Source organism: Ancylomarina sp., assembly GCF_041555295.1.
GTDB lineage: Bacteria > Bacteroidota > Bacteroidia > Bacteroidales > Marinifilaceae > Ancylomarina.
Window position 1 is genome coordinate 1 of the sequence record NZ_JBFFKR010000004.1, and the last position, 49,110, is coordinate 49,110.

The 49,110-nt window shown below is 36.2% G+C and carries 27 protein-coding genes and 2 tRNA genes; 19 read left to right on the forward strand and 10 right to left on the reverse strand.

Annotation, left to right across the window (positions count from 1 at the left end; genetic code table 11):
* The first annotated feature begins 12 nt into the window (after nt 1–12).
* From ABY905_RS00850 to ABY905_RS00860, 3 genes are all read left to right on the forward strand, one after another.
* A complete protein-coding gene (locus ABY905_RS00850) occupies nt 13–7,881 on the forward strand; it encodes a gliding motility-associated C-terminal domain-containing protein (protein ID WP_372639515.1) in 7,869 nt (2,622 codons plus the stop codon).
* A gap of 531 nt (nt 7,882–8,412) precedes the next feature.
* The gene (locus ABY905_RS00855) at nt 8,413–18,312 is read left to right on the forward strand and encodes a gliding motility-associated C-terminal domain-containing protein (RefSeq protein ID WP_372639516.1); all 9,900 of its coding nucleotides are present in this window, start codon (nt 8,413–8,415) and stop codon (nt 18,310–18,312) included.
* A gap of 148 nt (nt 18,313–18,460) precedes the next feature.
* On the forward strand, nt 18,461–19,450 hold the full coding sequence (locus ABY905_RS00860) for a PorP/SprF family type IX secretion system membrane protein (protein ID WP_372639517.1): 990 nt from the start codon (nt 18,461–18,463) through the stop codon (nt 19,448–19,450).
* A gap of 60 nt (nt 19,451–19,510) precedes the next feature.
* Here ABY905_RS00860 and ABY905_RS00865 read toward each other — a convergent pair whose 3' ends face one another.
* The 4 genes from ABY905_RS00865 to rlmD form a co-directional block, all read right to left on the reverse strand.
* Nucleotides 19,511–20,221 (reverse strand): hypothetical protein, encoded by a 711-nt coding sequence (locus ABY905_RS00865; protein ID WP_372639518.1) that lies wholly within the window; start codon nt 20,219–20,221, stop codon nt 19,511–19,513.
* A 117-nt stretch (nt 20,222–20,338) separates the two neighbouring features.
* Nucleotides 20,339–21,109 (reverse strand): peroxide stress protein YaaA, encoded by a 771-nt coding sequence (gene yaaA, locus ABY905_RS00870; protein WP_372639519.1) that lies wholly within the window; start codon nt 21,107–21,109, stop codon nt 20,339–20,341.
* A 171-nt stretch (nt 21,110–21,280) separates the two neighbouring features.
* A complete protein-coding gene (locus ABY905_RS00875; RefSeq protein WP_372639520.1) occupies nt 21,281–23,866 on the reverse strand; it encodes a prolyl oligopeptidase family serine peptidase in 2,586 nt (861 codons plus the stop codon).
* Between the two features lie 350 nt (nt 23,867–24,216).
* Nucleotides 24,217–25,626 carry a 23S rRNA (uracil(1939)-C(5))-methyltransferase RlmD gene (gene rlmD / locus ABY905_RS00880; protein ID WP_372639521.1) on the reverse strand — a complete coding sequence of 470 codons (1,410 nt, stop codon included), beginning with the start codon at nt 25,624–25,626 and terminating at the stop codon, nt 24,217–24,219.
* Between the two features lie 195 nt (nt 25,627–25,821).
* Between rlmD and abc-f the strand changes: the two genes are divergently transcribed.
* Nucleotides 25,822–27,762: a ribosomal protection-like ABC-F family protein gene (abc-f, locus tag ABY905_RS00885; protein WP_372639522.1), complete on the forward strand. Its 1,941-nt coding sequence runs from the start codon at nt 25,822–25,824 to the stop codon at nt 27,760–27,762.
* A 101-nt stretch (nt 27,763–27,863) separates the two neighbouring features.
* Here abc-f and pnp read toward each other — a convergent pair whose 3' ends face one another.
* The 3 genes from pnp to gcvP form a co-directional block, all read right to left on the reverse strand.
* Nucleotides 27,864–29,990 carry a polyribonucleotide nucleotidyltransferase gene (gene pnp, locus ABY905_RS00890; protein WP_372639523.1) on the reverse strand — a complete coding sequence of 709 codons (2,127 nt, stop codon included), beginning with the start codon at nt 29,988–29,990 and terminating at the stop codon, nt 27,864–27,866.
* Between the two features lie 104 nt (nt 29,991–30,094).
* Nucleotides 30,095–30,364 carry a 30S ribosomal protein S15 gene (gene rpsO / locus ABY905_RS00895; protein WP_372639525.1) on the reverse strand — a complete coding sequence of 90 codons (270 nt, stop codon included), beginning with the start codon at nt 30,362–30,364 and terminating at the stop codon, nt 30,095–30,097.
* 212 nt (nt 30,365–30,576) lie between these two features.
* On the reverse strand, nt 30,577–33,468 hold the full coding sequence (gene gcvP, locus ABY905_RS00900) for an aminomethyl-transferring glycine dehydrogenase (protein ID WP_372639526.1): 2,892 nt from the start codon (nt 33,466–33,468) through the stop codon (nt 30,577–30,579).
* Between the two features lie 342 nt (nt 33,469–33,810).
* On the opposite strand from gcvP, the gene bcp reads away from it, so the two are divergent.
* The 13 genes from bcp to ABY905_RS00965 all read left to right on the forward strand — a co-directional run bounded on the left by bcp (nt 33,811) and on the right by ABY905_RS00965 (nt 45,030).
* Nucleotides 33,811–34,281 carry a thioredoxin-dependent thiol peroxidase gene (bcp, locus tag ABY905_RS00905; RefSeq protein ID WP_372639527.1) on the forward strand — a complete coding sequence of 157 codons (471 nt, stop codon included), beginning with the start codon at nt 33,811–33,813 and terminating at the stop codon, nt 34,279–34,281.
* 54 nt (nt 34,282–34,335) lie between these two features.
* Complete coding sequence (recA, locus tag ABY905_RS00910; RefSeq protein ID WP_372639528.1) at nt 34,336–35,358, forward strand: recombinase RecA; 1,023 nt, start codon at nt 34,336–34,338, stop codon at nt 35,356–35,358.
* Between the two features lie 191 nt (nt 35,359–35,549).
* Entirely contained in the window at nt 35,550–37,667 is a 2,118-nt protein-coding gene (locus ABY905_RS00915) for a prolyl oligopeptidase family serine peptidase (protein ID WP_372639529.1), read from the forward strand.
* Nucleotides 37,668–37,984: 317 nt separating this feature from the next.
* The gene (locus ABY905_RS00920; RefSeq protein WP_372639530.1) at nt 37,985–39,661 is read left to right on the forward strand and encodes an SPOR domain-containing protein; all 1,677 of its coding nucleotides are present in this window, start codon (nt 37,985–37,987) and stop codon (nt 39,659–39,661) included.
* A 7-nt stretch (nt 39,662–39,668) separates the two neighbouring features.
* Nucleotides 39,669–39,914, forward strand: a complete 246-nt coding sequence (locus tag ABY905_RS00925; protein WP_372639531.1) for an ATP-dependent Clp protease adaptor ClpS — start codon at nt 39,669–39,671, stop codon at nt 39,912–39,914.
* A 1-nt stretch (nt 39,915) separates the two neighbouring features.
* Nucleotides 39,916–40,383: an NfeD family protein gene (locus ABY905_RS00930; protein WP_372639532.1), complete on the forward strand. Its 468-nt coding sequence runs from the start codon at nt 39,916–39,918 to the stop codon at nt 40,381–40,383.
* Between the two features lie 5 nt (nt 40,384–40,388).
* Complete coding sequence (floA, locus tag ABY905_RS00935) at nt 40,389–41,366, forward strand: flotillin-like protein FloA (RefSeq protein WP_372639533.1); 978 nt, start codon at nt 40,389–40,391, stop codon at nt 41,364–41,366.
* A 202-nt stretch (nt 41,367–41,568) separates the two neighbouring features.
* Nucleotides 41,569–41,656, forward strand: a tRNA-Ser gene (locus ABY905_RS00940).
* 60 nt (nt 41,657–41,716) lie between these two features.
* A tRNA-Pro gene (locus ABY905_RS00945) sits at nt 41,717–41,791 on the forward strand.
* 179 nt (nt 41,792–41,970) lie between these two features.
* Nucleotides 41,971–42,495 carry a TlpA family protein disulfide reductase gene (locus tag ABY905_RS00950; RefSeq protein ID WP_372639534.1) on the forward strand — a complete coding sequence of 175 codons (525 nt, stop codon included), beginning with the start codon at nt 41,971–41,973 and terminating at the stop codon, nt 42,493–42,495.
* 275 nt (nt 42,496–42,770) lie between these two features.
* On the forward strand, nt 42,771–43,397 hold the full coding sequence (locus tag ABY905_RS00955; protein WP_372639535.1) for a hypothetical protein: 627 nt from the start codon (nt 42,771–42,773) through the stop codon (nt 43,395–43,397).
* Between the two features lie 23 nt (nt 43,398–43,420).
* On the forward strand, nt 43,421–44,359 hold the full coding sequence (locus tag ABY905_RS00960) for a tRNA-dihydrouridine synthase (protein ID WP_372639536.1): 939 nt from the start codon (nt 43,421–43,423) through the stop codon (nt 44,357–44,359).
* An 8-nt stretch (nt 44,360–44,367) separates the two neighbouring features.
* Nucleotides 44,368–45,030, forward strand: coding sequence for an adenosylcobinamide amidohydrolase (locus ABY905_RS00965; RefSeq protein ID WP_372639537.1), 663 nt, complete (start codon nt 44,368–44,370; stop codon nt 45,028–45,030).
* A gap of 68 nt (nt 45,031–45,098) precedes the next feature.
* Here ABY905_RS00965 and ABY905_RS00970 read toward each other — a convergent pair whose 3' ends face one another.
* The gene (locus tag ABY905_RS00970; protein WP_372639538.1) at nt 45,099–45,635 is read right to left on the reverse strand and encodes an AAA family ATPase; all 537 of its coding nucleotides are present in this window, start codon (nt 45,633–45,635) and stop codon (nt 45,099–45,101) included.
* A 44-nt stretch (nt 45,636–45,679) separates the two neighbouring features.
* Nucleotides 45,680–47,146 (reverse strand): cobyric acid synthase, encoded by a 1,467-nt coding sequence (locus ABY905_RS00975; RefSeq protein WP_372639539.1) that lies wholly within the window; start codon nt 47,144–47,146, stop codon nt 45,680–45,682.
* A 282-nt stretch (nt 47,147–47,428) separates the two neighbouring features.
* Between ABY905_RS00975 and ABY905_RS00980 the strand changes: the two genes are divergently transcribed.
* Entirely contained in the window at nt 47,429–47,806 is a 378-nt protein-coding gene (locus tag ABY905_RS00980) for a hypothetical protein (protein ID WP_372639540.1), read from the forward strand.
* A 3-nt stretch (nt 47,807–47,809) separates the two neighbouring features.
* Complete coding sequence (gene bioB / locus ABY905_RS00985) at nt 47,810–48,784, forward strand: biotin synthase BioB (RefSeq protein WP_372639541.1); 975 nt, start codon at nt 47,810–47,812, stop codon at nt 48,782–48,784.
* 67 nt (nt 48,785–48,851) lie between these two features.
* Here the strand turns inward: bioB and ABY905_RS00990 are convergent, their stop codons facing one another.
* Nucleotides 48,852–49,046: a DUF1289 domain-containing protein gene (locus ABY905_RS00990; protein WP_372639542.1), complete on the reverse strand. Its 195-nt coding sequence runs from the start codon at nt 49,044–49,046 to the stop codon at nt 48,852–48,854.
* Nucleotides 49,047–49,110: the final 64 nt, after the last annotated feature.

Here is a 49,110-nt window from a genome sequence, read left to right on the forward strand (position 1 = left end):
GTTTTTGTGAGTATGGGTAGTAGCCCAGCTTCAGCACAAACGGCTAGTTTGACTTTAGCTTCGGTACCATTTTCAAAAGATGGCTATGAATACCGTTGTGAAGTGACAAATGGAAATGCTTGTGATACAAAGAATGGTGATGCAACACTTAATGTAAATGCCGATAATAGAATTACGAGTACGATTTTAAATGCAGAAGCATGCGTTGGAGGTTCGTTTACTTACACAGTAGATTATAAGAATACAACAACTGCTTGTATTTGGGAATATGATGATGGTTCTGGCTATATAGATGCAAGTGGACTAGGAACTGTTACACCTGGACCAACATCTTCTACTTTAGAAGTGACAAGTGCAACATTGGCGATGGATACGGATTCTTGGAAATTTAGAGCTCGTGTTCAAAGAGCTGGTGGTTATGTTGATAATCTATCGAACATAGCTACTGTTAAGGTTTATGAACAAATTGCTTTTACTCCTATTGCAGATGCAACTCTGTGTCCTACTATAGGTGGTAGTTTTAATGTTAATATTACTGCTGGATCTGGGGATCTTAGTTATGAGTGGACCAGAGTGATATCTGGCGATGTTTTAGGTTCATTGTCGAGTTTGGCTTTATCTGATTTAGAATCAGTAGATGAACAATATAATGTGAAAGTTTCTCATTCATTATGTCCAGATGTAGAACAGAAATTTACAATTTCTCATCATCCTGACCTAGTCTTAGCTCCTCTTACACATACAAGCCCGCTTTGTATAGATGCGGATATTAATTTAAGTGCAATTTTAACTGAAGGCCCTGCGCTATCAGCAACTTATGCTTGGACAAAAGATGGCGGATCTGTTGGTTCAGATGACCCATTATATGGCGTGTTAGGTAGTGTTACAACAGCAGGAAGTAGTATATACAAAGTTGTTGTAACCGATCATTGTACATCAAAAACCTCTTCAATTCCGATTAGAGTTTTAGATGCAATTACTCTGACAGCTGTAGATCCAGTACAAACAATTTGTGAAGGAGAATCAGTAGATCTACAAGTTAATAGTACAGGTGATAATTTAGTTTACAACTGGTCTAAGATTTCTGCTTTAGGTGGAGCAATAACAGTAGCTAATTTATCCTCAGATGAAGATTACCATATTGATGCACTATCTACAATAGGAGCAAATTACTATAGATGTGTTCTTAGTTCAACACCAAATTGTACTCAACCAGTGCAAGAATTTACAGTTCATGTTGGTGAAGATATCAAAGTTGCTGTTCTTGATCCAATCACAGTTTGTGAGGGGACTGGCACCTCTGAATTTAAGGTAACAATAGCTAGTGGTACTCCATTATCTTATCAGTGGTATGATAATGGTGGTATAATGGGAACAGAAACAAATGCAAGTTTATTTGTAGATAATTTATTAGCAAATAATGGACACAATTACCATTGTGTTGTAAGTGGGGCTTGCAAGTTTGCGGAGTCTAATGCAACTCTATTTACAGTTAATGAAGATGTCAGAATCACAACTCAACCAGTTGATGTTAGTGTATCTGATGTTGCAACTGATCCAATAAGTTTCTCTGTAGAAGCAACGGGTACAGGGCTTAATTATCAATGGTGGAAGAATGGTTCAGATATGGGAGCTGTTAATGCATCAGCTCAAACAAAGACATTAACTATACTTTCTACAGACTTTAATAGTGGTGACTCTTATTATTGTGTTATTAGTAGTGATGTATCCTGTAACGGTGAAACTTCGAGCACAGCTACTTTAACAATTAGTATTACTGATAAAATTACGAGTCAACCTACAAATACTGAAATTTGTGAGGGAAGTTCTTTCACTTTTGAGGTGAAGTATAAGAGTGCTGCTGTCGGAGTTTGGGTATATGATGATGATAATGATGATAATTATGATCCGATTCCGATATTAGTTGGCACTGCAGTTGTTACTGATGATTTAACTTATAAAACGAATGTTTTAACTGTGTTGAACGCAGATACTGGAATGAATATTTATAAGTTTAAGTTGATTATTGATGGAGGACCAGAAGAATCAAGTGTTGCAGAGGTTAAAGTTTACGATAAGGTTCTTTTTGATGATATTTCAGACGAGATCTTATGTATAGGATCAGGAAAGAATATTACTGTTAATGTTACCGCAGGAACAGAACCTTTGTCCTATGAGTGGAGTGAGGGAGCAAGAGACTTAGGAACAAATTCAAGTTTGAACTTAGATGCTGGAGCTGCACTTAATGGAACTTATTCTTTAAGTATTACTACCAATGCTCTTTGTCCAACTGTAACAAAAAACTTTGATATTTCTCATCATCCTGATTTAGTATTCCCTGATTTAGCACATACGAGTCCTCTTTGTATTGGAAATCCTATTAATTTAGATGCAACTGCAAGTTCATTTGCGCCAGGTCTAAATTATAAATGGACGAGAGATGCAACAGATCTTGGTCCTAATTCAACATTGGATGTTACTCCTGGGGTAAGTGGAATTTACAAGGTAGTGGTTGCAGATGACTGTACATCTAAAACATCTTCCGTATCAATCAATGTATTAGATGCAATTACTCTAGTAGCTGTAACTCCGGTACAAACAATTTGTGAAGGAGAAGCAGTAGACCTTCAAGTTAATAGTACAGGTGATAATTTGTCATACGATTGGTATAAGATTGATGCTCTTTTGGGGGCAAAAGTTGGAGTAAGTTTATCCTCAGATGAAGATTACCATATTGATGCACTATCTACAACAGGTGTAAATTACTATAGATGTGTTCTTAGTTCGACACCAGATTGTACTCAACCAGTGCAAGAATTTACAGTTAATGTTCAAAAGAATGTAACAGTAAGTGATCCAATTGCAATAGTTATTTGTCAGGATGAATTACCTGCATCAGAATTTAGTGTGACAGCTTCTGGAGAAGGACCATATACTTACCAGTGGTATGATAATGGTGTTTCAATGGGGGGAACTGAAACTGCTGCAAGCTTATCTGTTAATAATGTAATAGAAAATAATGGACACAATTACCATTGTGTTGTAGGTGGGACTTGTAAGCCTGCAGAATCTAATAAAGCTCTGTTTACGGTAAATGAAAATGTAACAATAATAAGTCATCCTGTTAATCAAACTATTGATGAAATGGGATCAGCAACATTTACAGTGACTGCTACAGGTTCTGGACTCACATACCAATGGTATGTGAATGGTGTAACTATGGGAAGTACACCGGCATCTGCACAAACTAAGACTTTGAGTTTGACTTCTGTTCCTTTAGCCAACAATGGTAATACTTATTACTGTGTAGTGAGTGGAACATGTGTCGACGCAACTAGCAATACTGCAACTCTAACTGTTATAAAAGAGAATAGAATATTAGTACAAGCAGAACCTGCTGTAGTTTGTGATCAGAAACCGTTCACTTTTGAAGTTCAATATAAAAATACAACGACATCTTGTGATTGGGAATATGATGATGATAATGATGGGAATTATGATCCTATAGGAGCGTTAGGTTCAGCACCGTTCTTAGCAACTTCCTCAACACTGACTGTTACGACTGCAACTGATGCCATGAATTCATGGAAATTTAGAGCTGTTGTAAAGAGAACAGGATTCGAAGTGAACAACTCGAATGATGTTAGTGTTAGAGTAGATATGCCAGCTAGTTTTGATCCTATTGCAAATGTTCAAATCTGTAATGGTGATGGTGCAAGTTTTGCAGTGAGTGGTTTGACAGGATCTACACCTAATACTTATCAATGGACAAGAGGAGCCAATAATATTGGAGATGACTTAGGTGATAATTCAAGCTTGAATTTAATTGCTGCAATTGCAACAGATGCTACTTATTCTGTTGGAGTAACTGCAGGGGTTTGTCTTGCTACAGTAAAGACATTTGATATTTCTCATTACGATGATCTAGCATTAAATAATCTTATTCATGCGAATGAGCTTTGTCCAACTGATGATATTAATTTAAGTGCAACGCTTACTATTGGTGCAGCACCAGCACTTGGAGTTACTTATTCTTGGACTAAGGATGATGGTGATTTGGCAATAACGACTGCTACTTATAATAAAGCAAATATTACTGATGATGAAAGTGGTTTGTATAAGGTTACGGTTGAAGATCAGTGTATGATTCAATCTAAGTCGATACAAATTGATGTTTTAGATATTATCACGAAAGTTTCTCCTCAATGGACTAATAAACCACTTTGTGTTGGCGATGCTTTATTGTTTGAAGCACAAGTTGCAGGTGATAATCCGACGTATATTTGGAAAGTTCCTACAGGAGTTACAGATCCTGGTAATGTGGCTACTTTCACGGTTGATGCTGTAACAGAAACAAATGAAGGTTTATATGAGTGTTCTGTTCAAGGTCCTTGTGGCTTAGCTGTTGTTTATACAGCTAGTGTTGTGGTTGATGATGTTCCAAATATTACAACCGATCTTGATCTAACAGCAGTTTGTGTAAATGAACCATTAAATCTTGGACCTATCACATATGACGCTACAAGAGGAGAAAGTATAATTTGGAAATTTGATGATGTTGTAAAACCAGCTGAAACTGCTCCGAATTTAGATCTAGCTAATGCAGATCTAATTGAGGAGGGAAATTACAGGGTTGAGGTGACAAACTCATGTGGAACTGATTTCAGTATCGGTTTCCAGGATGTTCATCCAGATCCTACTTTGGATCCTATTGCTGATCAAATAGCATGTCAGGGAGAAAATATCATTTTTAGAGCGGTGACAACTGGTGAGAATTTAACGTATCGTTGGTTCCTTGATGGAGCTCCTCAAGCAGCCTTTGATGATAAAGCAGAACTAGAAATTGCAAATGTATTATCAGGTTCACTTTCTACATCGAGAGTATATGAGGTAGAGTGTAGAGTAAGTTCTTGTGGAGAAAACTTAAATAAATTTGCTAGTGTTACTGTGAATCCAAATACGATTCTGAATAAATCACTTAAAGGTGAAGTTGTTTATGTTGGAACTGATCATGAATTTGACTTGGATGTAACAGGTGGTAATTTAGTCTTTGAATGGCATCATATCAATACAGCTGATGAGGATAACGAAATACCATCTGCAAATACGAAGACCTTAACTATAGATAATCTTAGTTTGGCTGATGCAGGTGAATATTACTGTAAGATTACAGGTGACTGTGGAATCCGATTTACTTCAGGATATTTAACTGTTAAAGATCCAATGAGGATTGTTGATGGCTTGGGTGGAGATGCTATTGAAAAGTGCTTTGGTGAGCCATTAAACTTGAATATTAGTATTGAAGGAGAAGTTTTCTCAATCAATTGGTTCAAAGGAACAGATGATCTTAATCATCACGAATTGAATTATTCAATACCAGCTCTTGATCTAGCTGATGCTGGAACTTACCGTTGTGTGATAGTAGGAGAAGCCTTCAATAATAGTGAAACTGTCAATGTGACTGTTTATAAAACAACAGTTCTTAATTCCGATTTAAAAGATAAAACGCTTTGTGAAAATGAGAATTTATCCTGGACACCTGATGTTGTAGGTTCTGAATTAATTTATGATTGGAAGTTTAATACGACTAATGTTTCCACGGAGAAAATTCTTAATATTTTGAATTTACCTATGACTGCTGCTGGAATATATTCAGTTGATATCACAGGTAAGTGTGGAAATGTAAGTTCTGAAGCTAACTTAAGCTTAAATAAGCTGCCAGAGTTCATAAGCACAAGTGAAGATTTAGAGAAGTGTGAAAATGACGATGAAGCTATATTTACAGTTGATTTTATAGGTGATAACTTAGTTTACCAGTGGCAAAAAGATAATATTAATATTACAGAAGCCAATAGTACAGAACTTAAAATTCAGAATCTGAGAACAGCTGATGCTGGAGCATACAAATGTGTTGTGAATTCTCCATGCGGTATTGCAATTGAAAGTACTGAAATGAATCTTGTTGTAATTCCTCAACTCAAAATTTTGAGCGAAAGCCCCGATATGGAAATTTGTAATGGCGAAAATGCTCAGTTCCTTGTTGAAGTTGAAGGAACCAATGAGGTTTATCAATGGCAAAAAGATGGCGTTGATATCTCAGGAGAAAAAGCACCACAGCTTACAATTGGTCCAGCTAGTATAACAGAAGATGGCTATTATAGCTGTGAATTGTCTGATAAATGTACCGCTAAGCGATACTCAAATTCTAAAAAGTTAACGGTTAATGCGCTGCCTAGTTCACAAATTTTTGGTCGCATGACGCTTTGTGTATTGGAAGATCGAGTAGCTTATAGTACGACTGTACAGTCAAATATAAATTATGGATGGTTAGTCGAAGGAGGTGACTTTACCACCCCAACTGAGGATGTTGTAAAAACCAAAATTACTTGGGGAGATACTGACTTGAATGGTATGGTTAAGCTGAAGATTTTAGATGAGGCCACGGGTTGTTATTCTCAAGTCAATTCTTTGGTCACACTTCGTCCTTTGCCAGATGTGAAATTAACTACTCTTGAAACTAGAGGGATTTGTGAATCTGAATTTGATTTATCTGGCGGTTTCCCAACTGGAGGTATTTATTGGATAAATGGTGTTTCTCAGAATACCTTTGACCCTTCACAAGGGAATGGCGAGTATCAAGTTCGTTATTCTTTTACCGATGACTTAGGTTGTTCAAACAGTACTGGTGAAATGGTCATGAAAATTGATTCTTTACCAAAAGTTGAGATTATTGATGACGTTTTAGTCGGATCTTGTGAGACAAGGTTATTAAGTGCAGAAACTGAAGAAAACAATATTAAATGGTCACCGAGTAGGTACTTAGATGATCCAAATTCTGCAACACCAACCTTTACAGCTGGAGAGACAACATTATATGTTGCGACTGTAGTTGATAAGTTTGGTTGTGTTGGTAACGATATTGTAAACGTCACAGTTGCTCCATTACCTACTATTACAACAATAAGTGATACGATTATTGGAGAATGTAAAGAGATAGAACTGACAACACATATTTCAGGTGATGTTGATGAAATTAATTGGACGAATCCAAGCGATTTAGATAATGCGAAGGATTCTAATCCGAAGTTGATAGAACGTCATCTTGGAGTAAATGATTATCAAATCAATGTAACTGATAAATATGGTTGTGTAGGATCAGCTTCAATTAAAGTTGAAGTGTTACCAAATCCAGAAGTTGGAGAGAATCAATTCTTGTGTGAAGGAGAGACAATGCTTATTGATACCAAAAATCTTTCAAACCCAGTTTGGAGTGATGGTTATACTGCTTGGGAAAGAACTATTGACGAGCCCGGAGAGTATGAATTAAGTGTTGAACAGAACGATTGTAAGCTTGAACAAAAGATCGTGATGAATCCATTACCAAAATTTGAATTGGATAACACGATTCAACCTGGTATAGTCATTTTTGAGGGTGAAACACTCACTCTTGATCCTGAGCTTGATCCTGATTATGGTCCTTATATATACGATTGGAGTGACGGTAGTGTATTGCCACAATTAGTCGTGAGTGAATCGGGAACTTATAAACTAAGCGTTGAAGACAATATTGGATGTATTGCAACAGACACCGTTAAAGTAGAGGTTAAGCCTATAGGAATTGAATCACCTAATGCATTTACCCCATTATCAAATAATGAGAATGATCATTTCTACTTAAAAGATATTAATGTAATCGATAAGTTTGAAATGTATATTTATAATCGTTGGGGTGAGCTCATGTATAAAACCACTGAGCCTGGTTATGCCAATGGTTGGGATGGTACTTATAAGGGTGAAGATTGTCCTGTAGGAGCTTATGTATGGGTTGTGATGTTGGACGGAGAAATAAAAGAAAAGGGGACTGTGATCTTGGTTCGCTAAATCTATTAAGCATATTTTATTGAAAGAGTTGTCCAATATGGGCAACTCTTTTTTTGTTGATAGTTTATGAAGTTTGATTTGCAATATCCTAATGGAAAATAATTGTTAACAATAAAAATATAGTGGTATTTAGTTGTCTGCCTCTAGTGTAAGAAAATGTGAGTCTTGTCAGGATTTAATGGTGTTTTATCATATAGAATTGGTTCGTTATTCATTGGATTTAATAAATATTAATTATTCATATCAGTTTTTGATATTATTAGATTTAAGGAGTTATTGATCTGTTAACTAATTGCTTGAAATCTGGGTGAAGTAACGATTATGTTTGACTAATGGAGCTTTAGTGGGGATAAAAGGGATAATTATTTGGAAGATAATTGATTTGTTGCTTAAATTGAACCCATGACGTTAGTGTAAATATTGTGTCTGTTTATCACAATAATTAAGTTGTTGGTAGTGAATTTTATTTAAGAGAGAACGCCAGCCAGCAAACGTCGATGTTGATTCATATGTGTAATCAAAATCGTTGTCGTGAATTATTTTCCTTTTTTTAAGATAAAATCAAAGGCTATTTTTAAAATAGCCATACTACTTTTCTTATTTATTCTACCTTATGCTGCAAAGGCTCAGTTGGATTTAATCCACTATGTTCCACCATTGTATGCAGGTACGACTCATGAATATGATATTGAAGATCATTGGGTTGTTATTACGACACCTTCAGAAATACCTATTGATATTACGATTACGAAGGGAGATGGAACAATTTTTCAGGTCGTAAATGGTGTTTCAAAAGATACACCTAAATCAGTGGCACTAGGAAGTGGCACCTTGGTTAATCCACCTCTAGGAGTTGTTAATTACACAAGTTTAAATAAAGTCATAAGTGACCAAGGCCTAATTTTTACATCAACAGAGGCTTTTTATGTGAATATTAGGCATAAATCAGAGATCCATGGATTGTTTCTGACTGCCAAAGGTCAGGCAGGTTTAGGTACATCATTTCGTTCTGGACATTTATTTAGTGTAAGAGGAGAAAACGTTTATGGTTGGGGAAAAGATGGTAATAATAGTATTGTGAATCACAGAAGCCATTTTATATCCGTAATGGCTACAGTTGATAACACTCAGGTTACATTTTCGGATATTAAAGTTGGTAATCTGACATCAGATACAAAAAGCGCTCTTCCTGTAACTGGTGATATTACTGTGAATCTTAATGCAGGCCAATCATATGTTCTAGGAGCTGATCACAAATTTTTAACTGCAGCAGATGTTAATCTCTTAAATGGAACTCATATTACTTCGGATAAACCTATAGCCGTCAACTCAGGATCATGGACAGGTGGAGCATCTCTTAACTCCTGGCAAGATATTGGTGTCGACCAAATAGTCCCTGAAGATTTGGTGGGTCGTCAATATATTCTACTTAAGGGTAAAGGTAATAATGAGACCGAACGTCCCATTGTTGTAGCAACAAAGGATAATACTAATATTTTTGTCAACGGTGGTTCTACAAAAATAAACCCAACACCATTAGATGCTGGTGATTATTACGCCATAGAAACGAGTTATTACACAGCGGATGGAACGATGTTAATTACTTGTGATGAGGATGTTTATCTATATCAAACCACATCGGCTTCTGATAGGACAAGTGGAAGTATTGATTATGCATATGCTACGGTTGGGATGAATTTTATTCCAGCAATTAGCTCTTTGGGATTTCGTCAGGTCGATATTCCATTTGTAAATCAAGTAGGAACGGGTATTGTAGCTATATATGCTCAAAAGGGAGCCAATGTTTTTGTCAACAAATCGACGACGCCTTTGAGTCAATCGTCTGCTAAGCCTATTACAGGGAATGATGAGTGGGTTGTATATAAATACTCAACTTCAGACGAGAATGTGTCTGTCATGTCTAATAAGGCTATTTATGTGGCTTTATCAGTAGAAGATAATGCAGTAGGTGCTGCAGGTTATTTTTCGGGTTTTACTAAAGCCATTTCACCAATTATACCTGAGACGGGAATTGGACTTGATCATGATTTAGGATATCTCTGCGAGAGTTATAATGATAAAATCGAACTTTCGGTTCAAAGCACACCCGAAGCTGACTTTTATGAGTGGTATAAGAATGAGGTTACGCCAGAAAACTTATTGTTTAAAAACTCTAATTTAATTGTTGATGCTCCCAATGAGGAGACAAAGTATATTATTAAGGCTTATTTCCGTGATCCTAATCTGGATATCATTTATAATGGGAATTTTGCAATCGGACGTGGTAGTTTTGATTCAGATTTCGATTTTATGTCTGTTGGGAATTTAAGTGATCCAGGAAAATCTGTTTTATGCTACAATCCTCAGGATATAAATACCCAGTTCCAGAGTTTCAATGATAAAGATGGTGGTGGACTTATGCTGTTAACGCATTCTTCAAGTTTTGGAACAAGTGATGTGGTTTGGGAGAAAATAATTACAGAGGATATTAAGAATCAGGGCTTTATTCTGAAGTTATACGGAAGGACGGCGCAGGTAGGTTATTCTCAACTTCTTGATATATATGTGAATGACGAAAAAATTTACGATAATTTCCTATTAGATGATATCAATGCCTGGCAATCGGTAAAAGCTTTTTGGGCTTCAGGCGATGCTGAGAGTGCTAGTATTTCAATCGTTAATTCAAATCCGGCAGGGCAAGAAGGTCTGTTTGCTATTGATAGTATCTCTTTTGTTTTAGCCGTTGAAGATCAGGCTGAATTCAATGCTTTAGTTGTACCTAATTACAGTTATAAAGATTTTACAGAGCCTCAACATTTTTGTGTTGGACAATCTGGGCAGCTTGATATCTCAAATGGTGATGTGAGTTGGTATGATTATCAGTGGGAAAAGAAAGAGGGAGAAAACTATGTGTCAATTACCGATCCAGGTATAACTGGATTGACAACACACAAAATTACATTTTCAGAAGTTAAAGAGAGTCACGCAGGAACTTATCGGTGCAGTATTAATTTTAAAGAAAACTTTCAACAGTGTAGAGTTAATTCAGGGACAGCTACGGTAGAGGTTGAGCTAGTTGCTGATAAAACTGCAAGCGTTTCAATTAACGTTGATAACACGAAATTGTGTGAAGGAGATTCAGAGACATTGCAAGCTGTTGTTACCGGGACTTATTCCGATGTCAAATGGTTTGTGAATAATGATCAGAAATATGTAGGGAAAGACTATTTATTTGATTTTCCTGCAGGAGAATATACAGTTCGATGTGAGGTTGGTAATGCATGTAGTACGCCATCGGATAGTAGAGACCTATCTGTTTTTGGTCGTCCTATATTGAATGACTTGCAAATCCCAACGGCTTTATGCGATAAAGCTTCTTCAGATCTAACAGCTGTAGTGAATTCAATACCAACAGGAGCTAGCTTAAGTTATAAATGGTATAGAGCTGAAACTTTATTAGCCACAACAAGTGAATCGACCTATTCGGTTTTGACTGATATGACTGATTCATATTATAAAGTTGCTGTATCTGCAATTTACAATGTTGGTTTGGCCGATGAGCACACTTGTATTGGAAACCAGTTGGTTAAGAGTATTGGTCTTGACGATATTATTCCACAGGTCGATTTAACAGCATTGGCTGATGTGACTTTGTGTGAAGGCGATTCGTACACCTATAAGGCAGAATTAGCGAATTCGGGTGATTACTATACTTACGATTGGGAAATTCCATTTGTAACAGTTGCTGATAAAACAGGTTCAGATTTTGTTCTGGGGGCAGTTACAAGTGCAATGGCAGGAAATTATAAAGTAAGGGTTTCAAATCGTTGCGGAAGCCAAAGCTCAACGAGTATCTTATCAGTTAATCCTAAATTACTTGTCGATGAAATTACAATTGATAAAACAGGACCTTATTGTTTGAATGAAACGATAGTGTTCACCATTACAGATAATGGTGAAGCAAGTCATTATTTTGCAGAAAATTTAACGACGGGAGAAATTGTTAATCCAATTAGTAATCCTTTCAATTTAGTTGTTACAGATTTAAAGCAAGGTCGTTGGAAGATAACAGCAGAAGCGACTTGTGGTACACGTGTTGATCAAGAATTTGATGTTTACTTATTGGAGGATTTTTCAAATCCTGCAATGGCTGATATTTCAACTTGTATAGGAGAGAATATTCAGTTTGAAGTACAAATACTAGATATTCCAACGAGTTCCGATTTGACTTATGAATGGACAGATCCAGCAGGAAATCCGATTGTAAACAGTCAATCAAGTCTTACTATTAATAATATTCAATTAGCAAACTTGGGAACTTACTCGTGTAAAGTGACTAATCGATGTGGCTATTCAAAGACGATAAATGCTATTTTATCTGCCGATGAGGTGACAACTTCACAAACTGGCTCATCAATTGAATTGTGTGAAGGCATTCTTAATTATCGATTTAATATTGTGTATGAAGGAACTCCTACATTTTCTTGGCATTTTAATGATCCAAGTTCTGCAGTAATTGGGACAGATAGCTTTTATGAAATAGAAGAAGTGAAAGTTAAACATTCTGGTATTTATTATTGTCAGATTACTCTTTCGTGTGGTGATCTTATTACATACCAGAGGGAGTTGGTCGTGAATGAGAATATAAGTGTTATTGAAGATAGTCCAGCTACAATAAATATTTGTGAAGGAAAACAGACTGGATTGAAGATCAGTACAGAAGGACAGGTTAATCAGATTGAGTGGTTTGACCCTTCAGGAAGTGTTATAACATCTGCTATGGGGAAAACAAACATTCAAACAGGCGTTCATAACAGTGCAGGTAGTTTTATCTATAAGTATAAACTTAGTGGCGATTGTAATACAATTGAGGGTGATTTTGAACTTCTTGTTCATGCTAAACCATCTTTAAATTCAATTGCAGATATTAATTCTTGTGAAGGGGATGTTATTCTGAAGATGATTATCACTGGCAGTGATTATTCAACTACAAGTTGGTGGAATGCTGATGAGAGTATCAAACTAAATGATGGTCTTTCTCATACGCTTGTTGATGCAAAATATCCAACAGCTTCCGTAAATTATATTGCTAAGCTTAATACACTTTATTGTGGCGATGTAAGAGCTACAGCTCAAGTGAATATTTATGAACCCATCTCTATTGTATCAAGTTCTAATGTGAATCCTACACCTTGTGTGGGTGAACCATTACGTCTTGTTGTAAATGGTGGCGGTGGCGGATTAATATATAATTGGTATAAGACTGATGCTCCAACTGTGAGTTTATCATCAAATTCTACTCTTGATCTTGGAACGGCTGATCTGACTGATGAGGGGACTTATCGTTGTGAATTGATATCTGCAAATGCTTGTGGGAATCAATTGCTTGAATTTAATGTTGATGTACGTGAACATGCAAGCATTACCATTCATCCAAGTGATGTCTCTTTATGTGAGGGAACAGGTCCAGCTAACTTTTCAGTGAGTGCTGTTGGAGAAGGAAGTCTGACTTATCAATGGTTCGATAAGAATGATAATATCATGATAGGTGAAACGTCTTCAAACCTTCAAATTGTTGATCTTTTAGCGAACAATGGACAAAGCTATTATTGTGAAGTAAGTGGTGACTTTTGTGATGCAGTTGTTTCATTAAAGGCTAGCTTAGAAGTAAAAACGAATGTGAATATTACTGAGCATCCAACAGATATTAAAATTGCTGAAGGTGGAATTGCAATCTTTACAGTTAAGGCAGACGGAACGGAACCGATAACTTATCAGTGGTATTGTGATCCAACTGGGATATTGATAGGAAAAACAACATCGACACTGACTATAAATCCTGCAACAATAGATTTGAATTCTTACAAGTACTATTGTATTGTTAGTAATAGCTGTTCAAGTGAAACAAGTAATAAAGCAGAATTATTAATCGATGCCAATGTTAAAATCAAAAGTCAACCCCAAAATACTGAGGTTTGCGAAGGTGATACTTTTGAATTTATAATTGAACACAAATCACTAAGTGCTGGTAAAACTTGCTATTGGGAATATAGCGATGGTGGAGTATTTATGGCTATAACTAGTTTGACTAATCATACGATTATCTCAGAAGCAAACAAAAGTACTTTACGTATCAGTGATGCAGATATTTCTTTAAATACATATTTGTTTAAAGCAACTGTTGAAGGCTTATCAGATGATGAATCTGATGAGGTGAGTGTTAAAGTTTATCAGCCTATCACATTTGATGCTATAGATGATCTTGAAATTTGTATAGGTGCGGGTGTCAATATTGACTTGAAGAACTTGAATGGTACGGCTCCATATTCTTTCGAATGGAATGAAAATGCACGTTCATGGACAAATTCCTCACTTAATTTAAGCGGAACAGATGCTCTTGATGGGAATTATTCAATTGAAGTGACCAATGGTGTTTGCCCTTCTCATAAAGAAGAGTTTAAACTATCACATTTCGATGAGTTACTTATTAATGATATAATAGGTTCTGACCAGCTGTGTCAGAATACTTCAGAAAAATTAGTGGTTGAGGTTAGTAAAGATGATGCATTGGTCGTCAACTATCAATGGGTTAAAGATGATGATGCTACAATTTTAAGTAGCACTAGTACATACACTGTCGCTGGTCTTGATAAGTCTAGTGGTGCTTTATTTAAGGTCGAAGTTAGCGACGGTTGTATGACTAAAGTAAAAACGAAATTTATTTCAGTAGTTGTTGAGATTGTTGCTACAACAAGTTGGGATGCCGAAAAGAATCTGTGTGTTGGTGATGAGTTTTTATTGGATGCTCAGGTTAGCGGAGACAATCCTACTTATACCTGGACAGCACCTAATGGAAAAATCATTGGCAACGTTTCAAGTTTGAAGATAGATGCTGTTACTGAGGCAGACTCAGGAATTTATAAATGTGAGGTGAGTGGAACTTGTAATGGGTCAGGGAATGTGATTTTTACAACTGAATTGGTCGTTGATACAGCTCCTGTGATCACAACTGGTTTGGATGATTTAAGTCCAGTTTGTGAAGGTGAATATTTGCAATTAGGGCCAATTGTTTTTGATGGTGAGGATGTTACAATAAACTGGATATTGAGTGATGGTAGCCTTGCGTCTATTCATACAAATAGCTTAGGTTTAGATAAGGCTGAGACTAGTGAAGAAGGTAATTATAGAGTAGAAGTTAGTAATGCCTGTGGTGATGATTTTAGTCTAGGCTTTCAGAAAGTCATTGCTATACCAACATTAGTTACAATTCCAAATCAGGAAGCTTGCCAAGGTGAAGATGTTGTGATCAGAGCAGAAACATCAGGAGAGAACCTTACTTATAAGTGGTTTGTTGATGGAATAGAAGATTTGACTTATTCAAGAAAACCAGAATTGAAAATAGAAAATGCTCAAGCTACTGATGCCAATACTATCCGTATTTATGAGCTTGAGTGTCGTGTTAGTAATCTTGATGCTTGTGGGGCTGAGCAGATTGAAAAAGCTCAAGTCGTTGTACATCCCAACACAGTTCTTCAATCGTCACTTAAAAGTGAGGTTGTATATGTGGGCTCTGATTATGAGTTTATTTTAGATGTAGTGGGTAGTAATTTAAAATATGAATGGCATTTTACAAATAAAGATGGCATTGATAAATTGCTCGATGAAACAAGTTCAAAACTGGACTTGCAGAATTTAACTTTGGCTGATGGAGGCGAGTATTCGTGTTATATTGCAGGTGCTTGCGGGAAACGATTTACATCGGGATTTTTGACAATAAAAGATCCTTTAAAGATTATAGATGGCCTAAATAAACTGGCTGATATTGAAAAATGTTTTGGAGATCCTTTAAGCTTAAATATTGAAGTAAAAGGAGAAGTTTATAATATTAATTGGTTTAAAGATGGTCTTAATTTGAATCATCATAATTTGAGTTTTTTTATATCTGAGCTTGATTACGCTGATGCAGCAGAGTATCGCTGTGAAATAAATGGAGAAGGTGCCAGTTTGATTGAAACTGTAAATCTGATTGTGCATAAGCAAACAGTCTTGAATTCTAATCTGAAAGACAAAAAATTATGTGAAGAAGAAAATCTTCTATGGGTAGCTGATGTCGATGGTTCAAACCTGAGCTATGATTGGCAATATAAGGGGAATAGTATCTCTAGTGAGTCATCATTAAATATCTTGAATTTGATGATGGATCAAGCAGGTGAATATCGAGTAGATATTTCAGGAGAATGTGGTGATGTAAATAGTAAAGCACAACTGGAAATTCAGAAACTTCCTTATTATATTAGCCATACTGAAGGTGTTGAAGTTTGTGAAAAAACAGATGAAGTTAGTTTTAGAGTGAATTATGGAGGAGATAAGTTAAGCTATCAGTGGCGTAAAAATGGGATTGATATCGAAGGTGCAGCAAGTTCTGTATTAACAATCCAAAATATTTCTCAAACTGATGCTGGTATATACTCTTGTGAGATAAATTCATCATGTAGTAAAGAAATCATCAGTCCTGACATGATTTTATCAGTTTTTCCAAGCTTACAGATTTTAAGTGAGAGTGGTGATATTGAGATTTGTGATGGTGGAGCTGCAGAGTTTTATGTAGAGGCAGAGGGACGTGATATCCTTTATCAATGGCAATTTAATGGTGAAAACATTATTGGAGCGAATAATTCAAGTTATCAAATCGATAAAAGTTCAATATATAATAGAGGTTATTATACCTGTGAACTTTCTGATAAATGTACATCTAAGCGTTATTCTGATTCTAAACGTCTGGATGTAAATGCACTTCCCAATACTCAGATATATGGTCGTATGGAACTTTGTGTTTTGGAGGATAGAGTGACCTATACAACTTCAATTCAGCCAGATATTAATTACTTGTGGCAAGTTGATGGAGGCGAATTTACAACTGTAAATGAGGGTGCAAAGACCAAAATTACTTGGGGTGAACTTGAAAATGGAAATATTAGTATAAGAATTGTTGATGAAGAAACGGGTTGTTATGCTCAAATTGATTCTCTAGTTACACTTCATTCTTTACCAGAGGTAAATTTGTCAGCACTGGATTCACATGGTTTGTGTGAATCTGAGTTTCAGTTGAAAGGCGGGTTTCCAGAAGGTGGTATTTATTGGGTAAATGGTGTACGAGAAAGATCTTTTGATCCCAATTTAGGACATGGTGAATACCCAATTCGTTATTCATATACTGATGAGAACGGTTGCTCAAATACGACTGATGAGAAGATAATGAAAATAGATTCATTGCCAGTTGTTAAGGCTATTGAAGATGTTCATGTTGGGGCATGTAAAAGCAAACAATTGTGGGCTGAAACTAAAATGAATAATATAAAATGGTCTCCAAGTCGCTATTTAGATGATCCGAATTCGAAAACACCCTTATTTACATCAGGAGAGTCTGAAAGATATGTGGCTTTTGTGGTTGATAAGCATGGTTGCTTAGGAACCGATATTGTAAATGTCAATGTGGCTCCACTTCCAGTAATAACAACGATTAATGATACAATTATAGGACAATGTAAGTCATTGGTTTTAGCAACAGATATTGTTGGAGAGATTGTTGAGATTAATTGGGTGTCCGACAAGGATCAGTTGAGTAAATCGACAGTTCGCGATCCTCAATTAGAGAATTTGTCTGTTGGGATTCATAATTTCACAATAAATGTTAGTGATATGTATGGTTGTGTTGCTTCAGGCTCTGTAGAAGTTGATGTTAGGGCGAATCCAGAAATAGGCGAATCGAAATTCCTCTGCGAAGGAGAAAGTTTGGAAATCAATACCCGCAACATGGAAAATGCTGTGTGGAATGATGGTTACACCGCATGGGATAGAACGATTGATCAACCTGGAGATTATGCATTAAGTGCCAGTAACGAATTTGGCTGCGTGGAAACACAAGTGATAAAAATGAACCCAACTCCTATTATTAATCTAAGAGATACGCTTATTTTTGAAGGGGAATCGGTTGTTTTAAATCCAGGTTTAAATGAAAATTATGGTCCATATATTTATGATTGGGACACGGGTGATGTGACCACAGAGCTGGAAGTGTTTGAATCGAATACATATCGATTGTCAGTTGAAGATGGAAATGGTTGTGTTGCTATAGATTCTGCAATTGTAGTGGTAAAACCTATTGGGATAGAATCACCTAATGCATTTACGCCTGGATCAGGAAATGAGAATGATCGTTTTTACTTAAAGAAAATCAATATCGAAGAGACTTTCGAACTCTATGTTTATAATCGCTGGGGTGAACTCATGCATAGAACATCAGAAGCAGGATATAGTGGTGGGTGGAATGGGACATATCGAGGTGAAAAATGTCCTACAGGTGTCTATGTTTGGATTTTAATTCTAAATGGTGAAGCTACTGAAAAGGGGCATATGGTCTTAGTTCGTTAAGTTTTTGATTTCTGAAAAAATAGGAATATCTTACAGTAAGAAATAATTTGTTTAGTTTATAAATAATAAAGGAAATAATTGTTCTTTTGTAGTCTGTTTTATAGACTATATAAAAATTATAATTGCAATAACATAACGGTAAAATTACATGAATAAGCTTATACTCTCTATTATCTTTTTTGTTTTTGGAATAAGCTTAGTAGGCAGTGCGCAGGACATTCGTTTTTCCCAATTTTATGCGAATAAGCTTTATTTAAATCCAGCACTAGCAGGTTCAAGTGACCACGCTAATATAAGTTTGAATTATCGTAATCAATGGCCTAATTTGGATTATCCATACGTGTCTTACAGTTTTTCATATGATAATTTCTTTTCGAATTTAAACGGGGGATTAGGTCTTCTTGTTATGCAAGATGATCAGGGTGATGGAGCTATTACAACGACTTCATTTTCGGGTGCTTATTCATTCTTTTTACGAATAAATAGTGATTTGGTTTTTCGACCTGCAATTCAAGCTGCTTTAATACAGAAAAAATTAAATTTCAAAAATTTAATTTTCCCCGATCAGGTTTCACCCATTTATGGAGATGTATTTCCTCATAATACATCTGGAGATCCAAGCAATAGAAGTTGGAATGGGATGGACTTTTCAGTGGGTATAATGGCCTATTTCAAAAACTACTATTTTGGTGCAGCAGCCAGTCACGTCAATCAGCCTAACCTTAGTTTTGATGACTTTGAGGATGATCAATTGAACGCTAAATATACATTTCATGCAGGAGCAGAATTTGTATTGTCTGGAGACATTAGAGGTAATGGTTTGGTTCTAGCACCTGCTTTATTATTTCAAAAACAGGGTGAGTTTACCCAAATGAATTATGGAATGTACTTGAGTAAGAGTTCTTTAGTTTTTGGATTTTGGTTCAACCAAAATTTTCAGTTGAATTATGATGCTGTTATTTTGATGGCAGGTATTGTTACCGATAGATTTAAGTTAGCCTATAGCTATGATTATACCATAACTCAGTTGGTTCAGACCAATACAGGAGCACATGAATTATCATTTTCATTCCCATTAGTTATAGAGAAACGTAAAAGGAGACGTCGACCTAACCGAGTACGATATCCACAATTCTAGAACAAAAAAAAGTAGGCTCATTCCTTTGAATGAGCCTGTTTTTTATCAATTAATTGATAGTTATTTAATACGTTCGATATATTTCGTTCGAATTTGTTTAAGCATATCAATATTTAAATTCTCCGCATAAATACGAATGATATCAATAGCTTTAAAATGGTCGTAAATAAAGCCAACCGAGGCATCAAAATGTAGCAAGTCCATATTATACTTCACCTGCTTGGTAAGCTGTCCAAATTCATCCCATGAAAGGTATTTTGGGATTTTAAAGTAACCATGATTGGCCTCGACGGTATCCAAATAAAAATTATCGTCTACTTGTTCCAAAGAGAAGAATTTATTTAAGCGAGTTATTCCTTTAGGGTGATTAAATTTTGAAGGTTTATCCTTAAAATTAATACCTAGAGAAACGTAATATGCTTGTAATTCCTTGATATCTGCATATTGCTCAATATGACGAACTCGAATAACATTGTAAACGGTATTGAAAATAGTAATCGTACCCAGTGCAGCATGATACTTTTTATTGGTATCAGCCATTATTTGTTGAGTAGCACGAGTGAATTGCTCCAAATCGTAATATTTGTCAGTTACCAAGTAGATATAATGAGGTGTGATATCCTTTTGTAAGTTGTCGTAATATTCATAAAATCCAGGGAATGGATTCAATGATTCAAGGACGAAAGTATTGGGAAGTACGGCACCTTCAATAAGCTCAAAGGCTTCTTCTTTTATAAGGCTTCCATATTTAATTTGAGTGGTTTCAGTCATATATAAGAGGGATTTAGTGGTACTTAATTAGTTGAATTCTTTGGTTGCAGCTTGTCACGAGTATTCCTTTAAACTTAGCGAAAAATGAGAGAAGAAACAAGAACTCAAAGTCTTTTTTTATTGATCTCTGGTGAAGACTAATTCCGTATCTGTCGAAAGATGAGGGTTGAATACGTAGCCATCAGAATTAAATGCTTTTAGATATTCTGGATCTAGAATCTTATTCTGGATGATAAAGCGAGTCATCAGCCCTCGTGCTTTCTTTGCAAAGAAACTGATTACTTTATACTGGCCATTCTTTAAATCCTTAAAAACGGGTGTGATAATTTCTGCTTTAATAATCTTTTTATTTATAGACTTGAAGTATTCATTTGATGCTAGATTTATAAGATATTTATCTTTATTTTCCTTTAGTGTTTTATTGATTTCATTGGTAATCTGATCCCCCCAAAACTCATATAAATTATTCCCTTTTGTAGTTTGGAGTTTCTTACCCATTTCTAATCGATAAGCTTGAATCAAATCAAGAGGTCTTAATACACCATAAAGCCCTGAAAGAATACGTAATTTTTTTTGAGCTGTTTGCAATTCAGTATCACTTAAACTTTCTGCATCAAGCCCCGTATATACATCACCTTTAAAGGCAAGTATAGCTTGTTTCGCATTTTCTATATCGAATGGTAATTGCCAGTTTACAAAACGTTCGAAGTTAAGCTGGGCCAATTTTGGACTAATACCCATAAAATCGGCAATCTCATCGGTGGAGAGCTTTCGAAGTTGCTTAATAAGAGATTGAGACTCCTTTAAAAAAGTAGCTTCAGAATAGTTTTGAGTTGAGCTTTTAGTTTCGAAATCCAGAGATTTAGCTGGTGATATCAGGATTAACATATATTGATTTTTTGATTTTATAAATCTAAGATATGTGATTTGAAACAGATATACTAATTGAGTTTTTTGATGTTCATATTGGTCTTGTTGATATATGCTTTATCTTACTAATATGAAAAAAAGCAGATGACTGGCATCTGCTTTAAAAACTCTATCTCTAAATGATATTTTTTAGATGTTTTGATTAGGGTATAAAGATTCCCACCACTGATTTTTATCTTTTAGGTGCTTAGCAAAATATGCAAAAATGGTATTGTTCCATAAAATACGTTGCGTATAATTTAAAACCTGATGGTTCTGATCTTTCACCTGAATAAAATCAACCTCCTTACCTAGTAGTTTAAGCGCCTGGTACATTTGAATACTTTCACCCAAAGGGACATTGGTATCAACACTTCCGTGAATAAGAAGCATAGGAGTTGTTACTTTATCAGCGTTGAATAAAGGACTTTGATCTACATATAATTTTCGATGACTCCATGGGAATGATTTTCCAGAAGCGTTTATACTATATGTGTAACCCCAGTAGCCTTCGCCCCAATATGAGGTGATGTCACTAATTCCCGCATGTGAAATTGCAGCAGCAAAAATATCTGTTCTTGTTTGAAGTAACATGGTCATGAATCCACCATATGATGCACCAATACACCCAATTTTATCAGCGTCGACAAATGAGTGAGAAGCAATAAATTTCTTGGTTCCTTCAATGATCTCATCAGCAGTTGTGATTCCCCAATTATTCTGGTGTTCTGCAGAAAATTCTTGACCAAAGCCAGTGGCGCCACTTGGTTGTAGTAAATAAACCACATAGCCCATTGCAGCATATAAGTTTAAAGGGTAACGACCACCAAAACTACGTTCTACAGGAACGGTTCCAGCATAGTAATTTACAATCATTGGATACTTCTTATTCGCATCGAAATTTGGAGGATAATAAACACGACCTATAATTGTTTTACCATCTTTTTTAGTGAAGTTCCAATCTTCAGTTTTTCCAAACTTAACATGATTGAATTTCTCTTCCTCTGGATTAACCAGATTAGTAGATTCTTTTTTATTCAAGTCATAAATGTAAGCTTGGTATGGACTCGAAATGTTGCAGGCAATATAGGATAGACTAGAACCATTTGTTGCGATATTAAAACTCTTAACAACATCGCTCTTGATATTTAATTTTGTGAAAACCTTGTTTGAAAGATCATACTCAAACAGTCTAACGTAATCTTCATCATTAGCTTTAAAGTAAATATTGCCATCTTTTTTATTCCAAACAGTACTAACTATTGCAGGATCGAAATTGTATGAAATTGGGTCAACTTTTGTTGTTTTCAGATCCATGATATATAACTGACCATCGTAGTTATTGGCTAATTTCTGTTTCCCAATATTCTCACCTAGTTTACCAAAGCAAGATGGACCAGCTTGAACCAATATTCTCGAATTGTCAGGAGAATATTGGGCAGAGCCTCCAAATAATTTATCTTTCCAAATGGAATCTATTTCAAAAGTTTTAAGATTCATTTGATAAAGATTCTGCTTACTGTACGGATACTCTTTATAGTCAGGTTTCGATTGGGAAAAGATAATATGTTCGCTATCAGAACTAATGTCATTCAGTTGGGTTGAAAGGGTACCATACGTCAACCTTTGTTTGACTCCACTTTTCACATTAAGCTTGTATAAGAAGCTGCGGTATCTAAATCCAGGTAAGCGATCTTCCATGCCCTGAACCTTTCTTATTTTCCATTCCTTGGAATGATCTTTGGCTTGTGAATAAATAATATTTTTTGTATCAGGAGTCCAACGGTAAGATTCAAAATCAGAGATGTGGCTAGCAATTTCCATTTCTTGACCTTTGTCTAAATCAAAAACAAAAAGAGAAGTTTCTCCATTGTATTTTTTTGAATAAGAAAGCTTATTGCCTAGAGGTAACCATTTTATTTGTGATAGACTACTTCCTCGAAAAGTGTGAATAATTTTACCATCATGAATCGATTGAATAATTTTCCATCTCTCTGTTTTATCAGATGGAGGTAAACTACGTGAATATGAAATTAAAGCATATTCTCCATTTGCGGAAAGTACAGATGAGTTTACTTTTTTGCCATCAAGAATCTTATTGATCGTAATGAATTGGTCTGCTGAAGTCGAAATTTTAAAATCATCCTTTACCCATCCATCCTCAGCTTTTAATTGAACTTTGAATGTGTTGTTTTTATTATGAGAAAGGGATTTTATTATAAGGCAGTGCTTGCCCGGTTCTAAAGCTATATCAGAACTTAGTTCTTTAGCGACTTTATCGTCCTGTTTATAATGCGATGCAATTTTTTTTCCATCCAGATATATTTCAAGCATTGGGAAAGTCTCAACAATTAGTTTGGCTTTACTCCAGTCTTCTACTTCGATATATGTCGAGTAATAGTTTAGGTGATTATCTGAACCATTTGCATTTAAGTATCCCTTTTTAGAAAGTTTAGCTTTTGTCCATTTTAGTTGAAGTTGATTCCAATTTAAGATATCATTTTCTTCCGGTTTTAATACTTCAAGGTTGATGTAACTTTCAATAAGTAAATCTTTTAATTGAAACCTTTTATTTTCAATATTCAAAGAGTTATAAAAGGCTGGTAGTAAAACAGTAGCAGCCTCAGATTGTAACCAATTTTTTAAATCAATTAATTGAAAATCTGTTTTTTTCTTAGCCATACTACTCAAATTAAATATGAGGATTAAACTAAGAATGGAGAGAAGTTTATTCATGTGTTTGTTTTAAATTAAGCTTAATAAAAGTTCAATATTACAAATTATACTTGCTATAAAAAAGAAGATAGCTTAAGCTCATAATTATTTTGTTTTACACTTGATTATATTTGAAGTACAATGAGGAAAGAAAATGATTTTCCACCACGAGAATTTGAAGAATAGGGTTTCGGTTTGGCTATATCTAACAAAATTATGACCCTGATTGGTGGTGAAATTTGGATTGAATCGAAAGTTGGAAAAAAGGGGCGAAATTTATATTTACCATACCTAAGGTAAAAGAAGGAAATAAGTAACTAACGGATTAGAAATAAAAAAGCCGAAACTTAATTGTTTCGGCTTTCTCTTTATTATCGTTTTTCCATCAGGACTATATTCTCCACATGGTGTGTGTGCGGGAACATGTCGACAGCTTGAATTTTAGTTACTTTATAAGCGTGATCCATCATCTCTAAATCGCGAGCTTGTGTGGCAGAATTGCAACTCACATAAACAATTCGATTTGGAGCTGCCTGAAGTATTGTTTCAACCACATCGGTGTGCATACCAGCGCGTGGTGGGTCAACAATCATCATATCAGGATGGCCATGTTCAGCAATGAATTCAGCATTCAGGACATTTTTCATATCACCAGCAAAGAATGATGTGTTGTTAATGTCATTGATTTCAGAATTCAATTTTGCATCTTCAATTGCTTCTGGTACATATTCAATACCAATTACTTTTTTAGCCTGACGAGCCACGAAGTTGGCAATGGTTCCGGTTCCTGTATATAAGTCGTAAACGACCTCGTTCTTTTGGATATTGGCAAACTCACGGGTTTTGTTATAAAGCTCGTAAGCCTGTTCCGAGTTAGTTTGGTAGAATGATTTTGGTCCGATTTTGAATTTTAAATCTTCCATTTGTTCGAAGATATGATCCACACCTTTGTATAGAATCACATCCTGATCGCCAATTGTATCGTTACCTTTTTCGTTTATAACGTACATCAATGAAGTAATCTCAGGGAATTTCTCAGCTAAATGAGCCATAAGACCTTCGCGTTTCTCCACATCTTCGTAATAGAAAACAACAATAACCATCACATCGTCTGTTGTAGATGTTCTAATGATAAGGGTACGAAGGAAACCTTCTTGATTTCTGATATCGAAAAAGCTTAAGTCGTTGGCAAAAGCATATTCTTTTACCGCTAAACGAACTGCATTAGATGGCTCAGCTTGTAGGTGACATTTGTTGATATCAACGATTTTGTCGAAAAGGCGAGGCACGTGAAAACCAAGTGCTGGTGTGCGATCAATTTCATCTTCACTGTTAATCTCGTCAAAAGTAAGGTAACGCTTGTTCGAGAATGTAAACTCTAGTTTGTTACGGTAGAATTCTGTCTTTGCAGATGGCAAAATAGCATTTGCTTCAGGCAATTCAATTTTACCTATTCGACTTAAGTTGTCAAGAACTTCTTGTTGCTTGAATTTAATTTGTTCCTCGTATGGCAAATTTTGCCACTTACACCCACCGCAAATTCCAAAATGCTCACAAAAAGCATCTACGCGTAAGTCTGAATATTTGTGAAATACAACAGGATGACCTTCCATAAAACTTTTACGTTTCTTTGTTACCTGTACATCCACAACATCGCCTGGTATCACGTTGGTTACAAACACAACTTTATCATCAACCTTAGCAATGGCCTTTCCTTCGGCTGCTAACTTTATAATTTCAATGTTTTCCAGTAAGGGTTTTTTATTTCTGTTACGTCCCACTTTGTATTTCTTTTAAGATTTGGCTGCAAAGATAGTAAAATAGTCATGAGTTGTTGATGTGATGGTCTGTTGATGTGATGGTTTGATAATTTCCATCAATCTAAGTTTGTACATAGATTAAAAGGCATTAGAATTCTAATATCTACATACTTCGTATTATCTTTGCCACCCTAACACATAAACATTTCATTTTCGATGATATCAATTAATAATCTTATAGTAGAGTTTGGTGGTTTTACACTTTTTAAAGACGTTACTTTTATCGTTAATTCTCTTGACCGTATTGGTTTGGTAGGGAAGAATGGTGCTGGGAAATCTACACTCTTGAAAATTTTTGCTGGTAAGCAAGAAGCTTCGAAAGGAACTGTAAGTATCCCCAATGAGATTAAGATCGGATATTTGCCTCAACAGATGCTTCATGAAGATGGTAGAACTGTGATTGAAGAAGCTCTTACGGCTTTTGAAGAGGTGATTCAGCTGGAGAAGGAAATTGGACAGATTAATAATGAAATTGCAGAGCGAACTGATTATGAGTCGGAAGCTTACATGAAATTGATTAATCGATTGACTGAAAAGAACGATCGATTTCATATGATGGGAGGAGAGAATATTCAAGCTGAAGCAGAACGTACGCTTCTTGGACTTGGATTTTTGCGCAAAGATTTCACACGTCAAACCAATGAGTTTAGTGGTGGATGGCGTATGCGTATCGAATTGGTGAAAATCCTTCTACGACGTCCAAATGTATTTCTACTGGATGAGCCTACCAATCATTTGGATATTGAATCGATTCAGTGGTTAGAAGATTTCTTGAAGACTTATCCGGGAGCTGTCGTTCTGGTTTCTCACGACAGGGCTTTTCTTGATGCGATTACCAATCGTACGGTAGAAATATCAGTCGGGAAAATTTACGATTATAAAGTCTCTTATACAGAGTATATCCAACTACATGCCGAACGACGTGAGCAACAAATGAAAGCCTACGTTAATCAGCAAAAGATGATTAAAGATACAGAGGATTTTATTGAGCGTTTTAGATATAAAGCATCCAAGTCTGTTCAGGTACAATCGCGGGTAAAACAACTAGAAAAGGTTGATCGTATAGAAATTGATGAGGTTGATAATTCAACATTGAGTTTGAAATTTCCACCAGCGCCTCGTTCAGGCGATTTGGTTTGTCAGGTTAAAGGATTGAGTAAATCCTACGGCGATAACTTGGTTTTAAATGATCTAGAATTTGTAATTGAACGAGGTGAGAAGTTAGCCTTTGTCGGTAAAAACGGTGAGGGAAAGTCAACTCTGGTGAAAGTGCTGATGGGAGAAGTGGATCACACAGGAATTTGCAAACTCGGGCATAATGTTAAGATTGGATATTTTGCTCAAAATCAGGCTATGATGCTTGATGAGAATAAAACGGTTTTCGATACGATTGATGATGTTGCTGTAGGCGATGTGAGAACTAAGATCCGAAATATTCTGGGAGCATTCATGTTTGGTGGTGAGGATATAGACAAGAAGGTTAAAGTTTTATCTGGAGGAGAACGTTCTCGTTTAGCCATGATTCGTTTATTGCTTGAACCAGTCAACTTGCTTGTTCTTGATGAGCCAACCAATCATCTCGATATGAAATCGAAGGATGTGTTGAAAGAAGCTCTTCTGAAATTCGATGGAACTGTTATCGTTGTTTCTCACGATAGAGAATTTCTTGATGGTTTATCTTCTAAAGTTTATGAGTTTACCAATAAGCAAGTTAAAGAGCACTTGGGCGGTATTTATTCATTTCTTCAGAATAAGAAGATGGATAATATGCGCGAGCTTGATCGAAAGAAACAAGTAGCAAGTGAAGAAACAGTAGACGTTGTTCTATCTGAAAATAAGCAGAATTATCTGGAGCGTAAAGAAATGAGTAAGCAAATTTCTAAGCTGGAAAGAAATGTGAGTAAGAGTGAAGAAATGATTGCTGAATATGAGGAGAAGATTGTCGAAATTGAAGCTTTATTAACTGACCCTAAGAATCAAGATCAGCAAATGTTTAAGGCTTACGATGAGGCTAAAAAGAATCTAGAGGATGAAATGACCAATTGGGAAAACAAGAATGAAGAGCTTGAGAACTTGATCATTGAAAAAGGTGAATAAGTCAACCAATTAAAATATTATTGATCAAACTCTGATCATTAGATATGAAAAAAGCCCGATGTGAATCGGGCTTTTCTTTTATAATAGACTAGAGTTAATTTCTAGTTTTTCGCTTCTTTTGGTAATAAAACTTTTCTAGAAAGTTTTAGTTTACCTGTCTTAGGATCGATACCAATAAGTTGTACTTCAACAATATCTCCTTCTTTCAATACTTCGTCAACTGTGTTTAGTCTACGATGCTCGATTTCAGAAATGTGTAGTAAACCATCTTTACCAGGAAGAACTTCGACGAAAGCACCAAAAGCAACAATCGATTTTACTTTTCCTTTGTAAATTGTTCCAACCTCAGGAATAGCAGTAATCCCTTTGATACGACCTAATGCAATATCAATAGCTTCTCTGTTATTAGCTGAAATATCAACGTGACCTTTTCCGTCAACTTCTTCGATAACAATAACCGCACCTGAAGTTTCTTGAATCTCTTGAATAATCTTACCACCTGGTCCGATTACAGCACCAATCATATCCTTAGGAATAACAAGTGATACAATTCTTGGGGCGTGATCTTTAAGATCTTGGCGAGGTTCAGCGATAGTCTCAGAAATTTTATCTAAGATATGAAGACGACCTGCGCGAGCTTGCATCAATGCTTGCTCTAAAACTTCGTAAGGTAATCCGTCAACTTTAATGTCCATTTGTGTCGCAGTAATACCATCTCTGGTACCTGTTACTTTAAAGTCCATATCACCCAAGTGATCTTCATCACCTAGAATATCCGAAAGAATAGCATATTTCTCAGCACCTTCAGTAGAAATTAATCCCATTGCGATACCAGTAACTGGTTTCTTCATTTGGATACCTGAATCCATAAGTGCTAATGTACCTGCACAAACAGTTGCCATTGAAGACGATCCGTTTGACTCTAGTATGTCTGATACGATACGAATAGCGTAAGGACACTCATCAGGAAGCATATTTTTAAGAGCACGATGTGCTAGGTTACCATGACCAACTTCACGACGAGAAAGTCCACGAGAAGGACGTGCATCACCAGTAGAGAAAGGAGGGAAGTTATAGTGAAGAGTGAATTTCTCTTTCCCACGGAAAAGTACATCATCAACCATCTTCTCATCTAACTTAGTACCTAATGTTACTGAAGTTAAAGATTGAGTTTCACCACGAGTAAACACAGCAGAACCGTGAGCACCTGGAAGGTAATCAATCTCAGACCAGATAGGACGAATTTCGTCAGTCTTACGACCATCTAAACGAACTCTATCTTCAAGAACCATTTCTCGAATAGCATCCTTTTCCACATCGTGGAAGTAGCGTCCGATTAGGCTCATTTTAATCTCTGAAGCGTCTTTCCCTTCAGAATATTCAGCTACAAACTCTTCTTTTACAGCTGCAAATGAATCTGAACGTTCGTGCTTGTTTGGGTTTTGAAGTCTTGCAACTTCTAATACTTTTGCATAAGTTTTGTCAACGATTAACTGACGAAGCTCTTCGTCGCTATCTTCGTGACAATACTCTCTTTTCTTTGTGTTTCCAACTGCTTCTGCCAATTCAACTTGAACTTGACACTGAATTTTAATGGCTTCGTGAGCGACTTTGATAGCTTCAAGCATCTCTGCTTCTGAAACTTCTTCCATCTCACCTTCAACCATCATGATATTATCCTTGGTTGCAGCAACCATGATTTCCATATCAGAAATAGCTAATTGCTCACGATTTGGATTGATCATGAATTCGCCATTGACTCTAGCCACACGAACCTCAGAAATAGGCTCTAGGAATGGAATGTCAGATACTGCAATAGCTGCAGAGGCTGCAAGACCAGCAAGAGCATCAGGCATGTCGTTTGCATCAACAGAAATCAAGCTAATTGATACGAAAGTATCAGCGTGGTAATCTGAAGGGAATAATGGACGTAGGGCACGGTCCACAATACGACAAACTAAAATTTCGTAATCAGAAGGGCGACCTTCTCTTTTCATAAATCCACCAGGGAAACGACCTAGTGCACTAAATTTTTCTTTGTAGTCAACTGACAAAGGCAAAAAGTCAACATCTTGCTTTGCATTTTTGGCAGATACTACAGTAGCTAACAACATGGTCTTACCCATTTTTACTACAACAGCTCCATCAGCTTGTTTTGCTAATTTTCCTGTTTCAATTGTGATGGACCTTCCATCACCTAATTCAATTGTTTTTTCGATTACATTCATCATTTGTAGTTTTATTCAAACTTATATTCGGATAAGGCTAGATGTTGCCGTTCTTAAATAAAAAAAGCAATCCCGATTGCTCAGGATTGCTAATATTTTAGATATTACTTACGCATTTTTAATGCCAAAATAATAGCACGGTATCTTTCAATATCTTTTGCTTTTAAGTAATCTAATAGGCTTCTTCTTTTACCTACTAGTAATTGCAGCGCACGTTGGGTACTGTAATCTTTTCTATTTTTCTTTAGGTGCTCTGTTAAGTGAGCGATACGGTAAGAAAATAAAGCGATCTGAGATTCTGCAGCCCCAGTGTCTTTATTAGACTTTCCGTATGTTTCGAAAAGCTCTTGCTTTTTTTCTGCTGATAAATACATAGTACTTAAAATTAAATTGGTTTTGTTTGAACTATTAATTTGGCAAAAGTAAGGATTTATTTTTATAAATCAATAAGCTTGCTTTGTTGTTTTCTTTGAGAAACTTAAAGATCTCAATAAAGAGGATGATTAAGTTCGATGATAATAAAAATAGAAGCCTCGAAACATAGATTCGAGGCTTCTTAATTATATGAATTGTTTTGTAATAGAAATTATTCTACTTCAACATGCTCATCAATATAGTTTTCAAGAGGCGCACAACTACACATTAAGTTTCTATCTCCATGAGCATCATCAACACGAGATACTGATGGCCAGAACTTATTGTCAGCAACCCATTTCAATGGATAAGCCGCTTTCTTACGAGAGTATGAATGGTTCCACTCATCAGCAGTTAATACCATGTGAGTATGTGGAGCGTGTTTAAGAACGTTGTCTTGAGCATCAGCAATACCATCTTCAATTTCCTTCATTTCGCCATTGATTCGAGCCAATGCTTCAACGAAACGATCAAGTTCTTCTAATGGCTCACTTTCAGTAGGCTCTACCATAAGTGTTCCGTGAACTGGGAAAGAAAGAGTAGGCGCGTGGAAACCGTAGTCCATTAAACGCTTCGCGATATCACCATCAGTAATACCAACTGTTTTATTAAATTCTCTACAGTCGAAAATCATTTCGTGACCAACACGACCTTTATCTCCTTTGTAAAGAATCTTAAAACCAAGTTTTTCGAATGAAGAAGCAAGGTAGTTAGCATTTAAGATAGCCATCTTAGTTACTTCTTCTAAACCAGAAGTACCCAACATAGCGATATAACCGTAAGTAATAGGCAATACACTAGCCGATCCGAAAGGAGCAGCAGCTACAGCAGTAATTGCATTCTTACCTCCAGTTTCAATCACTTTGTGCGAAGGTAAGAATTGAACCAAGTGTTCAGCAACACCAATAGGACCAACTCCAGGACCACCACCACCGTGAGGAATAGCAAATGTTTTATGTAGGTTCAAGTGACAAACGTCAGCGCCAATAGCACCTGGGTTTGTTAATCCAACCTGAGCATTCATATTAGCACCATCCATATAAACCTGTCCACCATTTTCGTGAATCAAGTTCATCATTTCTTTGATACCAGTTTCGAATACACCATGTGTAGAAGGGTAGGTAATCATGTAAGCACATAGATTATCCTTGTGTTTCTCAGCCTTAGCTTTTAAGTCTTCGAAATCAACATTACCTTTTTCATCACACTTAACAACGACTACTTTCATACCAGCCATTGTTACTGTAGCTGGGTTGGTACCGTGAGCCGAAGCAGGGATCAATACAACATTTCTATGACCTTCGCCACGAGAAATATGGTATTCACGAATTACTAATAAACCCGTGTATTCACCAGCAGCACCAGAGTTTGGCTGTAATGTACATCCAGAAAAACCTGTAATTACAGATAACCATTTCTCAAGTTCAGTAATGATTTGCGTATATCCTTCAGCTTGATTAATTGGAATGAATGGGTGAAGTCCACCGAATTCAGGCCAACTGAGTGGTAGCATTTCAGCAGCAGCATTCAATTTCATGGTACAAGAACCTAGGGAGATCATCGAAGTGTTTAGTCCGATATCTTTTTTCTCAAGGTTTTTGATGTAACGCATCATTGCTGTTTCAGAATGGTAGCGGTTGAATACATCTAATATAAGGTATTCGCTTGTACGAGCTAATTTCTCATCGAAATATAGCTTGTCTTCCATTGCTGTTTCAGCAACTTCAGCTTTGTTAGCTGCTTTTGCAAAAATATTTAGGATTGTATTTAATTCTAAATCGCTAATTTTTTCATCAGTAGAAATACCAACAGTTGTATCGTTGATGTAACGGAAGTTCATCTCTTTTTCAAGAGCTGCCGCACGAATCGCTTCCATTGAAACTCCAGCAGGTAATACAATCTCAAGCGTATCGAAATAGTTCTCGATATTTTGAGTGTAACCTAATGCTTTTAATCCTTCAGAAAGGAAACCAGCTGCTGAGTGAATATGTGTAGCAATACGCTTGATTCCTTTTTGTCCGTGATAAGTCGCGTAAAAGCCAGCCATCGTAGCTAAAAGAGCTTGAGCTGTACAGATATTTGATGTTGCTTTTTCACGTTTGATATGCTGCTCTCGTGTTTGAAGAGCTAAGCGAAGTGCTGGGTTGCCCTGTGCATCTTTGGTTACACCAATGATACGTCCGGGAATGGTACGTTTGTAAGCTTCACGACAAGCCATGAAAGCTGCGTGAGGACCACCATATCCCATAGGAACACCAAAACGCTGAGAAGAACCTACAACGATATCAGCTCCCCACTCACCTGGAGCAGTAAGTAATGCTAAACTCATAAGATCGGCAGCAACAGCAACTAATGCATCAGTTCCGTGCGCTTTTTCTACGAATTCAGTGTAATCTTCAACGCTACCATTAGCAGCCGGATATTGGATGATAGATCCGAATACTGTGTCAGTAAATTCGAAAGTTTTGTAATCACCAACAACAAGTTCAATACCTAGAGGTTTAGAACGAGTAACAAGCACATCTAGTGTTTGAGCAAAAATGTTTTCGTCAACAAAAAGAATATTGGCATTCGCCTTTTTCTTTGCTCTTGAACGTAAACTATGCATCATATACATGGTTTCACCTACAGCAGTTGCTTCATCAAGAAGTGAACTGTTTGCTAAATCCATCTTGGTTAGATCCAATACGACAGTTTGAAAGTTCAAAAGAGCTTCCAATCTCCCTTGAGAAACTTCAGCTTGGTATGGTGTATAAGGTGTATACCACCCCGGATTTTCCAATACGTTGCGAAGAATCACCGGAGGAGTGATTGTGTCATAATAGCCTTGACCAATAAATGTTCTGAATAATTTATTTTTAGCAGCAATACCTTTTATTTTCGCTAGATATTCATTCTCAGTTAAAGCTTCTGGTAGATCCAAAGCTTTAGTTAAACGAATATCAGAAGGGATTGTTTCTTCAATTAGGGCATCTAACGAGGATGCGCCAACAGTTTCCAACATTGTTTTGATATCGCCGTTGCGAGGTCCAATGTGACGGGAAACAAACTTTTCGGTTGCCATATTCTTGTAAAAATTTTAGTGTTTGTGTAAAAAAGATTCACCTTAATTTGCGTGCGTAAATGTAGCAAAAGATTTAGTATTACATCGATTGCAAATTAGAAATAACTTTTCTGTTTTTCAACATTTCTTTTATCTGAAAACAAGAAGTTTAGTGTGATATATGTTGATGATTATTTGATGAAAACTAATGATTTTCTATATCTTCATGCAGCTTTTGTTCTTAGGATGTCAAAAGCGAGCTAGATTAGACGATTGAGATGTGTTATTTTTTTAGATTTCTTGTGCTCAAATTTTAAAGGCTAATCTATTTTTAATGGTATATTTGTAATTCAATTTTTCAAAATGGTAGAACTAAAAGAAGGTGATAAAGCTCCAGTGTTCTCTGGTGTAAATCAAGATGGTAAGGTTTTGAAATTATCTGATTTTAAGGGAAAAAGATTGATCCTATACTTTTACCCTAAAGATAATACCCCCGGATGTACTGCGGAATCGTGTAATTTGAATGAAAATTACGATGAACTAACAAAGCATGGTTTCGAGGTTGTAGGAGTGAGTCCTGATGAAGCTGGAAAGCATCAGAAATTTATTGCCAAATATGACTTGGCTTTTAATCTGATTGCTGATACTGAAAAGGAAATGCTAGAAGCTTATGGTGCTTGGGGAGAGAAAAAACTCTATGGTAAAGTTTATGATGGCGTTTTGCGATCAACATTTGTTATTTCAGGAAATGGGGTGATTGAAAAAGTTTTTAAGAAGGTTAAAACAAAAGATCATACCAATCAAATTTTAACAGAATTGGGAATTCAATTTTAAAGAAAATCATACTGGTTTTATAAAGTTTATAAAAAATTAATAATACATATAGATATGGCAACTAAAGATATTGCAGAGATTAATAAAGAAAAGCTGAAAGCACTTCAGTTAACCATGGATAAAATTGATAAAACCTACGGTAAAGGTGCTATCATGAGAATGGGTGATGAGGCTGTAGTTGATTTGCCAGCTATTTCATCAGGTTCACTTTCATTGAATATGGCTTTGGGAATAGGTGGTTTTCCTCAAGGGCGTATTGTCGAGATTTATGGACCTGAGTCATCAGGTAAAACAACACTGGCAATTCATGCTATGGCAGAAGTTCAGAAAGCTGGTGGTATTGCTGCTTTTATCGATGCTGAGCATGCTTTTGATCGTTTCTATGCAGAAAATTTAGGTGTTGATATTGAGAATTTATTAATCTCACAGCCAGACAATGGCGAGCAAGCACTTGAGATTGCAGATCAGTTGATTCGTTCTTCAGCTATTGATTTGGTTGTTATTGACTCTGTTGCAGCTTTGACTCCTAAGGCGGAGATTGAAGGTGAGATGGGTGAATCTAAAATGGGACTTCAGGCTCGTTTGATGTCACAAGCTTTGCGTAAGCTTACAGCTAATATTAGCAAAACGAAGACAACTTGTATGTTCATTAACCAGTTGCGTGAAAAGATTGGTGTTATGTTCGGGAATCCTGAGACAACAACAGGTGGTAATGCTCTTAAGTTCTACGCTTCGGTTCGTTTGGATATTCGTCGTATTGGTCAGATTAAAGATGGTGATGAAATTCAAGGTAACCGTACTCGTGTTAAGGTTGTTAAAAATAAGGTTGCTCCTCCGTTTCGTAAGGCTGAATTCGATATCATGTATGGTCAAGGTATTTCGAAAACAGGTGAGATTGTCGACCTTGGTGTTGATTATAATGTTATTAAGAAAAGCGGATCTTGGTTCTCTTATGGTGAAACAAAATTAGGGCAGGGGCGTGAGGCGGTTAAGCGATTGATTTCTGATAATCCGGAATTGGCAGAAGAGTTAGAGCTTAAAATTGTTGAAGCAATTAATGCTCCTAAGGAAAACTAATTCAAATCATATTTTTCTGAGAGTTTAGGCTGGATGAAATGCATTTTACAAAAGGTTCTCATGATATGAGGACCTTTTGTGTTATAAAAGCTCTGGTATGAGTTCTAAAATAGTGAGACAATTTAAGTTAATCCTATTTTTTGTTTTAATTTTACGGGACAATTAAAACTCACTAATAAATAATGCTGATAATGAAAAATAAACACTTATTACTTGGTTTAGCATTGATCGCCGGTGTGTCATCTTGTCAAGATGCTGCAACTACCGACAAACAAAGCGAAGCTGATAAAGAATCTTATCGAACGCCTGATACTAAACTTGCTTCGAATATTATGACACCCGAAGTTCTTTGGTCTTTTGGGCGACTGGGCGGGGTGACCATCTCACCAGATGAAACAAGTGTTTTGTATGGTGTAAGCTATTTCCATAAAGCAGAAAACCGTTCTTATCGTGATTTATATACACTTTCTGTTGATGGTGGTACACCGGTTCGTTTGACTAATACAAACAAAAATGAGTATGGTGAAGCTTGGCGTCCTGATGGTAAGAAAATTGCTTATATGACGGCTGCAAGTGGAAGCATGCAAATGTGGGAAATGAATCCTGATGGTAGCAATCCTACTCAGGTTTCTGATGTTGAAGGTGGTATTGGTAGTTTCCAGTACGCTCCGGATATGAGCAAGATTTATTACATGAAAGAAGTTCGTTTGGAGAAATCAGTTGAGGATTTGTATTCTGATTTACCAAAGGCAAATGCTCGTGTAATTAATGATATGAACTACCGTCATTGGGACAATTGGGTTGATACTTATACACATATTTTCTTAGCCGATTATAAAGAAGGTACTAAGATTACTGAAGGTAAGGATATCATGCCAGGTGAAAGATGGTCAGCACCAGTTAAACCTTTTGGTGGAAACGAGCAGGTTGTTTGGACTCCGGATTCAAAAACTCTTGCTTATGTTTCTCGTAAGAAAATGGGTGTTGAGTATGCGAAGTCAACAAATTCTGATATTTACTTTTACGATATCGTAAAGCAGACGACCACCAATATGACTAAAGGAATGATGGGATACGATATGAATCCTGTATTTTCTCCTGATGGATCAAAAATGGCTTGGGAAAGTATGGAGCGTGATGGTTACGAAGCAGACAAGAATCGTTTGTTTGTAATGGATGTTGCATCAGGCGAAAAAAAATATTACACTGAAGATTTCGATCAGAATGTAGGCCATTTAGCTTGGGCTAAGGATGGGGCATCTCTTTTCTTTATTTCGGACTGGCATGCAACTGATGAGATTTATAATATAAACTTAAATGATGGTGAAATTGAAAAATTGACCGAAGGTGTTCATAATTACCAGTCTGTATTTGTAGTAGGAAACGAATTGCTAGCAACTCGTGTTTCTATGTCGAAGCCGGCTGAAATTTATAAAGTTAATCCTAAGGATGGTAAAGCAACTGAGATCTCATTCGAGAACAAGAAAATTCTTGATCAATTGAAAATGGGTAAAGTTGAAAAGCGTTGGGTTAAAACGACTGACAATAAGCAAATGTTGGTTTGGATGATTTACCCACCAAATTTCGATGCAAACAAAAAATATCCAACTTTACTCTATTGTCAAGGTGGACCACAGGGAACTGTTTCACAGTTCTGGAGTTACCGTTGGAATTTCCAGATGATGGCTGCTAATGATTATATTATTGTAGCGCCTAACCGTAGAGGTTTACCTGGTTTCGGACAAGAATGGCTAGAGCAGATTTCAGGTGACTATGGTGGCCAGAATATGAAGGATTATTTAAGTGCAATTGATGATGTTAAGAAAGAAAGTTTTGTTGATGAAACTCGTTTAGGTTGTGTGGGAGCATCTTATGGTGGCTTTTCTACTTTCTGGTTAGCTGGTCATCATAATAAGCGATTCAAAGCTTTTATCGCCCACGATGGTATGTTTAATCTTGAAGCTCAATATTTAGAAACTGAAGAAATGTGGTTTGTGAATTGGGATTTAGGCGGTGCTTTCTGGGAGAAAAATAATAAGATTGCTCAGCGTTCATATGCGAATTCTCCACATAAATTTGTTCAGAATTGGGATACACCAATCCTGGTTATTCACGGTGGAAAAGATTTCCGTATTGTTGAATCACAAGGCATGCAAGCCTTTAATGCAGCTCGTTTGAGAGGTATTCCTGCTCAATTATTGCACTTGCCTGAGGAGAATCATTGGGTGTTAGGTGTTCAGAATGGAATTCTATGGCAACGTACTTATTTTAATTGGTTAGATAAGTGGTTGAAAGATGAGAAGAAATAGAAATCATTAAGATTGAATATTGAAAGCTCGCTGTTGGTTTTGTGTGATGAAACATAAATCTGGCAGCGAGTTTTGTTTTTAGTTTAGATGAGTTTTTAAAGAAATAGAAATTGCTATTTTAGTGATGTGTAAAATAAATTGAGTTCATTTTATATCTTGGTTTTCTCTGGATCTGAAAAAATATAAGTGCCTTATCCTTATAAGCATATTTATTTTTCTTTTCAAAATTATTGTTACCTTACATGATGGTAATTAAAGCTCTCTGGGTTTAGGTTTGGAGGGTAGTATGTTGATTATAATGTAATTAAATTAATGCTATGAATCGAGCTTGTATTTGTTTATTGATTCTAACGATGTTTTTTTCGTATTCTACTTATTCTCGCAATATTGGGAATGAATTTGAGATTGTGAAAATCAAACAATATGAGACTTCTATAAGCGATGGAGATATTTTAGCTTTAGATACGTTAACACAATCTAATTCTCTTATTCGACGTCATTCCCAAGAGAAAGATTCCACAGGAATACGCTACACTAAAAAATACAATTATAATAACTTTCCTTTCTTCAATTTTAGAATTAGCAAAAAGAAAGTTTATCACAAATTGTCTGAATTTAATTCTGAACAAGCTAAAGAATTGTTTGTATTAGCCAAAAATGATCAATTTAATAGCGATAGTTTATCTCGAGAGGTTAGTCTCTTATATACTAAGCAAAGTGTTTATTCTGGGGTAGATAAAGATCTGTTTAAACGTAGAGTTCTCGATTTACAGCAAAGATCTTCTGAGTTGAAGAGTAATGCAGCTCAGAAAGCAAAACATTCTTTGGTTTTGGAACAAACAGCAGGGAAAGCACCTGTACTTATTTTAGCTGCCACACAAGAAGCAACTACTTCTGAATACAAAGGGAGATCAAAAGCGATTCAAAATAAGGAAACCTTAAAAGCTAAGGAGAAAGATGCAGTTATAGCAAAGGAAGTTCAAAAACAAGCTGTTGAAGATGACACTGAAATAGAATTGAATCCTCAAGTTGACGAGGGTGGTTATTTAGATTACGAATATGAATATTGCTATCAAGTAGCCGTTTTTGATAAGAGACCAACGAATGACTTTTATAAAGGTATGGGTTTTATCAAGGAGGAAATTGTTGATGGAGGAAAATCATTCCGATATCTAACGGGTTCATATAGAACTTATGCCAAGGCCAATAGTTTTAAGAAACAAATAAAAACAGTCTTTCCTGCTGCCTTTGTGGTTGTCTATAAAAATGGAATTAGAACTAATCTACAAGACGCCATTGCTGTAACTGATACTGTTTCTGCTAGCCCAAAAGGGAGTACTTCACTTCAATTAGCTAGTGATTTCTCGGGCGAAGTCACTTATCGTGTTCAAATTGGTGTTTTTGCCGGTGAAATTCCTGAGAAATTGAATACGACCATGGAGAGATATCAGGCTTTCGGATCATTTTATGAGAAGAGATCAGATGGGAAAATTGTTTGTACTATCGGACGCTTTAAGTCACTTTCTGAGGTGGCTAGTTTAAAAAATAAATTGCAGGATGAGGGATATACTGATGCCTTTACTGTAGCATACAGTGGTCAGAAACGTGTATCCTTACAGGCGAGTATTAAGAAAACAGAAGTGACCGATAAACCTATCTCCAAAACTAAGAGTGAAGTGAAGGTTGAGAAGGAACCACTTACTGAAGAAGATTTAGTTGGTGATATTAATTTTCGAGTTCAAATAGGTGTATTTGCCAATGGTGTACCAGAAAAAGTTAGTTCATTAATGAATAAATATAAAGCTTTTGGAACTTCGGTAGCAAAACAAGGCAATGGTAAAACAGTTTGCACAATTGGGCATTTTGATTCAATTACTGATGCAGGTACATTGAAGAAAAAGCTTTATGAGGAAGGATTTAAAGATATTTTTACTGTGGCCTATACAGGTGGTAAGAGAATTTCAATACAAGATGCCATACGTTTGGTAAAATAAAGAGACGATGAATTCAGAATACGTACTTCTTTTACACAATGATAATAAACACAGTTTCGACTATGTGGTTGAGGCTTTGATAGAAGTTTGTGAACATACTTCTGATCAGGCTGAACAATGCGCATACATTACCCATTACAAGGGTAAAAGTGAGATTAAAGTTGGAGTTAAAACAGATTTATCATTCATGAGAAAACAATTGGAGGACAAAGAACTGATTGTAAGTATCGAAATCAATAAAATAGCATATTAAAATGACAATTTTTATTATAATCCTCCTATTAATTGTTGGAGTTGTTCTAATACTACTTGAGTTTTTTGTTCTTCCAGGAATAACTGTTGCGGGTATAGCAGGTGTTGTTATGATGCTTGGGGGTATTTATTTGTCTTATCAGAATTTTGGTAGTTCAATAGGACATCTAACAGTTTTTGGATCTGTTGTCTTCAGTTTACTGGCTCTATGGTTAGCTTTAAAGTCGGGAACTTGGGATCGGATTATGTTGAAAACAGAAATAGATTCAAAAGTAGAGAAACTAGAAGAGAATATGGTTTCTATAGGCGATGAGGGAATCTGTTTGTCTCGACTTGCACCAATGGGACAAGTTAGAATCAAAAATCATATTATAGAAGCCAAATCAACAGGTGTATATATTGATGAAAAGACACCAGTTGAGGTAATTAAAATAGTAGATAAAGTTATTGTTGTAAAACCTTTAAAATAAATTAAATGGAAATTGGAGCATTAATATTTTTAATCGTAGCGATAGGAGTAGGTATCTACATCCTTTTTATTTTTATTCCAGTTGGACTCTGGTTTTCCGCCCTGCTTTCAGGAGTGCGAATTTCATTAATTCAACTCGTATTCATGCGTTGGCGTCGTGTGCCACCCAATGTTATCGTTCGTTCGATGATTGAGGCTCATAAGGCTGGATTGCATATTACAAGAGATGACCTTGAAGCTCACCACTTGGCGGGTGGCCATGTTGAGCAAGTAACTCATGCTTTAGTTTCAGCTTCAAAAGCTAACATCGAACTACCTTTTAGGATGGCTACTGCTATTGATCTTGCTGGACGTGATGTTTATGAAGCTGTTCAGATGAGCGTAATCCCTAAGGTGATTAACACGCCTCCAGTAACTGCTGTGTCGAAAGATGGTATCCAGTTAATCGCTAAGGCAAGAGTAACTCTTCGTGCTAATATACGTCAGTTGGTTGGTGGAGCAGGCGAGGAAACTGTTTTAGCACGTGTGGGTGAAGGTATCGTATCTTCTATTGGTTCATCAGCATCGCACAAGACTGTTCTTGAAAATCCTGATTTTATTTCTCGTGTAGTACTTGAAAAAGGACTGGATGCAGGAACTGCCTTTGAAATTTTATCAATTGATATTGCAGATATTGATATAGGAAAGAATATTGGTGCCGTTTTACAAACCGATCAAGCAGAAGCGGACTTAAAAATTGCTCAGGCTAGGGCAGAGGAGCGACGAGCTATGGCTGTTGCAACAGAACAAGAGAATAAAGCTCTTGCACAGGCAATGCGTGCCAAGGTTATCGAAGCCGAAGCTGAAGTACCATTGGCTATGGCTGAAGCTTTCCGTAGTGGTCACCTTGGTGTAATGGACTATTATCGCATGAAAAATATCGAAGCTGATACTTCAATGCGTGAAAATATTGCTAAACCTTCACCAAAGGACAAGAAAAAATAATAAAATATAATGATAGAAATAAGGCTGGGCGTGTTCTTTGAGCATGTCCAGCTTTTTTTTTTGAAAAAAAAACATTTTTTTTTGAAGGACCAATCTCATTGATTCATAATTTACTATAATTCCAAACGGAGACATATTGTGACTTGTGTGAAAATAAAATTTGCACAAATCAAATTTTTGCCTACTTTTGCTTCCGCAATCAGGAGAGGTGGGAGAGTGGCTTAATCCACCAGTTTGCTAAACTGACGTACTGTGTAACGGTACCGGGGGTTCGAATCCCCCTCTCTCCGCTTTCTTTTCTTAACTGAAAAGATGCAAAGTGAAAAGTTTAACCTTTTCACTTTAATTTTCGGGGTGTAGCGTAGCCCGGTCATCGCGCCTCGTTTGGGACGAGGAGGTCGCAGGTTCGAATCCTGCCACCCCGACTGAAAAGAGAGAAGTATTTTACTTCTCTCTTTTTTTATGCCTACCAACGGCTTATTTCTGTCATCAATCAAAATCTTAAGTTCTTGTTAAAATTGCCTTTGAAGTATTGTCTCACATATAATCTTACTATTTTGCATGCCGTATTAAACCGACCAATTAATTGAAAGAATAAGAAATCATGCGTAAACTAGTATTAGTATTTATATTGCTTATGGGAATCGTAATAAGTGGAATGGCTCAAGACGTTAAGGATAGAGGCTATATTGTAAATGTAGGAGATATGGCTCCCGATTTTGAAATGAGCTTAATGGATGGGCAGAAAATTAAACTATCTGACCTAAAAGGAAAAGTTGTGATGTTACAGTTTACAGCTAGTTGGTGTGGTGTATGTCGCAAAGAAATGCCATTTATCGAGAAAGAAATTTGGCAAATCAATAAAAACAATGATTTTGCTCTTTTTGGACTTGATCGTGATGAGCCAATGGAAAAAGCTCAAAAATTAATTGATGCAACAGGTATTACTTACCCAATAGCATTAGACGATGGTGGGAAAATATTTGAGCAATATGCAATGAAGAATAGTGGGATTACACGTAATGTCATTCTGAACCGTGAAGGGGAAATTATTTTTCTGACTCGTCTATTTAATCACGAGGAATTCTCAGCGATGAAAAAAGTGATTGAAGAAGAACTGAAAAGATAAATGTTGAATTTGCAGTAAAACGAGCACTTGAAAATAAAAAAAATGCGATTGAAATTCAATCGCATTTTTTTGTTTTTAGAATCAATCACATCCTAAACCTGATCTCTTTTTATTATAATATTTGATACTAAATATAAGCTCGTTTTGATATTTCTTGACGAAAAAAGAAGTAATTTTAGAGCATAGAAGAGATTTAGATTTCTATGGAGTTAGATGGATTGTGAAATAGAAGATAATCTGAGATCTAAATTTTAATTTTAAAATTTCGTAGACTTATGGATAAGGCTTTTGTTCAGATAATTGAGAAGGTTAGAAAGTTTCTATTGCAGGAAGGCATGGGTGATATTTCTTTAGAAAAGTTGGAGACAATCGGCATTTCGAAAGAAGAAATTTCACAATATGTCGATTCAAAAGAAGAGCTTGTTGAGAAAATTTTAGAATTCGAGAGATCTAGTTTTATGAAAATATTTCTAGATTATAATTTTGAAGGTCAAAATGCGATTGATATTCTTTTTATTGTTAGTCAGGAAATTAATGACAGATTTGAAAATGTGTCGCCAGCTGTAACTATTGAATTTGAGAAATATTTTCCGGAGATTTATAAAAAGCATATGGATCAAAGAATGGCTTTTATTTTCGATAAGATTCAAATTAATATTGAAAAAGGTATTGCTCAAGGTATGTATCGCGAAGATTTAAGTGCTGAAATTGTTGGTCGTATGTATTTGTCTCGACTAGAGGATATGCACAATCCAGAACTTTATCCGCCAGAGCGTTTTAAGTTTGGAACTATTTACGATACTATGATTGATAGCTTTGTAAAAAGTATTGCAACAGAAGATGGTTTATCTTATTATCGCCATCGCAAGCAATTATTGAGTGTTTTGAGTTTCGGACGTTAGATTTAATTATTAGGATTTTAAATATGAAATTATCATTAGCACCTCTACAGGGCTTTACCGATTTGGTATTCCGTAGAGCATTTGCAAAATATATAGGGGGCATAGATCAGTTCTATACCCCTTTTCTTATCCTACAGAATGGGGATGGTTTAAAATCCTCACATCTTAGAGAAGTTGATCCAAATGTAGAAGAGAATCTAATTCCTCAATTCATTGGAAATAGCCTTAAGGAATTTATCTTCTTTAGAGACTATTTGATTGAATTGGGTTATAAAAAAATGAATTGGAATTTGGGATGTCCTTTTCCAATGTTAGCCAAAAAGAAAAAAGGTTCTGGTTTATTGCCATATCCTGAAATGATAGAAGAAATTTTATCAGCAGGTTTGGATGATCGCATTGAACTTTCTATAAAGATGAGGATTGGTTATGAATCTTCTGAAGAACTTGATGCTGTATTGAACGTTTTAAATAAATTCAACTTGTCTGAAATTATTGTTCACCCTCGTTTGGGTAAACAAATGTATAAGGGTGATGTTGACTTGGAAGCTTTTGGAAAAGCCCTTGAATTATCGAAACATTCCGTTATTTATAATGGTGATATTTGCAATATTGAAGATTATCAGCAGCGTTTAGAGCAATTCCCAAATCTGGAACAGATGATGATTGGACGTGGTCTATTACAAGATTTATTCTTGTCTTTAAAGATCAAAGGAGAGGAACTTCCAACAGCCAAAGAGCGATTAGATTTATTAGAGAAGTTACACGGTGAAATTTACGATTCTTATACTTCTTATTTAAGTGGAGATACCCAGTTATTGTCTAAGTTGAAACCCATGTGGGAATACTTTTCAGCTAACTTTAATAACGAGCGTAAAGTTTTTAAGGCTATTAAGAAATCAGGTGGTTTGAAAAAATACAATGCAGCAGTCGCATTTGCTTTTCAGCAGGGTGTAAAAGAGTAATCAAACTCATGAACTATAAATTTGATATAAACGATCAATTTTTTCATTTGGAATTCGACGAACCTATTAGAATAATGAGTTCGTCGGTTTTGAATGGTGGTGTTTGCCAAGCCTCACACTTCTTTAATACCAAAGTAGATGCTAATTTCTTAGGAGAGAAAACAGAGTTTGAGAAACCTGCAGTAAGTCTTTTAAATATTGCAAACAGAAATGTCTGGAAAGGAGTGACCGTTGGTATGATGACTGCTGCGTTGATGACTTCTTTTAGGCGAGTTAAGTTAGAATCACAGGGGATTTGGATCGAAGTATTTCTAACCTCAGGAGTTTCCAATGCTCGCAGAGCTGGAGATACGGCCGATTATCAGTTTATGAATGAGGCTTGCGAGAAAGTAGGAACAATCAATATGATAATATTGACAAATGCTAGGCTTTCTCCCAATAGCATGATTGAGTGTATTATGATGGCAACTGAAGCCAAGTCGGCTTGTTTGCAAGATCTGAATATTATAAGCCCTATTAGTGGCGAAATTGCTACGGGGACTGGAACTGATTCATGTGCTATTGCTTCAGGTAAGGGACCTGAGATTGACTATTGTGGTAAGCATGTCCTATTTGGTGAATTACTTGCTAAAGCTGTTTACCAAGCTCTAAAAGCTTCTTTGGAGATATAAAGTCGTATCTGAAAATACACATCCCACAGATTTCGAAGAACCTCGCAGATTTTTAAGTTTTCACATCCTCATCCTTTCAAAATATTCTCAATGAAGCTAACTCTCTCTTCGATGGAAACTTTTGGGATTTCAATAATATTGAAGCCTAATTCTGTATAAGTTAACTTAAGAAATTTATAGATTTCTAAGGCGTCTTCATATGATTCTGGTCGTTCGCTGTCGTTGATGAAAATTTCCTGCCAGGGAGGAGTCATGAATACAATCTGATTATAAGCTTTGGCTTTTTCGAAGTATTTATCTGGCACACTTAAACCTCCCCTTCGCATGTAGGCAATAATATCTGGTAAACCACGATCGTAGAAGCATGTGCAATCCGATTTGCAATCTTCCAATTGTGCACTCATACGTTCATAGCATAATTCGGCGAAAGCGGCTAAATTTTGCCAGGGAACCCTATCTCCACCTATCTCATGCTGTTCACGAATGATAACTCTTGATATTTCCTCAAAACCTTGATAGTTCAGATTGACAAGAGCAGTTAGAAGGCTTGATTTCCCTGAACCAGGCCCTCCTGTAATGATATAGCGATTTGAATGAGTCAGCATTGTATTGATAATGTAATGTCTTTGAAATCTAATCCGGTTTTTTATTACTCGCTTAAGTGCTGATAAACTAAATCCATATTGACATTCTCACGAATGGCATCAGCTAGTTTATTGTATTGTTCTTCCTTAAACTGATTGTAATCGAAATTGATATCCTCGGTATCGAAACCTTTTAGCAGATCCTGAATGACAATGGAATTGTCGAGGATCCCATGAATGTAAGAACCCCAGCAATTTTCATTTAAAGAATAGCCATCTTCTTTGCCATTATTTAATTTGTTAAGGTTGTTTTCTGGATGCTTTAGAGTGGTTTGCCCCATATGAATTTCATAACCCGTACAAGTATCAGAATAATCTTTGAACTTGAACTGACACTGTTCGGTTACTTTATTATCTTCGATCACTGTATTGATTGGTAGTAAAGCTAAACCTGAAATTAGGGGTAAATCACCTTCAATACCATTAGGATCACTAATGCTTTCTCCCATCATTTGGTAGCCACCACATATTCCAATGACTTTTTTACCTTCCTTTTGTGCTCTCACAATGGAACTCGCAATACCAATTTTTCTAAGATGAGCCAAGTCCGAAATGGTATTCTTACTTCCTGGTATGATGACAATATCTGCTTTCTCAATTTCAGAGGGACGATCCGTATAATAAAGATGAACCCGCGGATCGTGTTCTAAAACGCTGAAGTCAGTGAAATTTGCCATTCGTGGTAAACGAACAACAGCAATATTAATCGTATTAGATTGAGATTCTTTGAACTTCTGTTCCAAACTCACAGAATCTTCTTCTTCGATATGAATATCTCTAAAGTAGGGTAGTATCCCAATTACTGGAACGCCAGTTAGTTCCTCAAGTATCGTTCTTCCTTCTTTAAAAAGCTTGATGTCTCCTCTGAATTTATTGATGAGAATCCCTTTTATTTGTTTCCTTTCGACTTCATCCAAAAGGTAAATGCTGCCAAATACGCTTGCAAATACACCACCTCTATCGATATCTGACACCAAATAAGTCACAGCATCTGTTTCAACGGCCATGCGCATATTGGTGATATCTCTGGATTTAAGATTGAGTTCAGAGATACTTCCTGCACCTTCTAGTACAATTGGGTTGTATTGCTTTTCCAGACGATTAAATGCATTGATGGCTTCAGTAAAAAGTGCAGCCTTATTGTTGCCCATAAAATATTCTTGAGCCGTTTGAGTTCCCACTGGTTTCCCATTTAAAACGACTTGTGAACTTTTGTCATTGGTTGGCTTAAGCAAAATCGGATTCATATCGGTATGGCAAGGCAACTTGCAAGCCTCAGCCTGCACGGCCTGTGCACGGCCTATTTCGAAACCTTCAGGTGTTGCAAAGCTATTCAATGACATGTTTTGTGCCTTAAAGGGAGCTGGCGTGTAACCATCTTGTTTGAAAATGCGACAAAACCCAGTATTCACCATGCTTTTACCCACATCGGAACCAGTACCAACAAACATGATTGACTTTAACTTTTTCATTGCTTTGAGATATAATGTATGAGCCGAGAAAGGATATTCTTACTAAGCCCACGAGTTCAGTTGGCAAAAATAATAATATATGTGTTCAAAGTATAACAAATAGTGGACTGAGTCGATAATGAACTCTGCTTTACAACCTATATCAAGTAGCGAGTTGGGAAAAGAATTCAAAAAATAATATCTTTGGCTGGCTCAGAAGAGCATCAATTGATGATGACAGGTTTGATTTTCAAAATTTTGAATCAAGCATGAATCATAAAATTTATATCTTAATTTTTAAACATGTTTACTGACAACCTACAAAGAGGTCGGAATCAGGAACTACAGGTTTTTAGACACTGGAGCAGAAAGTCGTATGCGGCATTTGCAAGTATGAATCAGGAGATTAAAATCGCCTGTTTATCTGCAAGCTACAATATGATGAGCCCGAGTCAAGAAGCTGGAATTTCAGGTTTTATGTACGAACCTCAGAAGGGTGGAGATAAATGTGACGAAGATGATCCTGATGGTGAAGCTTTATTGTTGTTGCAAACTATGATTTGTAACACTTTAAGTCAATCTGTAGGTGAACGAAAGAAATATCAGCGACAAGCTGTTCAATTCTTTTCTTCGTCCTATAATCCTACCCAAAAATTAATTATTAACCGAAAAAAGAATTGAATCATGACTGATATTAGAAACAACTGGACCCACGATGAGGTCAAAGAAATTTACAACCTACCCTTGTTAGATTTGGTCAACCGTGCCTCTAACATTCACCGTAATTACCACGATTCATCGAAGATGAATATGAACACCCTGATTTCTGTTCGTACAGGAGCATGTTCTCAGGATTGTAAGTATTGTGCACAATCAGCACGCTACGAAACCCATGTGAAACCAGAGAAGTTGAGTCTAGAACAAGTGATTGAAGATGCTAAAGTTGCTAAAGCAAACGGCGTAAAACGTGTGTGTTTAAGCTCGGCTGGTCGTGATGGAAATCGTGATGATCGTTTCAACGAAATGGCTGAAATGATTACTGAAGTTAAAAAGCTTGGTCTGGAAGTTTGTTGTACCATGGGGATGATCAACAAAGAGAAAGCAAAGAAATTAGCCGATTTGGGTATCACTGCCGTGAATCACAATCTTGATACCTCAGAGCGTCATTACCCAACTATTACAACGACCAGAACCTACGCCGAGAGACTTGAAACTTTAGTTAATCTTCAGGAAGCAGGAATTAATTACTGTTCTGGAGGAATTCTGGGAATGGGAGAGGATGATGAGGATCGTATTGAGATGCTACGTACTTTATCTAATCAAGCAAAACACCCTTATAATGTTCCGTTAAATGCTCTTGTTCCAGTCGAAGGAACACCATTTTATGGCAAAGACGTGGTTGATATTTTTGAGATGGTTCGTGCAGTAGCTACGGCAAGAATTCTTATGCCGAAAGCTGTAGTCGCATTTGCGGCTGGTCGAACTCATTATAGCAAAGAAGGACAAGCCCTTTGTTTTATGGCTGGTGCAAATTCTATTTTCTTTGGTAATAAGTTACTTACAGTAGGTAATGTTGAAATTAATGAAGATCAGGCTTTACTCGAAACTTTAGGTATGCAATCGACTCGTTACCATGAGTTGACGACTTTGGAAGGATAAAGGATAAAGGATAAAGGCTGCTCATTTTACAAGAGCAGCCTTTTCCATTTTTATTAAGCTGTGCTTTTTATCTGAAAAAGCCACTAGATTGTGTATCAGGAGCATTTCTTCTATTACTTGCTTTCACTAGAACTTCCTCTTTTTGTTCGTTGGTATATAATGACCAGTCTCCAATTTCTTCGTTTGTTCTTCTGCAACCAAAACAAACGCCATTAGAGTCGGCACGACATATTTGTATACAAGGTGATTTCACGTCTTCCATATTGTAGTTTAATTAGATTCTTTTAAAATAATAATCAAATTAAATCAAAACTATTTTCTTCTCA

What these genes read in the sequence shown, in the direction of transcription:
- ABY905_RS00850 (WP_372639515.1), top strand. Translation starts at nt 13, where the DNA reads ATGGGTAGTAGCCCAGCTTCAGCACAAACGGCTAGTTTGACTTTAGCT.
- ABY905_RS00860 (WP_372639517.1), top strand. Translation starts at nt 18,461, where the DNA reads ATGAATAAGCTTATACTCTCTATTATCTTTTTTGTTTTTGGAATAAGC.
- ABY905_RS00865 (WP_372639518.1), bottom strand. Translation starts at nt 20,221, where the DNA reads ATGACTGAAACCACTCAAATTAAATATGGAAGCCTTATAAAAGAAGAA.
- yaaA (WP_372639519.1), bottom strand. Translation starts at nt 21,109, where the DNA reads ATGTTAATCCTGATATCACCAGCTAAATCTCTGGATTTCGAAACTAAA.
- ABY905_RS00875 (WP_372639520.1), bottom strand. Translation starts at nt 23,866, where the DNA reads ATGAATAAACTTCTCTCCATTCTTAGTTTAATCCTCATATTTAATTTG.
- abc-f (WP_372639522.1), top strand. Translation starts at nt 25,822, where the DNA reads ATGATATCAATTAATAATCTTATAGTAGAGTTTGGTGGTTTTACACTT.
- pnp (WP_372639523.1), bottom strand. Translation starts at nt 29,990, where the DNA reads ATGAATGTAATCGAAAAAACAATTGAATTAGGTGATGGAAGGTCCATC.
- rpsO (WP_372639525.1), bottom strand. Translation starts at nt 30,364, where the DNA reads ATGTATTTATCAGCAGAAAAAAAGCAAGAGCTTTTCGAAACATACGGA.
- gcvP (WP_372639526.1), bottom strand. Translation starts at nt 33,468, where the DNA reads ATGGCAACCGAAAAGTTTGTTTCCCGTCACATTGGACCTCGCAACGGC.
- bcp (WP_372639527.1), top strand. Translation starts at nt 33,811, where the DNA reads ATGGTAGAACTAAAAGAAGGTGATAAAGCTCCAGTGTTCTCTGGTGTA.
- recA (WP_372639528.1), top strand. Translation starts at nt 34,336, where the DNA reads ATGGCAACTAAAGATATTGCAGAGATTAATAAAGAAAAGCTGAAAGCA.
- ABY905_RS00915 (WP_372639529.1), top strand. Translation starts at nt 35,550, where the DNA reads ATGAAAAATAAACACTTATTACTTGGTTTAGCATTGATCGCCGGTGTG.
- ABY905_RS00920 (WP_372639530.1), top strand. Translation starts at nt 37,985, where the DNA reads ATGAATCGAGCTTGTATTTGTTTATTGATTCTAACGATGTTTTTTTCG.
- ABY905_RS00925 (WP_372639531.1), top strand. Translation starts at nt 39,669, where the DNA reads ATGAATTCAGAATACGTACTTCTTTTACACAATGATAATAAACACAGT.
- ABY905_RS00930 (WP_372639532.1), top strand. Translation starts at nt 39,916, where the DNA reads ATGACAATTTTTATTATAATCCTCCTATTAATTGTTGGAGTTGTTCTA.
- floA (WP_372639533.1), top strand. Translation starts at nt 40,389, where the DNA reads ATGGAAATTGGAGCATTAATATTTTTAATCGTAGCGATAGGAGTAGGT.
- ABY905_RS00950 (WP_372639534.1), top strand. Translation starts at nt 41,971, where the DNA reads ATGCGTAAACTAGTATTAGTATTTATATTGCTTATGGGAATCGTAATA.
- ABY905_RS00955 (WP_372639535.1), top strand. Translation starts at nt 42,771, where the DNA reads ATGGATAAGGCTTTTGTTCAGATAATTGAGAAGGTTAGAAAGTTTCTA.
- ABY905_RS00960 (WP_372639536.1), top strand. Translation starts at nt 43,421, where the DNA reads ATGAAATTATCATTAGCACCTCTACAGGGCTTTACCGATTTGGTATTC.
- ABY905_RS00965 (WP_372639537.1), top strand. Translation starts at nt 44,368, where the DNA reads ATGAACTATAAATTTGATATAAACGATCAATTTTTTCATTTGGAATTC.
- ABY905_RS00970 (WP_372639538.1), bottom strand. Translation starts at nt 45,635, where the DNA reads ATGCTGACTCATTCAAATCGCTATATCATTACAGGAGGGCCTGGTTCA.
- ABY905_RS00975 (WP_372639539.1), bottom strand. Translation starts at nt 47,146, where the DNA reads ATGAAAAAGTTAAAGTCAATCATGTTTGTTGGTACTGGTTCCGATGTG.
- ABY905_RS00980 (WP_372639540.1), top strand. Translation starts at nt 47,429, where the DNA reads ATGTTTACTGACAACCTACAAAGAGGTCGGAATCAGGAACTACAGGTT.
- bioB (WP_372639541.1), top strand. Translation starts at nt 47,810, where the DNA reads ATGACTGATATTAGAAACAACTGGACCCACGATGAGGTCAAAGAAATT.
- ABY905_RS00990 (WP_372639542.1), bottom strand. Translation starts at nt 49,046, where the DNA reads ATGGAAGACGTGAAATCACCTTGTATACAAATATGTCGTGCCGACTCT.